Here is a 57,671-nt window from a genome sequence, read left to right as displayed (position 1 = left end):
AACCACTATTCCATCGAAGATATGCAGAAGTATATGCAGGACGTATGCGAAGATCCGGAGATTGCGGTAGACGAAGCCGTATTTCAGTCCGAGATGGCAACTTGCTCAAGAAATAAGGCGATCGCCTATCTTTTAAAAAGTAAGGATATCATTGATACCGATGTAGAAGAAAGTGTTACCTTTTATACAAAGATGTGTTCCATGTCGGTAAATGCAAGAGATCTGGCAATGTTCGGCCTTCTGCTTGCAAATGACGGAGTGCAGCTTTCCACCGGAAAACGTCTGATCTCATCCCAGACTGTGCGGATGGTACAGACCATTATGCTCACCTGTGGAATGTATGACGGATCGGGCGAATTTGCATTAAGAACGGGAATTCCGACCAAGAGCGGAGTTGGCGGCGGCCTGCTTAGCGTATCGAAAAAGAAAATGGGAATCGGGATTTATGGACCGTCTCTTGATAAAAAAGGAAACTGTATCGCAGGCTGCGAATTGCTGGGATATATCTCAGAAGCACTGCATCTTCACATTTTTGATACCAGAGAGTGGAAGGTAGAAGAATAAAAAAGACGATACTACAGAAATTCTTTCATAAGAGTTTCTGAGGTATCGTTTTTCTTTTATCTTAAAACAGATTTTTGAAGTTTCTCTAAATCAGCTTTATCCGGATGAGATAAAGCTCTGTCAAAGTTTTCAATCAACATATCAAGATTTGGTTTGTGGTTTGGATCTTCTTTCATTTTCACATACCGTTCTCTCATAGCCATCGGCATCTTGCCCTGGCACATATACTCTCCTACTATCTGATTGCTCGGATCAATATTTTCACGTACATTGTGAAGTACTTTCTGATAATACTCTTCGCTTCCACCAAAGCCGGCTGTTCCGAATAAGAAGATTTTTTTATTTCTAAGTGATTTTAACAGTGTGGTTGTCGCTTCGTCAGCAGTTCCTTTGTCTGTCCAGAAGCCGATATAGAGTATTTCTGACTGCGGATCTGCATCTTTACATAGACCAAAATAATCGAGAGTTTCTTCCGGAAGTATTTCGCGGATCGCGTCGGCAAGTTCCTTTGTATTGCCTGTCATGCTGCTGAATAAAATAGAATATCTTTCTTTTCCCATGTTTATTACCCCGTTTCTTTTAAACATATTTTAATTATAACACTATTTTTTAGGATTGACAGTTTTTTTGTGGTAGGCATAATACAAGAAATAAGGTAATATATAGGTATGAATAAAGTCATTTGGAAAGAAATGTATGAAAGCAATGGTTGATTTGAAAGTGCTGGAAGAAAAAACACCGATTCTGAAGGAAATCCGCAGTGAAAAAGAGGTGTTCTGGAAAAATTCGGACAAAACAGCTTGTGGGGAAGCAATGGAACAGATTGAACTTGGTATGGAAGATGTAGAAGATGCGGAGCACAGACTGGAGCGTTTTGCACCGTTCATTATGAAATGTTTTCCGGAAACAAAGGAGAGAAACGGAATCATCGAATCTGTTCTGACACCGGTTCCGAAGATGAAGGATTTGCTGAATGAGAAATACGACAGCAATCTGGAAGGAAACTTATTATTAAAGCAGGACAGCCATCTGGCAATCGCCGGTTCGATCAAGGCACGCGGCGGTATTTATGAGATTTTGAAGCATACAGAAGAACTTGCATTAGAGCATGGGATTTTGAGTCCGGAAGACAATTATGAGAAACTGGCGAGTGAAGAATGCAGAGAGTTTTTCAAAAAGTATACCATTCAGGTTGGTTCCACCGGAAACCTTGGACTGAGTATCGGAATCATGAGTGCAGCAGTTGGCTATCAGGTGATCGTACACATGTCAGCAGATGCGAAAAAGTGGAAAAAAGACTTGCTCAGAAGCCACGGGGTAACAGTAAAGGAATATGAGTCAGATTATAGTGAAGCGGTGAAAAACGGACGTGCTTTATCTGATGCAGATCCGAACAGCTACTTTGTGGATGATGAAAATTCAAAAACACTCTTTCTTGGTTATGCAGTAGCGGCAAAACGTCTGCAAAAGCAGTTGGAAGAAAAGAATGTTGCAGTAGACGAAGAACATCCGCTCTTTGTATATATTCCTTGCGGAGTAGGCGGAGCACCGGGTGGTGTATGCTTTGGACTTAAGCTGCTGTTCGGCGATCATGTACACTGCTTTTTCATAGAACCGACACAGGCACCGTGTATGTTAGTCGGAATGGCAACCGGACTGAACCAGGAGATTTCCGTACAGGATATTGGGCTTACTGGACTTACCCATGCAGACGGGCTTGCCGTGGGACGTCCTTCTGGATTTGTAGGCAGAGTAATGAAAAATCTGCTTGGCGGCGAATTTACTATCCGCGATGGAAAATTATATGATTATATGAGAGACCTTCTCGGAACAGAGAACATTTTCCTTGAGCCAAGTGCCTGTGCTTCTTTTGAAGGACCAATACAGATTGAAAAGAATGAATCTGCACGCAAATATTTACAGGAGAATCATCTTGAAGAGAAAATGAAAAATGCAACACACATTGCATGGGCAACAGGCGGAAGTCTCGTGCCGGAAGCAATTCGCGAAGAATACAAAAACACGTATCTGGAGAAATAAAAAGATGCGGTCTTCCTCTGAAGTGGCAGAAGAAGACCGAGTTTCTTTATTCATTTCCCATATTATTCGAGAAGATATCAGCTACTTCGCTGATGATAATGTAAGCTGTCGGATCGAGGCTGTGTACCAGATCTTGCATCCGTACAACTTGATAACGGTTAATAACAAAGAAGATCATTCCTTTGTCAAGGTTAGAATAACCACCCTTTGCTTCCAGACGCGTCATACCGCTTTTGAAAGTTTCGGTTAATACGCTGCAGATTTCCTGCGGATGCGCCGTAATGATGATGGCACATTTATCCCGGTCGATTCCTTCTACCACATAGTCGATCGTCTTTAAGGCTGCGAAATAAGCAACGATTGAATAAAGAGGGAGTACCCAGCTCTTAAGTGCAATTCCGCAGATGATGTATAAAACGATGTTGTATATCATAACGAAGGTTCCGACGGTAAGACCGATACGTTTGGCAAAGATAACAGCCATAACTTCAATACCGTCCATAGCACCACCATATCGGATAGCAAGCCCGCTCCCGATTCCGGAGATTACACCGCCAAAAAGTGCACAAAGCAGTAAGTCCGTTCCGGCAAGAGGGGAAGCAATGCTGACGTCAATCGGAAAAACATCGGTTATCAGCCAGGCAAACAGGGAATAGATGGTGACTGCGTAGATTGCATAAAAAGTAAACAGAATACCCTGCCTTTTCAGACCGATCAGAAACAAGGGGATGTTTAACACCAAAAGGAACAATGACAGTGACAGATAGGCAGGCGTGAGCTGTTCCAGTAGCATAGATGTTCCTGAAATACCGCTGTCATACAATTTGACCGGAGTCATAAAAAGCGTAATGCCAAAAGCATTTATGATACCGGCAAGGGTCAGCATCAAAAGATTGGTAATACGTGGTTTTTGGGTGTTTTTCATTCGTTAAGAACTCCTTTGTTATTTAATAATGTAATTTTTGAGGATTGCGAGAGTGCAAAGCACGTAGCAATCTGATATCAAAGGTGTCAAAATACCTTTTGACCCCAACATCATTTTTATTTTATCAAATAATGGAAAAGAAGTCAGTAAAAATCAGATAGGTTAGATCTGACGCTTTTCAAATTCTGCCCCCATACTCATTTTCACTTCAAATGTCGTCCCGTTATGCTTATTTGTATAAACTTCAATCGTTCCGCCATGAACCCGCACAACTTCTCGCACCATCGCAAGTCCAAGCCCCACACCTCCGAGTTCCCGGCTTCTTGACTTATCTACCCGGAAGAACGGTTCGAAGATCTGCTCTCTGAATGCTTCATCAATTCCATTTCCTGTATCCGAAACCGTCAGAACAACTTCGTTCTTCTTCCTTATTGCTGATACCGTAACGGATCCATTCTCCCGATTATATTTAATCGCATTTTCCACAAGATTATATAGCATTCTGTAAATCAGAATATCACTTCCTGTCAAAAATAATTCTTCATCTGCCTTTTCTCCTGCGCCCTGTGACTTCTGTATCAGTTCAACCTTCTTTTCCTGTGCCAGCGGTTCCAGATCTGTCAGCACTTCCTCAATCAGACTATGGAGCTCAATTCTGTCATTTCGTGATACGGTCTGTAATTCGCTCATATCCAAAAGCGTTCGGACCAACTTGCTAAGACGTTCATTCTGCTCCGTTACCATCTGAATTGTCTCTTCTGCCGCTGTTGTACTCTCCGGATGTTCTGTTGTATGGTATAGATCCAGTTGTGCCTGGATTAAAGCCAGTGGAGTACGTAACTCATGTGCTGCATTTCCCGTAAACCGGCGCTGCGTCTCGAATGATTCTGAAAGCCGCATAAGCATTTTATTGTAAGATATGCGAAGTCTGTCCAGCTCTGCAATCTTATTCTCTTCGATCGTATAATCTTTCAGATTCTGTGCCTGAACTTTTTCCACTGTCTCTGAAAATTCCCTGAGTGGTTTCAATGCCCGTCCACTGATAAAATACGTCGCTGCGCCGCCAAACAGCGCTACAATAGCAGTGATCAGAAGGCTTCTGCTTCTATAATCTGATTTGGAGTTATAAACCTTCATGGAAAACTGTGCCACAAAGTCATCCCACTCATTATCCGGAATATCAATGTACACAGATTCCGGCTCTGTGCCCTGATCGGTGATAGATTCCTGAAGTGTATCGAAATAATAGACTCCGTTTTTATATAAGAAAAAGGTAAGACATCCGCATAATATGGTGATCAACACTGTTGTAAGAAGTGTTAATTTCCACTGGAGTGATATTTTTTTCATGCTTTGCTATTTCCCCCTATCTTATAGCCCTCACCGATTTTGTTCACAATTGGATCATATCCGAGTCCTGCTTTCAGTTTTTTTCTCAAAGAAGACATATGCACTCGGATCGAACCGCTAAAACTGTCCACAGAAGAATCCCAGACATGCTCGATCAGTTCTTCCTGACTGACCGGTCTTCCTTGATTTAAAAGGAGATACTCTAAAATTCCATTTTCTTTTCTCGTCAACACAACCGGGTTATCGTCTGCATATGCAACCCTTTCTCTCGTATCAAATCGAAGTTTTCCACATTCCAGACAGATATTTTTTTGTACAAATTTTCTTCTTGTCAGGCTTCTCACGCGCGCTTCCAGCTCCTGCAGGTGAAATGGTTTTTCCATATAATCATTTGCACCGGAATCCAATCCCTCAACCTTATCTGCGATCTGACTTCTCGCAGACAGGATCAATACTTTTGTCTCTTCATTTTCTTTGCGAAGCTCCCGAAGGATCTCCATCCCATCCACCCCGGGCAGGTTAAGATCAAGCACGATCAGATCATACAGTTCCGCATAGATCATTTCCAGTGCCTGCTCTCCGTCATTACACGTATCCACCTCATAACCTGCCAGATGCAGACTTTTCGCGATCATATCACATAATTTTTTTTCATCTTCAACAACTAATAATCTCAATTTACTTTTCTCCATTTTCTTAACAGGGAATTTACATCCCATATTATATAATATAGCCATTGAACGGTCAATAAGCCGACTTTGAGCAATAACATTGAAAGGAGCAGTTACTATTTACAGTAACAAGTGGTATCTTAATGAAATCAGAAAAAGCAACGCAAATTTTTTTACTTGCAGCCGGTCTTGTATTTTTCCTTGTTGGAATTTACCGTGGAGAAGCTGCAACTGTACTCAGTAAGGCAATAAAATTATGTATGGAGTGTGTCGGAATTGGATAAGAAATTAAAATCAAACAAGAACTTCCTGGTTCGTTTCCGCGGATGGTTTCAGGCAGCTGCAACACTGCTGACAAATCTTCATATTCCGAATCTGTTTAAAGGGAAAATTTATCAGGGAAAGGCAAAAACAATCTGTGTACCCGGACTGAACTGTTACTCTTGCCCGGCTGCCACGGGTGCCTGTCCGATTGGAGCCTTCCAGGCTGTAGTCGGTTCATCAAAATTCAAGTTCACCTACTACATCACCGGATTTTTTATCTTGCTGGGAGTTCTGTTAGGACGATTTATCTGCGGTTTTCTCTGTCCGTTTGGATGGTTTCAGGATCTGTTGCATAAAATTCCGGGTAAGAAACTGTCTACTGCAAAACTAAAACCCCTGCGGTATCTGAAATACGCGGTCCTGGTCGTCTTTGTTATACTGCTTCCGGCATTTGTAACTAATTCGCTGGGGATGGGAGACCCATTCTTCTGCAAATACATATGCCCACAAGGCGTACTTGAAGGTGCAATCCCACTGGCATTTGTTAATTCGGGAATCCGTGCGGCACTCGGGCACTTATTTACGTTTAAGTTTACAATCCTTGTACTTGTAATCATCTTAAGCATTTTGTTTTACCGTCCATTCTGTAAGTGGATCTGCCCGCTTGGTGCCATCTACTCGCTGTTTAACAAAATATCATTACTTAAGATTAAGGTGGATCCTGAAAAATGTGTCAGCTGTCAAAAATGTAGCCATGCCTGCAAAATGGATGTAAATGTAGTAGATACACCAAATCATCCGGAATGTATCCGATGTGGAGCATGTATGAAAGCCTGTCCGACAAATGCAATCTGCTATCATTACGGATTTTCAGGCAAGAAACAGGCTGACAATAAATAAGCTAAAATAATATTCAAAGGAGATTAAAAATCATGAAAAACAAAACAAGTAGAACAAACTCAATGAAATTAAAAAAGGCAATTGCGGCATCTCTTGCCGTTTTCATTCTTTTTGCATTCACAGGTTGCAAAACATCATCCGGTTCTGCAACAACTGAAAGCTCAAAGCAGGAAGATACTTCCACAACAGATTCAGGCAGTTCGGGTGATCTGAATGAAAAGCTGAATGACCTTTACCAACAGGAAAACCAGATCTTTGCAGATCACAAAGATGTATGGGATAAAGCATTTGGCTTTATGAGCAAGAACACTGACGATGATACCATGAATGAAAATTATGCGGACTTTCTTGCAAATACAATAGAATCAAACAAAGATTCTTTCTCCGAAGAAGAATATGCTACCCTGAGTAAAGACATTGAAACGATCCGCGGTATTGAAGAAGAAATTGCAAAACTTGAAAAAGAAATTGCCGCAGCTGATTCTTCCGGCAGTAATTCTTCTGACACGGCTGACTCTACAGGTGTGTTCCACGGTTTCAAAGGGAAAGACCTGGATGGTAACGATGTAGATGAAAGCCTTTTCGCCGAAAATAAAGTTACGGTTGTAAATTTCTGGTTCAGTGGATGCAAGCCTTGCGTTGAAGAACTCGCTAAACTGAATGAATTAAATGATACAATTAAGAAAATGGGCGGTGAAGTTGTTGGTATCAATACAGATACATTAGATGATAATCAGGATGGTATCAAAGAAGCGAAAGAAATCCTGAAGGCCAAGGGAGCTTCCTACAAAAACCTGACTTTCGATTCCGATTCAACAGTTGGAAAATATGCAGGAAACATTATGGCATTCCCGACAACAGTTCTCGTAGATAAAGACGGAAATATCGTTGGCGAACCTTTCATGGGCGGAATCGATGATCAATCAAACTACGAGCAACTAATGAAACAAATTCAGTCCATACTTGATCAGGAATAATTCTTTTACTGAAGATGTATGCTAAATAGGGGCTGTGCGGCAGCCCCTATTTTTTGGTGTATCCCTATTTATCAGGATTCCACGTTTAACCTTTTGCTAGCTCTGAAGTTTTCCGAATGCTTTGTTTATGATTTAGGTAACATTCAAGCGTAGCAACCAACTGCCGATAATAAATTGACCACAAATGCATTATTTTTTCTTGTACAAAAACACATCCGACTCCGCTACTACTGCAATACCATTTTCGATTGCATAATCATAACCGATATCTTCATATAATAATTTCTGGGTCACATTTCGATAATCTGGTTCATAGAATCGGCTGGAAATAATCTCCTTTAACATTCCTGGAATATTATATTCCAGCTGAGCAGACGGGTTGTTCTTTGAATGCATTCTATCATTTCTAACAGTGTCAATTAGCTCATCCAGTTTCAAATCCATTTTTATTATGGGAAGTAATTTACAAATATCATATAAGTGACGTGAATCTCTATCCTGCATATTCTGGATACGGTAATCACAGATTGCAAATATCTTATCAATAAAAGTTCGCTCCACCGACTGTACATTCATAATAACTGTCGCTGCTTCAAACGGAATTGGAAGTGATATCCCATTATCTTTACAGAATTTTCCCACAAAACTTCCAACTTCATGTCTATCAACAGGGTATACTGTCTGATAGTAACTGGTCTCTACTATAATTTCCATTGGTTTCGCTGAGAAAAGAGAATCATAGCTAAATACATACATATTGTAATCATGTCTTGATTTAATTTGATCTGGATTTGTAAGTTCCATCCCCAATGATTTTGCAATTTCTATAATATGCTCTTTTGATGCTTTTCTCTCAGTCTGCGTCGGTTTTCGATTCATCGACAAATCAATATCTTCAGAAAACCGATCTATCAGATTATATGCTTTTGACAAAGAGGTTCCACCTTTGAACACAAACGGAAGATTAATCTTCGATAGTTCCAATAGAAACATTGATTGCACCGTGTCCTTCTCAACCATAAGTTCAGCTCTTTTACATTCACGAGCCACTGCCTCTATGATTTCTTTCCATTCATTCCTATATTCTCTATACCAGCTCACTCATCAGCCCTCCTTGATAAATATTCCGGTATACCCGATCCGGGAATAACGCAATGTATCTTTTTACAATAGAAAAATCCACATTCAGGATATTTACGAATTCTTTTAGTTTCATTCTCAATAAATTATCTGAAATCTCACTGTATTTATCGATGGTTGTCATCAGATCTAAGAACTGCAGAGCTGCCTGATTTTCCTTTGTTATTTCGGTAATAGGTTTATAAACGATCAGATTTCTACCATCAATGCAAAGTTTTCTCTGTTTTGTAGTTGCTTCATTTGAGCACACCTCTATGCAAGCCGGTGTTTGAGTGGTAAATCCATACATATTTGCAAGCTGAATTCCGGTAATATATCCAGTCACTCTGCCATTGGATTTAATAAATTTTTTATCCACATATTTGTCTATCGACATCTTCCCTTTAGTCCCCAGAATCGTTGTATACGATAAATAATAGACACCATTAAATAAACGCTCTAATTTTCCGTCATCTACAAGCTTTTTCATTTCCTGACGAATGTAGTCTCTGGAATCGCCTGGAAGCTCATACAAAAAGATTGGCTCATCTTTTTCGTAATTTTTTAATATATAGTCATATAGCATACGCTTTACCTCACATATTTGAAATTATATATTTCATTTTTATTATACTATATATTATGCACTTGTCAAATGCGATTCATTCATCTATTCTGAGCTATAATAAAAACAGCTGAATGATATCCTGTGCAAGTGATGGTTTTTGTATGCTTTTTCCATTTTTGTTTGAAGTGTACCAGTTATAGCCAATATATAAAAAACGAACCACATCCATTACGTGATTCGTTTTTTTACAATTATTACAATATTCTTAATATTACAATTCTATTTCGAACGGATAGCATCTCTGCTATATTTTCAAAATCCATCCCCGTCAGCTCTACTATTTTTTGCAAACGGTATGACACTGACCGAGAGTGCCCCCCCATTAGCTCTGAAGTTTTCCGAATGCTTTGTTTATGATTCAGGTAACATTCAAGCTTAGCAATACAATTCTCTGTTAGTATGTTTCGAAAATGCTCTGTTTCTTTTACATACTGTATTTAAAAACTCATAACCTGCTCTTCGTCAAGTCTTTTAAGAATTTCGCATGCCAGCTTAACAGCGTTATCAAAGTCGCTATAAGCTGAAATTCCGTAATGTGTATGTGCATAGCGGACCGGAACTCCGATAACGATGACCGGAACTGCTTTTTCAGTCAGATGTATAGCTGCACCATTGGTTGAGCCGGCACTACGAACTGCATCTTGAACCGGAATACCAAGCTTTTCTGCCAGATCCAGTGCATATCTTTGATAATGCGGATTGGTGATCATGCGGGCATCAATGTGACGCAGCATCGGTCCTCGCTTGATAGCTGTCTGAACCATATACGACTCAACGCAGGTATCATCTGCCGGGCAGCCTTCAAAAACAATTGCGATATCCGGCTTGATTACCTGTGCTGTCACGGTGGCACCGCGTACACCAACTTCTTCCTGTGCTGCACAAGCGCCAACAATATCCACATTCAGCTCCTGACCAGCCAGGGTATGCATAGTCTTAAGAATTGCCGCACATCCCAGACGGCAGTCAAAGCTCTTGCCAACCATCAGATCTGTGGTTTCTGAATATGTAAATGTCACATCCGGCACTACGGGTTCACCGATACGAATGCCGAACTTTTCAACCGCCTCTTCTTTAGAAACAGCGCCAACATCTACCGTGATATCTTTCATATCCAGAGGTGCTTTACGCTCCTGCTCTGTCATGAAATGCGGAGGCTTGCTGGCAGTAAGCCCCGGAATATATTCTCCGAACCGGTTGCGAACCAAGACTTTATGAGCCGGAATATTGTGGTTAACCCAACCTCCGATCTGAATGATGCGGAGAGTTCCGTTTGGGCAGATAGCCTGCACCATAAACCCAACCTCATCACTATGTGCGTCAAGCTGAACAACCGGACGTTTGCCGTTATTTTCTTTACGGCGGATATACAGGTTGCGCATGCGATCTTCAGTAATTTCTCCGAGTCCTTCTGCGTAAGGACGAATCGCTGCAACCACTTCATCTTCGAAACCGGATGTACCGTTTGCATTTGAAATTGCTGCAATCATTTCCAGCGTTGTTTTTTTATCCATTCTGACACCTCTCTATGAAAGTTTTACGTTCTTGAATTCTTCCATGAAATCAACAATATAGTTTGCTGTGGTCTCAAGCATCTCCTTGCCCCACTCTTCTGTAGCGGTACTCGGATGATCCGGTCCGATCCAGCCGCTGTCTGTTACATGCGGAGTATTGCGTATAATATCAACGTTAACTCCCTTGAACTCAACAGAACGGAAACCGGTTGTCTTCAGATTATCAGACAGGTGCTTAAACTGGAGTTCACCACCTATCTCACTCTTATCAACTAAAGACGGATCAATTCCAAGAATCGCAGCTGTTTCCTCACCACCGCCGTGGCCGCCTTTCCACGCCGGGTTCATATCCCATGCCATCAGCCACCAGTTAAGCATAGCCACCAGACAGCCCTTATCTTCGAATTCCATGCCAAGGCGTTCAATCATCTTGATGTTTCCGCCATGTCCGTTCAGAAAAACGAATTTTCTTGCGCCGTGACGATACAGACTCAGAAAAATCTGACGGCAAAACTGATAGAGTACCTCATTGTCAATATCAATTGTACCCGGATACGGAGCTAAACACTGGCAGGAACCATATGGAATGGTCGGAGCAATCAAAACATCACTCTTCTTCTCAATTTTCTCCAGCAAATGCTCCGGAATCAGTGTATCGGTTCCAAGTGGCATGTGACGGCCGTGACACTCAATACTTCCGATAGAAATAAGTACCATATCGTTTTTTTCAAAATATTCTTGAGCTTTCGGCCAAGTCAAATTTGTAAGTCTCATATTTTCTCTCCTTCCTACTAATAATTATTCTTCTCTGCTGAAAATCGGACTATTCGGAAACCAGACAGTCCGACATCCATCAATTACTGCGTTGCCTCCTATTCCCCTTTAGGATTTGCTTTTTTTATGACAATGCAGAATTTTTGAGATACTCTTGATAACCCAAGTATAGTCCAGGCAAATATGATTGTCAACAATTTCGACTTAATGTTAACAGCATAAAAAATGCTTTCGTTTTAGTTAACAATCTACTATAATTATAATAAGTTTTTTGCTAACGGACAAAAGACATCCGTGTAGTCGTTTCTACTAAACTAGTAAGGAAATGGAACATGCGAAAAATTGGCGGTATGTTCTACTACGAACCAAGCGCACCTATTGAAACCGGATACTTATTCTGAAAATTTATGAGGTAAATATGCAGAAACAACGAAAAACATCAAATACTATTACATCAGAAATTGTTCTTGAATCTCTGCGGGAGCAGATCATCAATGGGATCCTTCAGCCTCAGGAAAAACTGGTAGAGGCTGAAATTGCCAGGAAATTCGGACTCAGCCGAGGTCCTGTGCGCGAAGCGCTCCGACAGCTTGCTGTCGAAGGTTTAGTCGATTACTGTCCTAACAAAGGATGTACAGTCGCACTGCTTTCTCCACAAGACGCTTATGAAGTCTTTTTTCTGCGCGGCAGCCTTGAAAAACTGGCGATCCAGAAAAGCAACTGCCTCCTCAGTGACTATAGTCTCATGATAATGGAAGCCAGCATTGAAGAATTTCGAAAGGCTGTTCTCGAAGGTAATACTATGAAGGCTGTTCGTGCAGATGAGACATTCCACCTGCAGATCATTCGCTCTGCCCAGCTTAACCGATTGACTAAAATGTGGGAGTTGCTGAGTCCACTGAATGGTGCCATGTTCCTCTCGGTTCAGAATGCCAATCGCTTTGGACTGTTAAGCGGAGATGCTGAAACGCTTCAGAATGCCAAATGCTTAGAATCAAACACACCGGATCCAAATACCTCTTATAACGGAGGCACTGCAGTATGGACACACCAATGCCTGTTGGAGGCCATCCGGATTAACGATATCCAGGCAACCTGTGCTCTTCTGGACCAGCATTATGAAGAAACCGGCAGACGTGTATACAGACTTTCACTCATGAAAGAACAGGGTTTTTGATCTGTTTCATTAATAACAGATGTCAGAACTCTAAACTATCTGCATTCAAAAGGAAATACTTCATTCCCATGATGACAAATCCTTCATCATTTCTCCAAGGTTTCTTGCTGCCATTTAACAGGCCCTTTAGCTTTGCGTCTCAGACTTTCGTCTGATTTGCCATTTCACTTATTATTTTTTATTTGAAAACTAATTTTATTTTACGCCCATATTTCTTTGCATAGAAGAAAAAGCATTATCGCTTTAACGTAAAAAACTTGTTGTTTTTTTCGGAAAACTTATTCTGTCTTTCAACTTTTGTGATATAATGCTTCATTATAAAAAATCCCATGGATAAAATGAGGTGAACCAGGTGAAAAAGAAAACACTTGTGCCTCTTATCGGTTTTTTACTGGGCATATGCCTTGTTAGTTTAATTGTATACAAAACAGACACCCATGAAAAAGAGCAGAGACACATAACAGCACAATTAAATGTAGTCACCTATGGTGAACGCATAAAGAATGAAATTACAGCTGGAATTGAGATTACGGATGCTTTGAAGCAGATCTTAATAAGTGAAGATGGTGACATCTATCATTTTGAAACGATTGCCGGAAATCTTATATCTGATTCTATTGAAAGCATACAACTTGCTCCTAATGGTGTTGTAACCGATATTTATCCGGCTGCTGGAAATGAGGCAGGTAAGATTGATCTGATCCATGATAAAGACCGTGGAAAGATTTCCTGTTATGCTAGAGACAACCATACAATCATTACACAAGGTCCCTTCAAATTGAAACAGGGCGGATATGGAATTGCCGTCCGCAATCCAGTCTACCTGAAAGATAAAAATGATCAAGAGTATTTCTGGGGATTTACTATCGTTATCCTGCGTATTCCGGACATTTTTTCAGACTCGATCCATGCACTTTCAGATTTTGGATATGAATATAGAATTTTAAAAACAGTTACTCCCTGGAGTGACACTTATAAAGTGGTTTATCAGTCGGATGATCAAATAAACCATCCTGTTTCTTATACTTTTACAATAGGAGATGAAAACTGGAAAATTGAGGTAACACCTAAAAGTGGATGGAGAAATAGCACATTAATCATAATCACAAGCGGAATATTTGTTATAATAATCCTTCTTCTGACAGTTCTTACCAGAGTATGGTTAGTAGCAAAAGAACATAGGAACAAATATCAAATACTGGCACATACAGATTCTCTTACAGGTATTTATAACCGCTATGGATTTGATGAGTTAGCAGAAAAGATGATTTCTAAAAATCCTCAAACACATTTTGTGGCTGCACTCCTTGATATCGATGATTTCAAGTTTATCAATGATATCTATGGACATAGTTACGGAGACAGGGCATTAAAGAGTCTTGCAGACAGCATGAAGGCTTTTTTCCCATCCGATGCGTTACTGGGAAGAAACGGTGGTGACGAATTTTGCATTCTTTTACCAAATTGTACCTTTGCAGAAGCAGATGTACAGCTACAGCAATTCACCCAACTTCCCAAAACATTCTCATGTCATGGTAAGGAATATGCTTTTTATATTTCTCTTGGATATGCAGAATATCCAACATCTGCATCCGACCGTTCACAGCTCCTGCGCTGCGCAGATGCAGCTCTTTATGAAATAAAGCTTCATGGTAAAAACGGATGTATGGCCTACAGGAAAGGTCTTCAGTCAGGTGTCCGCAAACAGCTTGGATTCGCATTCAAGGATATTTCAGAACACCTTCCAGGTGCATTTATCATATACAGAGCTGACAAAGAAGATGATGAACTATTTTATGCAAATGATGAATTTCTTCATATGTCTGGATATAAAGATATAGATGAACTATTCAGACTTACTAAGAAAAGTTTTCGAAACTTGATTCGGGAAGATGAACAGCAACAGATAGAATCAAGTATCTGGGAACAGATTGACAGTGGTAATGAAAATGATTATATTCACTTCCATCTTCGAAAAGCTGACGGAACCTATTTTTCTGTGCTTGATCATGGAAGAATTGTAGAGAGCCAACAATACGGAAAGGTATTTTATGTATTGTTTATGGATTGGGAGGATATGCATGTTCGTTACAGTGATAAATTCTCAAGATAATAAAAATCGAGTAGGTGGCGGTGATTAACCGCCGTCCTCTCACAGCACCGTATGATGTACCGTTCGGTATACAGCGCTTTCAATAGTTGACGTGCACAGACTGGTAGGCTGTGGCTAAATCATAATAGCCACTGTTTATCAGTCTTTCTTTATTTAGCGCCCAAATCACAGCTTTGTTATTACTGATATACCAATACTTTCTGCCATCCAACTGGATCCACCGGAATTCCTTTTTCTTTAAAAGGTTATAAATAGTAGGTCTGCTGACTCCTAGGATTTCCTGTAACTCTTCAGGAAACTGAAATATACCATTGGGCTGAGTAATTTCCATGCATATAAACCCGAATACGTGAAACAGGAAATATGGGCAAGGCTACTTGCATCATTATAATCCGTTTTGAGGCAGATTTGCAATCTGTCTTTTTGTCGTGCTTTCCTTCATGAGTAAATCGTAAACATATCTGTAAAACTGTTCCACTAAGGCCCATCTGTAATTTGTTCTGTAAGAATTCGCTCCCTATTAAACGTTAACTAAATGACATTGGTTCAGTACCCTCACAGTTACGCGCAAAAATCCATTCCAAATCAGCTGCTCCGATAGGATTTTTGCCTTCCAGCCTAATTTTTCTTACGGTCAGCGCAGTAAATGCGCAGACCTACTGAACAGTTATAATTATTCTATATTATACAGAAAAATTTTACATATGACAATGGGAAAATATAGGACCTTTTATACAATATGTCCAAAAACATTAGCTGAAATCCTTCCTCTTTCCTTTACTTTCCTCCTGTTCCATGCTATGATAGCGATAGAATATTTCAGTTATATCCGAAAAATTTTTCGTAAATTCAGGAGGAAATGTAAATGAAAACACTTGGCTACTACAACGGTAAATTCGGACCTCTGGAAGAGATGACCGTTCCGATGAACGACCGCGCATGTTATTTCGGTGATGGTGTGTACGAGGCGACACTGGCGAGAAACGGAAAGATCTTCGCTTTAAAAGAGCACCTGGACCGTTTCTTCAACAGCGCCGGACTCATTAAGATCGATATCCCTTACACAAAGGACGAGCTTGCGGCGATCCTCTACGATATGCTGGCAAAAATGGACGATAAGGATATCTTCATCTACTGGCAGATGACCCGGGGAACCGGCATCCGTCAGCACCAGTTCCCAGCTGCAGGCACAAAGCCGAATCTCTGGATTTTCATGAAGCCTGGGAAATCGGCTGACTCCAGCAAACGTCTGAAACTTACAGACATGGAAGACACCCGTTTCCTCCACTGCAATATCAAGACATTAAACCTTCTCGTCAACGTCATGGCGGCAGAGAAAGCGGAGTCTCTCGGATGCGGCGAGTGCGTCTTCCACCGCGGTGATATCGTCACCGAGTGTGCCCACAGCAACGTTTCCATCATCAAGGACGGCGTATTTAAGACCCACCCGACAGACCACTATATTTTACCGGGAATCACAAGAATGCACATCATCCAGATCTGCAAGGATAACGGGATCATCGTCGACGAGACACCTTTTACCATGGCAGAGCTGATGGATGCCGACGAGATCATCGTCTCCAGCTCCACAAAATTCTGCTCCCCGGTCTGCGAAATGAACGGCACCCCGATCGGAGGAAAGGCACCGGAGTTAGTGGATTTGATCCAGAAAAAGTATACAGAAAAATTTGAAAATGAGACCATGTAAATGATCAGAGGAGCAGTTCAGGGCGCATGCCAGTTCATCTTGACCGTTGACTGCTCCGGCTGGCTTTGCTATTTCTAAACAGAGTAGAAATATCTGATAGATAGTTTGCAATTAGAATTTATCAGCTAAAGTCGCTGCCTGTTCGCACCCATCTGTCTTGTCAATATCGCCTGTATTTACAACTGCGGGAATCATTACCGCACCGACCATTTTCCATTTCAACAATGCAGCAGACCGTTCAATAGGAATCCGAATACCGTCCATGACAGATTTATCATCTTCCTCGCAGCAAGTAATGATAGCGTATTCTTTTCCAGAAAGGTCTACCTCTGCATGATAGAATGAAAACAGCTTATCAATGACCGCCTTTATCTGTGACGGAATCGTGTACCAGTAAACCGGCATGGAAAAAACAATAGCGTCGGCTTCCTGAATAGCCGGGGCTATCACATTGAAATCATCATCAAATGAACAGGCTTTTCCTGTCTTAAAGCATGTTTCGCAGGCATGGCAACCACTCACATTCATCATGGCAGCGTCAAACCGCTTTACCGTATGTCCTTTTTCTTCCGCAGCTTTGATAAAAGCCGCTGTCATTGCGAAGCTGTTTCCTTTTTTGCGGGGGCTGCCTGTGATTACAACAATTTTTTTGCTCATAAAATTGATCCTCCTTATGATAGCGGGATTGACTTTTCCCTCTTTCGATATTATCATAATAGCAAGAATGAAATGAAAATCAAGTACGCACAATTAAGTGCGATACTAAAATTCGTGTAATATACTTACGAAAAGGAAAGTGTAAAATGAGTGAACGTAATATTTCAAATGAATGCTTTAGAAGTACAGGATTTAGCTACACTTTATCTCTGATTAACGGAAAATATAAAATGACGATACTATATGTTCTGGCTGAGTTTGGCGTTGTCCGTTTCAATGAAATGAAAAAATACATTGATGAAATCTCCTATAAAACATTAAGCTCTACCTTGAAAGAATTAGAAGCAGATAAATTAGTCCATAGAGAAGAATATCCGCAAATTCCCCCCAAAGTCGAATACAGTCTTACAGAGCGTGGAAAATCTCTCATTCCTATATTGGAAACAATGTGCGATTGGGGAGAAGAAAACAGATTGTAAAAAAGCAGACTGAAATCTGAAACGGTTTCGGTCTGCTTCTTCATTGCATTTCGCTTGTGATAGCGGCACATAATTTCTTATTCGCCCATACGGATATTTTTTACTGTTTTCTGCTCGAATGTGAGGTTTGAATAAACTCTGCTTCCTCCGTTTCCAACAGGAGCTTGTGCAAGCAGCCCCACTTTTACAGTGTTGCCCGCAGGAAGATTGAAAAACCTCATCATGTAAAAGTTCTTTCCGTCAACGGAGTAATGAAACGCAAAAGAGTTTCCACATCTGCACACCTGTAGCCATGCTATGTTACCGTCAATATTGCACCCGTTTGCGTCGTCTGATTCTCCGTTTCGTGCGATAACGCTGACTGCGGCGTGTGTTCCAAAATCCGTCATTTCAAAGCACGCTTTCGCCCAGTTTTTCATGTCCTGCATTACCATAATGGAAGCAGAATCATAGGTATCTTTAAAGTCATGTGATACCTTTACTCTCATTACAAAATCGCCCGTAATCTCTGTGTAATAAAACGGAGCGTTGCACAAAGATTACGGCGTGATTCCTTCTTCTCCGATTGCGCCGTTGTTAAAGAAAAAATCGCTTTGTGCGGGAGCAAATATTTCTATCTTGTCCCCATTCGTTTTTACCTGTCCCTCATTTAGCCATTTGAAATCCATAGAAACGTCCTCCTTGTTGAAAGCCACAAACTTATCATAGTTCCATAGAAAGCCTTTGTAAAGTACGCACTTTGGCGTAAGATACTTACCTCAAAGTAATAAGGTGAAAAGTAGCTCAATATTCGGAATAGAGGGGCTGCTGTCTATCAAATTCTTGTGTGTTACTTTACCGCACATGAGCATTCGCGCCAGGATTGTCATTACCATAACCTTCCATCAGGTTGATTACTCCCCATACACCAAGACCGGCACCGATTGCAACGACCAGTGTCTGAAGGATATTGATAGCATTACTGAAAAATCCCATATGCATGTTCACCTCCCTTCTTAATTTTTCTGTGTTTTTTGTTATAGTTTCATTTTGTTGGTGACCGAATATTATATAATTTCATCGCTACCTCCTCGTTTTTAGGCACAAAAAAACAGTTACAAACTTTTCCGGTCTGTAACTGCTTAAAATCTTTATTTATTTTTGATGCTCAATAATCCATTGCAAAATATCTTCCGACTGTAATTTCCCCGCTGCAAGTAATAATATCGTATCACTCAATTCTTTTTGGCTATATGATAATTCATAACCATTCAATGCTAAAAACACAAGCATTACATGAGTACCAAGTCGTTTGTTTCCATCAATCATAGGATGATCTTTCACAATTCCAAAACACAGCTGAGCTGCTTTGGCTTGAATGCTTGGATAAAGTTCTATCCCGCCAAATGATTGGTATGGATTCATAAGTGCTGATTCCTACATTCCCTCATCTCTTATGCCCTTGCTGCCACCAGTGGCTTCTATCAGCTGATCATGAAGCATCAATACCTGTTCTTTAGTCAATGTAATCATTTCGCAAGTACCTTATATGCTTCCATATTTTCTTTAATCAGACGTTCTGATATCGCCATTACATCTTCAGTTGGTGCTGTTTTTTCCTGATCTGCCTTACTGAAATCTATAACAAGATATCGGGGAACATTATTTTTTAAAATAACAGCGGTTCCATGTTCATCAACCAATCGTGCAACTTTTGAAAAATTCTGATTTGCTTCTGTAATAGATATCATTGTATTTGTATCAACTGTCATATTGCATACACCTCTCTTTTACCTTTATTATATGCAAATTCTAGCTAGAATACAACCTATTTTCTCGCATCTTATCTTTTAATCATAATTTTCTGTTAAGGATTCCATAGATTTTATCTCTTCTTCTGCATTTTTCCTGAAATTAAGTAAAGAATCGGGTTGCCTTTACATAGTTTCCACTTTCAAAAAATAAAAAAAATTGTGTTTTTGAAAGCGACATCTTGCATATACTATTAGCAGACAGTATACTAAGTACAACGAAGCAGTTTCGAAAAATGAAAAAATTTCAATTTTTGAAAGTGGGTGACTATATGAAAACAATCACAAGAGCAAAATATCTCGATAGAATCATTGAACTGAATGGCACTCCTGACATCAAGATCATTACGGGTATTCGTCGATCTGGTAAGTCTAAACTGATGCAGGCGTATATTGCGTATCTGAAAAGCAACTTTGAAAACATCAATATTATCTTCATTGACTTCATGGATTTGGCGTATGAAGAAATCAAGGAATACCATGCCTTACACTCCTATGTGGAACAACATTATCAGGAAGGCAAAACGAACTACCTGTTTGTAGACGAGGTTCAGATGTGTCCCAAGTTTGAGCTGGCAATCAACAGCCTGTACTCTAAGGGAAAATACGACATCTATGTAACAGGCTCTAATGCTTTCCTGTTGAGTGCAGATCTGGCAACTCTGTTTACCGGACGCTATATTGAAATTCATGTGTTTCCTTTCAGCTTCCAGGAATATTGCCAATATTATGATGATATTAGTGACAAAGATAAGCTCTTTGATGAGTACGCTATCAAGGGCGGTTTAGCAGGTTCCTATGCTTATAGAACCGAAAAAGACAAAACAAACTATATCAAAGAGGTCTACGAAACTATTGTTACAAGGGATTTGGTACAGAAATATTCTCTCCCTGACACTTTGGTTTTGCAACGTCTGAGCGAGTTCCTTATGGATAATATCAGCAACCTGACTTCGCCTAATAAGGTCAGTCAGTTGCTGACAGCAAATGAGACTCCAACTAATCATGTAACCGTCGGCAAGTACATTAAGTATTTGTGCAATGCTTTTGTATTTTATGATATTAAGAGATACGACATCCGAGGTAAGAAATACCTTGAAAGCTCTGAAAAATTCTATTTGTGTGACAACGGTATTCGATATGCAATACTGGGAAGCAGAAATATGGATTATGGCAGAGTATATGAAAACATCGTTTGCATCGAGCTTCTTCGCCGTGGATATGATGTTTATGTCGGCAAGCTTTATCAAAAGGAAATCGACTTTGTTGCTCAGAGAGGCAGCGAGAAGATTTATATTCAGGTAAGCGACGACATTTCCAGGCAGGAAACATTTGAGAGAGAATACTCACCTCTGCTCCAGATCCGAGATGCTTATCCGAAAATGATTATTGCCAGAACCAAACATCCCCAATATAGCTATGAAGGAATCGAAATTCACGATATAGCCGATTGGTTACTACAAGAATAAACAGGTAGAATCAATAACGCCGGTACTGGATATCAAAATTCTGCACCGGCATTATTAAGGTTGTAATTATTTTCTATTTGTCACTTATCTTTGTTATTCTTTTCCTTTTCTAACCCTGATTTTTTCAGCTATCTATAACCGATGTCAGAACTCTAAACTATCTGCATTTAAAAGGAAATACTTCATTCCCATGATGACAAATCCTTCATCATTTCTCCAAGGTTTCTTGCTGCCATTTACAATGACAATCTTCTTGAAAGAGTCTGGGATATTACGCAAGGAGTTGAACTCCTGAGTTTGCTTTTCTTTCGAAATCATGTCATATGCAACCTGAATATAGTACCTCTGATTGCCTTGGTTAACCACAAAGTCAACTTCCAGCTGCTTACGGACACGCTTGTCCTCTTTATCTTTATCAAAGATCTGCACGACGCCCACATCAACATTGTAGCCACGGATCAGCAGCTCATTATAAACAATGTTCTCCATGATATGAGTAGGCTCCTGCTGTCTGAAATTCAAACGAGCATTTCTCAGTCCCAGATCAGTAAAGTAATATTTCAGATTTGCACCGATATATTTTCGTCCCTTAATGTCGTACCGGCTTGCCTTGGAAATCAAAAACGCATCTGCCAAATAGTCAATGTGGTTTGAGATAGTTTTATTGGTATAAGTCATCTGACGCTCACTGGAAAAGGTATTAGCAATCTTTGAAGGGTTGGTTGGTGCGCCGATTGCAGATGCAAGCACATCAACCAGAATACCAATTTCATCCACATTCTGAATTTTATTTCTTTCTATAACATCCTTCAGATAAACATTAGCAAAGATGTTCTTCAGATAGTCTGCTTTCTGTCGCTCACTCTGGAAACCAACAACCTGCGGCAATCCTCCATAGATCATGTAGTCATCCCAGGCATCATCATAATCACTGTCACAGGCAGAATAAAACTCAGCAAAGGAGAGGGGATAGATTCTGATTTCATCACCTCTGCCACGGAATTCGGTCACAATGTCACTGGACAGGAACTTGGAATTACTTCTGGTGACATACACATCAAAGTAAATAAAGATCCTGTTCTATATATCATAGTATGAACAGGATCTTTTTATAATGATTTATTTTCTATCTAAAATTTTATTAAACCGACTAAAGACTCCATAGTTTGTGTGTTTGACTTACTGTTTATATCTATCTTCTCCTAAATATTTTTCTATTCATTGCAATATAAAATTGCTTATACAGTCTCTCCCTTAAGGGTCTTGGTATTCTGGATAATATACAGAGCGACCGATATGACCATCATTATAGCGCACAAACCAATCAACAGATCTGATACCATCGGTGTAATGTGGAACCATATAATATGCACCGCTGCAGTTCCATATAATAAAAAGGTTGCTATCTTTCCATGCCAGTCTGCACCGTCTACTTTTCCTGTCTTTCGTATCACAAGACATCCACTGACTACCATATACAGCTCCTTACCTGCCATTATTACGATTAAAAGAAGCATATGCGGAAAACGAGTAAACAGACAGATTAACATCGCTGCCTGTGTCAGCTTATCAGCCACCGGATCAAGTATTTTTCCTAAATTACTAATCCTATGGAATCTTCTTGCGATATATCCATCAGCAAGATCCGTAAGACCAGACAGCAATAAGATTTCTCCAGCTAACAGAGGATTTTTTTTTACACAATAATTCCATATAATTACCGGAATCAGACAAAGCCGAAAAAAAGAAAGAAGATTAGGAACCGTAATAATTCTATTCAAATTTTCTTCCTGATTCACTTTACTCTGCATGTACGGTCAACTCACTTTCCTTTTTTTTAGACATAAACCAATAAAATATAACACAAAATGCTAAAGCAAACACAACACCAAAAACATTTTGAATCACTCTAAGACTAACCGCTCCTTTTAGTCCATAAGTCTCTGCAGCAATGGCTAAAGCACCAAATGTGTTAAATACTGCCTGCCAGCCATATTGTGCTGAAAATCCTACACCGATTCCACCAAGAATTCCTATATATGCATAGATTGACGAAGGAAGCAGAAAATATAATACTGTAAAACATATAACACCTGCAATATTTCCGACAATCCTTTTACGGACTCTGTAGTGCATATCTTCCATAAACGGCAAAATCGCAGACATGGCCGCAATACCAGCCCACATTGCACGTGGCATATTACAAAGTTCTGCAATGCAAAGGACAATCGGTACGCATAAAATCTGACATATCTGCCATTTTGTTCTGGAAGAAGTGATATCAAATTCTTGTATCAGATCTTTCAGATTTCTTTTATAAGTTCTGTTTTTATGATTTCGATAAAATACGAAGCAGGTAAGTGCTGCACCTAAAGCCATTCCGACTAATCGCATCTGATAGCTTTTTCCCGTAACATCATAACCATATAGTAGCAGATACCCAAGAACCAATGTAGATTGATTAAACATGAATGGATTATGGCATCCGAACAGAATCAACACAGCCAGTGCCGCAATATTTAACAGCATTCCCAATACTGGTGAAAACTGATTTGCTAAATGCGGACATACAGTCATAATTACAAAGAACAAAGCCAAAAGCATCGTAGATTGGCCGGTGTGGATCCCCAGATCCGCATTTCTAAACACCATGAGACATAATAAGACTACTACACCTACAATGCTGTTCTCATTTCCAAATAGGATGCTGAAAATACTAACAAAGAAAAAACAAAATGCCATTGTAACAGCTATCTTCATCAGATATACCCACATATGATATAATTTTTCTTTTAGTGTTTCACTCTTTTTCAATAGGTTTTTAGAACCTGCCTGATTTAACTGCAACTCCTGATAAAATGTCATATAAATCCTCCTATCTTCTAATTTATCTTAAAACTATATAATCTCATCTTTCTGCTTTGGCAGCTCTATAACAAATCTGCATCCACCATATTCACGGTTTTCTGCTTTGATTGTTCCTCCGGCACTATCTACAATCCGTTTTACAAGTGCAAGACCTAGGCCATTTCCTTCTGCTTTATGAGATCCATCTACCTGATAGAACTTGTCAAATATTCTGGATTTTACATCATCCTCTATTCCTGGTCCTTCATCTTCCAGAATGAACTTAACAGAATCCTGTTCTTGTTTCAGAAACATCGTAATTGTCCCCTTTGCAGGGCTGAATTTAATAGCATTATCCAAAAGATTTATCCAGATATGCATAAAAAGTCCTTCATTTCCAGTATATTTAACTTCCTCCAATTCTACCTGAAAACCAATTTCTTTTTCTGCCCATTTTGTTTCCAATGAAAGAAATGCCTGGCGGATCTGTTCATCCAGACGATATTCTGTTTTTTTCATTGGTATATTCTGATTCTCTAACTTGGATAACAGCAAAATATTACCAACCAATCCGGAAAGTCTTTGGGTGTTAAATAAGATTTTTTCTACATATTCCTCTTGATCCGGAGACAGTTCTTCTCCCTGAAGCAGCATTGTATATCCTTCAATGGCATTGATCGGGGTCTTAAACTCATGAGAAACATTAGATACAAAATCCATCTGCAGCACCTCTGTTGCACGAAGTTCTTTTGTCATAACGTTAAAACTTTGATAAGATTCTCCAACTTCTGCTATACGGCTGTTCGTTTCCAAATGCTGTTCAAAATCTCCCTGAGAAACTTCCTTCATTGCTTTACTAAGTCTGGTAATTGGTTCCAGTAACTTTGCATTGATAAAGGAAGTGATCAGCCCTGCAATCAATGTATTGAAAATCAAAAGCCAGCCAAGCACAGGTATGCTGCCCGGCAGATTAAAAAAATGATTCAAAAAAGCAAATAATAAAGCAGATATGACTGTTGAAAATACAAGTGCCAGCCAGATTGCACCAGTCAGACAGGATCGGATCCGCAATCCTTTTTCTTTCTTTTGTTCCATTATTTTTTCACCACCTTGTATCCAATTCCACGCATTGTTACGATTTCAAAATCCGAGTTATCTTTAAAACGCTCTCTGATTCTTCCTATATGTACCTCTATCGTATGTGGGTCTGCCTCCGTCTCGTATCCCCATACTTCATCCATCAACTGTTGTTTTGTAAATGTTCTGCCTGGCGAAGCTGCAAGCTTATATAAAAGCAGGAATTCTTTTTTAGGTAAAACAAGACTTTCCTTATCAGTTGTAACCGTCATTGCATCATAATCAAACTCTGTTGAACCGATCACAATTTTGTGTTCATTCAGTATCTGTGCACGGCGAAGCAGTGCTCCGACTCTTAAAACCATTTCATTCACATTTACCGGTTTTACCATATAATCATCACTTCCCGAAAAAAATCCCTGACGCATATCATCAAAGGAACCTTTCGCAGTGATCATAAGCACTGGTATCTGATATCCTGCTGAACGAAGTTCTGACACCAGTTCATAGCCATCCATAACCGGCATCATAATATCAGAAATGATCAAATCAATATATTCCTTATCCAATACTTCTAATGCCTGTGTTCCATCCGATGCACTTTTGACTTGATATCCATTCTTCTCAAGCACTTTTTGGAATAGCTGGCTTAATTCTTTATCATCTTCTACAATCAATATTTGAAACACGTTTTCCTTCCTCCTCATTAAAACAGATACCTTGCCCATCCAAGCAGATGCTGTACCAAAAATATTTTTCTCTGACGTTTCTTTGTTAATTCGATTGGCTCTACATGATATGGATCATTATAAGTTCCGCCTTCTAATATCTGGCGGGACACTTTTTCATATTCCATCATGCCCTCTTCCAACTGTTTATTAATATCTTTACTGCGTATTACAAGCATCAGTTCCGTATCCAGATATGCACTTCTCATGTCCATATTAAAGGAACCGATTACAGACAGATCATCATCAATCAGAATACTTTTTCCGTGGTATGAATAACCATCTTCATATTCCCAGATATCAATTCCTGTACTTAAGATTCTGTTTCTGTTTTTCGCATAATCAGCAGACCCAAATGGATTCCCATTATTCGCAACTGAATTTGTCATGATAGAAAAATCCGGAACTCTCTCCGCAATCTCTTTCCATGTATTATACATCATATCATTGCAGATAATATATGGTGTATGAATTTTCACGCGCTCTTTTGCATTTTTCATTAGTTCTCCCAGTTGATACCAGACTACTGGTTCCTTGGGACCTGTGTGGATAGGATTTGACACTAATGCAATCTTTTCTGTCTCAAAAGTTTCGTCCGTGTAATCGGTATCGCAGATTCTTTCCTTATTCTCTTCAAAATATTTCTGATAGCCGTTCTGCAGCTCTAAAACTGCGTTCTTTACAGATTTTCTATTTGCCAGTTTTTTATTGTCATGAAAATAACCACTGTCTTCCTGATCCCATATCGTTTCAAAATACTCTAACAACTGGTTAACTGAATTTTCTTTCTCAGGTTCATCGCAAACCACTAACACATCTCTGTCATAGTTCTTATGTCCCGGAAAATCACCCAGGAAATAATTGTATGTATTTCTTCCACCAAGAATATATGTCTTACCATCTGCAATTAAATATTTATCATGCATTCTACCCATCATTTTCCACGGTTTCAACGGATTGGCCTTATTATACAGTTTAATTTCAACATTCTCATGGGAAGATAATCCATAGAAATACGGATTTCCTTCCATATCAATCCAGCTCTCCATTCCATCTACTAACAGACAAATATGTACACCTCTGTCTGCCGCATCATGCAGTGCTCCTAAGATCAATTTCCCACTTTCATCGGATTGAAATGCAAAAGTAGAAAGAATAATTTCCTCTTTTGCATTCTTAATCAAACGCACTCTTTGTAAAAGTGCTTCAGGATTCTTTTCTATGATTACTGCCCGTTCTGTATTTTCACTGCATTCGTTCCATGATCCATTTTTTGTTTCTTTTTTGGTTGTATTGGACACTTCCGGCTGCTTTTTATATGCAACGCAGATTCCGAGCAATTCATAAAAAGCCACACATAAAAAAATTGCCAGTATAACAAGAAGGATTTTACATATTTTATGCTTTTTCATTGTGCATCACCTGATTCCTTTTTATTTCATACTTATACAATACAAAGTCAATCTCAATTTAACCTCAACAAAATTTATTTTTCATAAAAAAATATGACCGGCTTCTTTTTAAAGAAACAGTCATATTTTTATTCTAATATATGAAGGAGCTTTTCTTACTCTGGTGTATTAATCACTATTTTATTTCTTCCATAAGCTGTCGGATTTTTCTCAATGTACACCGTGTAACTGCCAATTCATCTTCTTGTATATTCGATATGATTTTTTCATAGGCTTCTATCATTTTTTCTTTCTGACAATGACTTAATTCAATTGCCTTGTTCGTCAAAACAAGGTATGTTCTTTCTTTTTTTTCATCTAATTTCCAGATAATATATCCTTTATTTTCAAGACTTTTTACCATCTTAGATGTTTCTGGAATCGATAATTTCATGTGTTCTGCCACTTCTGAAAGATATACTCCTTCATGACAGTCTGATTTTTCAACACATTCCTTTATACTATATGTTTGCAGGTTTGGGAGAGATTGTTTCTTTTCCCGCCTTTTCTCTGATTTACATCCCCGAATAAGAGGTGACAACAGAGCGGAACCCAAATGTTAGCTGAACTTCCTAAAACCCATGTTTGCAAACAGGTGATTTTGATTAGCTGTCAGCTAACAAAAATCGAATTGCGTTAGCTGGTAATTGATCATTTTGAATGGAAAATCATGTCACGAACGTGATTAGAAAATAACAAAAGCGTTCGCTGTCAGCTAATCCAGCTAACATTTTCGAACGCTTTGAAGCCCGTCGCCAAGAGGATTTGAACCTCCGACCCCTCGCTTAGGAGGCGAGTGCTCTATCCAGCTGAGCTATGACGACACATGCCGCAAACCCTTGATTTTACTGGGTTTCTGGGATTTTTCCCTTCGGCCATATATAAGATTATCAACTCTTTTTTCGAGTTGTCAATCTACAGATTTTTTCGATTCGGTAACATTAGAACGTTCCCCAAATTGGGGAATGCTTTGTTGTCACCTTTGGCATTTTTCAGAATAGATTCGAACTGAAAGTTGTTTTTCATTTTTTCCCCTTGTGGAATGCCTCGGCTTTCTCTTAGGAGGCGAACCCTCTATCCTACTGAGGTACTGAGACACATCATATTCAGTTAGCAAAAAATCTTCGTCCCAACAAGCGCTTAGGAGATGCTTGTTATACTCATTTAACTAATAGAACATATACATATATCATACCTTTTGAACATGAAAATGTCAAATGCTTTTCTAAGAGGATGATCATGGTGTGAGGTAACAGAGCGGGATTTGGTATGTGAAATAGCTTTTACAGGACTTTTTTATGTAAAGCCGAATGTCCTGAAACGCATATACAGATGTTGGGGCCAAAAGGTATTTTGACCCCTTTGATACCAGATTGCTACGTGCTTTGCACTCTCGCAATCCTCAAAAACAATCGTAATCCGCTCATTTTTCTTTGAAAAATGGCTACTTACTCATGTTTTGGCAGGTCAAGAGGTCAAAAATCCTCTTGCAAGCAAGCTTGCATCGGCTTTCTGACCTTTTGACCCTGGTATCATATACAAAAAGCACGACCATTTTTCAATCAAAAGAAATTTGGTCATGCTTTTTATATAAGTCAAAATTCTTTCCTAAAAATTAATATGCCCCTGCAGCCAGATCTGTGCCTTTAGCCGTCTTCCAACTGCCGGTTCGCCAATCACCTTTTCAACCGGTACGCATACATCAAATTGAAGCTCATTGGTTTCAACTGTAAGAACATAAAGTTCTTTCCCGGTAAGAAGATTTTCGATGGTATCGATATTCAGAATCTCACCAAGGATCGCATACTGGTCACATTCAAGACCAGATGGCATAAAATGCGTATCGACAATACTGTAAATATCTTCCCCACGGATCCTTTTTGATACTGCAGCATAGGTGTCGATGTCGTCAAGTGTAAGGCTTTCAATGGCATCGGGATTTCCTTCCTTTGCTGCACTCATAAGCATCATCCGGTTGCGGAGATCTTCCGCTCTCTTGTCCACAGCGCCTTCATCCTTTGTGACCGGAAGCAAAATTTTCCCACTTAAGGCAAGCCCGGAAAATGTTACAGAGATTGAACTTTTGTTCAGACCGCCGAGAGTGGCTTCTTTTATGTACTCCATTCCGTTCTGGATATGGAAAATGATACTGCAGCCGAGCTTTACATCCTCGCAGACACCAACATAGATCGGTGAGGATGCTTTCTGCTCTACTGCAATATCAGCATAAGAGCTGACTCCACTGCCTGAAAAATATGGGAAATAGCATTCTCTGCGGAACTCTTCATCATTTTCATCGATAAAGCCGCAGGAAGAAATGCCAATTCCGTTGCCGTATTCCCTGCGAAGCTCACAGAGATCTGTGTGTTCGTCCAGGGCAATACGGTCATATCCGGAAAATTTCTTTTCGGATTCAAGAAGAATCTGATACCATTCGCGTTCAGATGCGATATCGTGGAATCCGATAGCGTTTAAATATTTATGCAAAATTTACCTCGTTTTCTATCTGATTTCAGACTTACCGCCCATGTATGGACGAAGTACTTCAGGAATGCGGACAGAACCGTCTGCCTGAAGATTGTTCTCGAGAAATGCGATCAGCATTCTCGGAGGAGCTACCACTGTGTTGTTCAGTGTGTGTGCGAAGTATTTGTTTCCGTCGCTTCCTTTTACACGGATGCCAAGACGTCTTGCCTGTGCATCACCAAGGTTAGAGCAGCTTCCTACTTCAAAGTATTTCTTCTGTCTTGGAGACCATGCCTCTACGTCACAAGATTTTACTTTAAGGTCGGCAAGGTCACCTGAACAGCATTCCAGTGTACGAACCGGGATATCAAGAGAACGGAACAGATCAACAGTGTTTTTCCATAACTTATCATACCATTCTTTGCTTTCTTCCGGTTTGCATACAACGATCATTTCCTGCTTTTCAAACTGATGGATTCTGTATACACCACGTTCTTCGATTCCATGAGCTCCTTTTTCTTTACGGAAGCATGGAGAATAAGAAGTCAGTGTCTTTGGAAGTTCAGTTTCATCAAGCATGGTATCGATGAATTTACCGATCATAGAATGCTCACTTGTTCCGATCAGATATAAGTCTTCGCCTTCGATTTTATACATCATAGAATCCATTTCGGCAAAGCTCATAACGCCTGTAACAACATTGCTTCTGATCATGAAAGGTGGGATACAGTATGTGAATCCACGATCGATCATAAAGTCACGTGCATAAGAGATAACTGCTGAGTGAAGACGTGCAATATCTCCCATCAGATAATAGAAACCATTTCCGGCAACCTTTCCTGCACTTTCAAGATCGATTCCGTTGAATTTTTCCATAATTTCTGTATGGTATGGGATCTCAAAGTCCGGAACAACCGGTTCACCGAATTTTTCAATTTCAACATTCTGGCTGTCGTCTTTACCAATCGGTACAGATGGATCGATGATATTCGGGATAACCATCATATCTTTTTTGATTTTTGCTTCTACTTCTTTTTCTTCAGCAGAAAGTTCTTCCATACGGGTAGCGTTTTCCTGAACTTTTTTCTTAAGCTCTTCTGCTTTCTCTTTTTCGCCATGAGCCATGCATGCACCGATTTCTTTGGAAACTTTATTTTTCTCAGCGCGAAGTGCTTCTACTTCACCTTTGATTTCACGGTTTCTCTTGTCAAGCTCGATTACTTCGTCTACAAGTGGAAGCTTTTCATCCTGGAATTTTTTCTTGATGTTTTCTTTTACAACATCCGGGTTCTGTCTTAAAAATTTAATATCTAACATAATTGTTCTCCTGTCTTATTCCTTTATTTTTTTATATTTTATGATGTAAGTGCCAAAAGGTATTTTGACCCTTTGATACCAGATTGCTACGTGCTTTGCACTCTCGCAATCCTCAAAAACATTCGTAATCCGCTCATTTTTCTTTGAAAAATGGCTGCTTACTCATGCTTTTGGCGGGTCAAGAGGTCAAAAATCCTCTTGCAAGCAAGCTTGCATCAGCTTTCAGACCTTTTGACCCTGGTAACATCATCTTATTCTATTGCCTGAGGATTATCAAGGGATTCAGGCAAAATTACTGTGGTTTGATCGCATCCTGTACATCCGGATCATACATTTCCTGGTAAACGGCCTGATCTAGTGATTCGGCCTCTTCTTCAGAGAGTTCAATGTAACTTTCACCACGCACAATTTCTTTTATATAAGTGTAACAGCCATCTCGGCTGTGCATGGAATTGAGGATCCATCCATTGTTGTCATTGTCAAGCATTGTGAGGGCAAAGCTGAGTTTTCCACCCATTTCACCGAAAGCATCGTATTTTACAATACCGACTTTCTGATAGCTGCTTCGCAACGCACGATACAATATGCGGATATCCGCTTTATTCTCGTGGGCAATATTGGAAAGCTCATCGAGCTCATTGAATCTTGCGATGAAGCTTTCTTCAAGCGTTTTGCCGTCCTGTCCACGCATGAATACGTTATAGCTCGATTTCAGACGGTTGTATTTCATATTGACATTAATATAAAGAAGAAACATCAATATGATCAGCATGATAAGAAAAAGAAATATATACGCCGGATCAATTCCAAGTGACTTTAGAATTTTACTTTCCATATATTATTTTCCTTCCTGTATTGACATTAACAATTCAAATATACGTTCCAGATCGTTGTCCGAATAATATTCAATTTCAATTCTGCCTTTTCCGTTTGCTTTATGATTGACATGGACTTTGGAACCGATGATTGACTTTATACGTTCCTCCAGATCTTCATATACAAATGCATTCTGGATAACAGGCTTTTCTTTTTCTTTTTTGGGTTTCTTTAGTTCTTTGACAAGTTTTTCAGTATCCCGGACACTGAGCTTCTCATCAAATACTTTATTGGCAAGAATGTACTGCTGCTCTTTATCCTCGATTGCAAGAAGAGCACGTGCATGTCCGGTTGAAATCATGTCATCGATGATCATCTGCTGTACTCTCTCGTCCAGCTTTAGAAGACGCATGGAGTTTGTAACAGCAGTTCTGCTCTTTGAAACTCGCTCGGCTACCTCGTCCTGTTTCAGACTGAATTCATTTAGCAGGCGTTTGTATGCCTGCGCTTCTTCGATTGGATTCAGATTTTCACGCTGAATATTTTCAATAAGAGAAATCTCAACGATTTCCTGATCTGTGTATTCTTTAATGATGACAGGAACCTCTTTGATACCGGCCTGCTTTGCCGCACGCCAACGACGCTCGCCGGCGATGATCTCGTAGTAATCGTTCCGTTTCTGAACAATCAGAGGCTGTAGGATTCCAAACTGTTTGATTGAATCGGCAAGTTCCAAGAGAGCATCTTCCTCAAAATGTTTTCTCGGCTGGTCACGGTTTGGCTCCACATCATTGATCTTCATCATGATTGGTCCGGCATTCACTACTTCTTTTTTAACCGGTGCAGTATGTTTTGCGGTTTTGTTTTCTTTGATTAAACTATCCAGACCTTTTCCAAGTCCGCCTCGTTTTGCTGTCATGCTTACTCTTCTCCTTTATGAATTACTTCATCTGCTAATAACATATAACTTTCTGCTCCTGTTGAACGAGGATCATATAAGTTGATTGGTAAACCATGACTTGGGGCCTCTGCAAGTCGTATATTACGTGGAATGATAGTTTTGTAAATTGTCTGATCAAGATTATCTTTTACATTTTCAACAACTTGCAGAGAAAGATTGGTTCTGGCATCATACATGGTAAATACAACACCTTCCATTTCAAGGTTTTCATTCAATCTTTCTTTTACAAGCTCGATTGTTTTAATCAGCTGGCTCAATCCTTCGAGTGCATAGTATTCACATTGTATTGGAACCAATACTGTATCTGCTGTAGTCATTGAATTGATTGTCAGCATACTAAGTGAAGGTGGGCAGTCGATAATGACGTAATCGTAATTACTTCTTATCTTAAGCACCTCATCTCTTAAAATGTATTCTTTGTTCTCGGTATCGAGCAACTCTATTTCGGCGCCAGACAGATCAATGTTTGCGGGAATTACGTCGAGATTTTCAATCGCTTCTTTCTGTAACACCTGATCTATAGTGGCTTCGCCGATTAAAAGATCATATACAGTATAGTCAACATTATCCTTATCTATACCAAGACCACTGGACATATTTCCCTGTGGGTCCATGTCGATTGAGAGAACTTTCTGCCCTTTCGCCGCTAAACACGAGGATAAATTGATCGCTGTTGTAGTTTTTCCAACACCACCCTTTTGGTTGGCAACGGCAATTATTCGTCCCATTGTAATTACCTCCTTTCTAATAGTGTGCAAATATATATGAAGTCTTATTTACATCTAGGTATAATTGTAGCACTAAACTTTATCTAAATCTACTAAATGTTTCACGTGAAACATTTATTTCGGCATTTTTTATAAATAAGGGAATGTTTCACGTGAAACATTCTACATAAAGTGAAATGTAAAAAATGTATGAAAATATTATGATACCAAGGTTAACAGGTCAGAAAGCCGATGCAAGCTTGCTTGCAAGAGGATTTTTGACCTCTTGATCAGTCAAAAACATGAGTAAGTAGCTATTTTTTAAAAGAAAAATGAGCGGATTACGAATTTTTTTGGGAATTGCGAGAGTGCAAGCATGTAGCAATCTGGTATCAAAGGGGTCAAAATACCTTTTGACACCAACCTCATATTATGGATAAAAGAAAATATATTTGGCTATGAGCAACTGAAAAGAGGAGACGAAATGTTTCACGTGAAACATTTTGTCGAAAACCAAGGAACAATAACATGATGTAAATCTTTAAACTGTGAGGAGATTATGGTATACTTATCTATAAGCCGCAAGGTGGAATAATAGACAAAACAGATATTATTTGCGAGTATGATCTTGCTGAATCGGAACAAAAAAGATTCGGAGAAGGGAGCAATTGACAATGAAAAATAAATTGAAAAGTTGCGCGATTTTAGCAACACTTGGTACGATTACAATCCATCTGATAAATAAAACGCTTATAGAAATGGCAACAAAAGACAGTTTGTTAAACTTATCTGAAGGAAATTATTATGACTGGAGATTTGGAAAAATCTATTATAGAAAACAGGGAAATGGTAAACCACTACTGCTTCTTCATGATCTGGATGCAGAAAGCTCTGGCGTAGAATGGAAAAAAGTAGCAGCAATTCTTGCAGAAAAGCATACTGTTTATACCGTGGATCTGCTAGGCTGTGGGCGATCTGAAAAACCAAATATTACTTATACTAATTTCCTTTATGTACAAATGCTGACGGATTTTATTAAACATATCATTGGCGAAAAGGCAGATGTTGTGGCTACAGGAGAATCGGCTGCTATTGCAGTTATGGCATGTGCAAATGATGAAAACGTGATTGGAAAGATCTGTATGGTGAATCCACTGTCACTTACGGAACTTGCAAAATGTCCGAATAAGAGAACCAAGACGCTGAAGTTCCTTATCGAAATACCGATTATTGGTACGCTGCTGTACAACATTATTCATTCAAAAGAAGCGATTGATGAAAAATTTGTGGATAAGTATCTGTACGACGAAGATGCGGTAGATTATCAGATGACGAAGATATATCATGAATCTGCTCATAATGAAAACGCACATTCAAAATATTTGTTTGCAAGCATCAAAGGTGGATATACAAAGACAAATATTTATCATTGCATTCGCAAGGCGACAAATAGTATCTGCATTATCTCTGGACAATATGATGAAAACAGTATTGAAATTGCTAAACAATATCAGAAGCATGTGCCTGCTATAGAATGCATGTGTATAAAGGATACGAAACATCTTCCTCAAATTGAACAACCGGAAGAATTTGCAGAACAGCTGGATATCCTTTTCTCTGCTGAATAATATAAAGTACTTTCAGGTACACAATATAGTCAAATGCGGGATGTACACCGAAGCGTACATCCCGCATTTGGTTATATATGGTTCTTGCCCAACTTTTATGATTATTTAATAACAAAATGTTGGGGTCAAAAATCCTCTTGCAAGCAAACTTGCATCGGCTTTCTGACCTTTTGACCCTGGTATCATAACAAACAGAACTGGTGCTTATTCTGCTCATGAGCACCATGAAAACCGACATGCAACTCTAGAAAATTTCTATGTAAAATGTCTTTCTCTGAAAAACACAACGAAAGGATGATTATTGGGCTTTTTATAAAAATGATCAAGCTAAATGAAAATAAAAAATCAGATTTTAAGCGGGTAAGAAATTGAACTTACCCGCTTTTTTGAAATGAAACAGAAAAACAAATTTCTGGCAGAACTGTATGCGAAATAAAAATGCATTTTTAAAACATACAGAATTGAACTGATAAAAATTGAACATACTACACAACCAAAATTGAACTGCCATAAAAAAGAATTAGTAGCAGAAGGTCGGGATAAAGAAAAAAAGTTCAATTCCACTTGCGGCATATACAGACTACAGGCATGTGCAGCTGTTTATCCATGGATAGGTTCTTTGGAAGGAAGCCCTGCTTTTCGCGGAAACTTCTTCCCTGTAGGTTTGATTTTTTTGATCTTTACAAATGAACGGCTGATATCACTGCCTGGAAGCTGGAATACAACTGGTTTATTTTGTGTACCTCCAAGGACATGTACTGCGGTTTTTGCAGCGGAAAGTTCATTGACAATATCACCGGATTTGTAAGAAATAAAGAATCCACCAACCTTTACATAAGGGAGGCAGTATTCGGATAATGTAGATAAATTGGCCACTGCACGTGAAACACAGAGGTCAAACTGTTCCCTGTAGTCTGCCTGGCGGGCAAAATCTTCTGCTCTGCCGTGGATTGTATGGATATCCGTAAGATTTAACTCTTCAATCACACTGTCAAGGAAACGGATTCTCTTATTTAAAGAGTCAAGCAACGTGATTTTCAGGTGCGGAAAGGCGATTTTTAAAGGAATTCCGGGGAATCCGGCGCCTGTTCCTATATCGATCACGGTTTGAACTTTACTGATATCCAGAGCCTTTACTAATGCAAGGCTGTCGATGAAATGCTTTTCGTTTACTTCTTCGTACTCGGTGATACCGGTGAGATTCATAACCTTGTTCCATTCCACCAGCATTTCGTAATATTTATCAAACTGATTAAACTGGGTATGCGTTAATGCAATACCTAATTCTGCAAGCTGTTGCTCAAATCTTTTACTCATATTGCTCCTTTTTCCCCCTAAAAGTACACATCTTTGCGGAAAATAAACAGTAATTTACACTGTTTTGCACCAAATAGGTACACAATTTATGGAAAGATAGCACCTTCAAGGTACACGATAAAGTGATAATGTTTTTAAATAAATACAATCATGCACCTAAAAGGTATACGAAAAGATGAAATACATACTTTTTACCCTATAAAGTACACGATAAAACCCTTTCTTTGAAAATAGATGTGTACTTTTTGGGTGATGCCCCCAAAAGTACACATCTATATAAAGGGAAAAACAGAAACCAGAAATAATGGATTCTGTAATATCCAAAAAAAGATCAAAATACAGGTCGGGTTATCTGGCGGTCTAATGTCCTAAATATACCAGTAATACAGAAATATCGGCAGGTGAGACACCGGAAATACGGGATGCCTGACCGATGGAAAGCGGTCGGAACTGCTTTAATTTCTGCACAGCTTCGATTCGCAGGCTCGGAACTGCATCGTAATCGATATCTGCCGGTATTTTCCTGGTTTCAAGCTTTTTAAACTGTTCTACCTGTTTTAACTGGCGCTTGATATAGCCTTCATATTTGATGTTGATATCAATTTGTTCCATAATCTCCCGGCTGAAGCTTTCTGTCCGCATATGATCGATAGGTTCCAGAAGCTCGTAATTCAGCTCAGGACGCTTAATAAGCTCAGCAAGTGTAGATCCTGAAGTAAGAGGTGTACTGCCGCAATTTGTGAGAAAATCCGTGATTTCCCGGGAAGTTCCAACGTTGGTATGTTCAAGCCTGTGGATCTCTTTGCGGATGATTTCTTCTTTGTCTAACAACATCTGGTATCTCTCATCTGAAATAAGCCCTATTTTGTGTCCTATTTCGGTTAGTCTCTGATCGGCGTTGTCCTGGCGCAGGAGTAACCGGTATTCGGCACGTGAAGTCATCATACGATATGGTTCGTGGCTTTCTTTTGTAACCAGATCATCGATCAGAACACCGATATAAGCCTGGGAACGGTCTAAAATTAACTGCTCTCTTCCAAGAACCTCCAGTGCGGCATTGATTCCGGCAATAAGTCCCTGAGCGGCGGCTTCTTCATATCCTGAACTTCCGTTGAACTGACCGCCGCTGAACAAACCATGAATAGATTTGAACTCAAGCGTCGGATGAAGCTGCCTTGCGTCGATACAGTCATATTCAATAGCGTATGCGTTTTTAACTATTTTTGCATGTTCAAGTCCTGGGACACTTCTGTACATTTCATATTGAACATCTTCGGGAAGTGAACTTGACATTCCGCCAATGTACATTTCGTTGGTCTCCAGACCTTCTGGTTCAATGAATACCTGATGCCGTTCTTTATCGGCGAATTTTACGATTTTGTCCTCGATAGACGGACAATAACGTGGACCGGTGCCTTCGATCATACCGGAATAAAGAGGGGAACGATCCAGGTTTTTACGGATGATCTCATGGGTTGTCGGATTGGTATAGGTAAGCCAGCAGGAAGTCTGCTCAATCTGCACATCTTCCGGATTTGTTGTGAACGAAAAAGGTACAACCCTTTCGTCGCCGAACTGCTCTTCCATTTTACTGAAATCAATGCTGCGCTTGTCGATACGTGCCGGTGTACCGGTTTTGAAGCGGTACATCTTAATACCAAGCTCCTTCAGACAATCGGTCAGATAATTTGCTGCCTGCAGCCCGTTTGGACCGGTATGTGTGCTGACATCACCGTAAATGCATCTTGCCTTCAGGTAGGTTCCGGTACACAGTACAACGGCCTTGCAGCGGTATATAGCGCCAGAATAGGTCTGAACGCCCGTTACAGAACTATCTTCCACAAGGATATTGACGACTTCGCCCTGCCGGATCTCCAGGTTCTCCTGGTTTTCCAGCGTCTGTCGCATGGTATTGCTGTATTTGTTCTTATCTGCCTGGGCGCGCAGGGAATGAACGGCAGGTCCTTTAGATTTATTCAGCATCTTTGACTGAATAAATGTCTTGTCGATGTTCTTTCCCATTTCACCGCCGAGCGCATCCAGCTCACGTACCAGGTGTCCCTTTGAGGTACCGCCGATATTCGGGTTGCATGGCATCATGGCGATACTTTCCACACTTACGGTGAAAACAATCGTTTTCAGGCCGAGTCTTGCGCAGGCAAGGGCAGCTTCGCAGCCGGCATGTCCTGCACCAACTACAACGATGTCGTATGCGTCTTTATTTTCCCATACAGAATTTGCTGAATATTTCATTTACTAAATCTTCTCCTATCGTTTCTCCGGTAATGCTTCCCAGAGATTCATATGCATCCATTAAGTCAATTGTGAAAAAGTCTTCCGGCATCTGGTTTTCAATGCTCTCTGCTACCTTTTTCAGGCTGGAAAGTGCATCGGCAAGAGCTGTTTTGTGCCGGATATTGGTGATATAAACCTCATCGTTAAATGAGATATCACCGTGATAAAACATCTCTTTTAAAGTAGATTCCAGTTCGTGGATCCCAGTCTCCTCTTTTGCGGAAATATCGATCATTGGCTTAGTTATCAACGTTTCTAATGCCTTTTTGTCAACAACTGTGGATAAGTCGCTCTTATTCAGCAGGATCACTGCTTTCTTATCCCGGATCATTTCGATGATCTCGTGATCATTTTCATCAAGAGGTCTGGATGCGTCGACCACATAGATGATCAGATCGGCTTTTTCCGCATTTTCTTTTGCTTTATCCACACCGATCTTCTCTACGATATCAGAGGTATCGCGGATTCCGGCGGTATCCATGATGTTTAAAGATACGCCCTGAAGCTGGATATTTTCCTCCAGAACATCTCTTGTGGTTCCGGCAATCTCAGTTACGATCGCCTTTTCTTCGCCAACCAGAACGTTCATCAGAGAGGATTTCCCGGCGTTCGGTTTCCCGACGATTACCGTTTTGATGCCTTCTTTGATGATACGTCCGTCATCGGCAGTATCCAGAAGACGCTGGATTTTCTGCTGCAGATCCTTTACGACGCCCAGAAGGCTGTCACCATATCCGTCTACGCTGATATGCTCTGGATCATCCAGTGCGCTTTCGATAAATGCGGTATGGTAAAGGATTACTTCACGGATCTCTTTGATCTTATTGTGGACAGAGCCTTTCAACTGGTTTACAGAGCTTTGTAGTGCATAGTCATTCTTGGAGCTGATGATATCGATCACGGCTTCGGCCTGTGACAGATCCATCCGGCCGTTCAGAAAAGCCCTTTTGGAAAATTCACCGGGTTCAGCAGGCCTTGCACCGTATTTGATCACGGTCTCAAGGATCTTTCTTGTGACAAATACACCGCCGTGACAGTCGATTTCCACAGTATCTTCACCGGTGTAGCTGTGCGGTCCACGCATTAAAAGAACCAGCACTTCATCAATCGTCTGCTCTCCGTCCATGATATAGCCATAGTGAATGGTATGGCTTTTTTGTTCGGACAGAAGCTTCGGGCTTTTGCCTTTGTAAATCTTGTCAATAATAGAAAACGCATCTTCTCCGCTGAGACGCACGATTCCGATTCCGGAATTAGTCATTGCTGTGGAGATTGCTGCGATTGTGTCTGTTTTAAATCCCATTATATTGCTTCCTTCTATATATTTGTAATAAATGCGATGCTACCATTTTACCCCGAATGCAGTCAAAATGGAAGTGCCTATTGTGAAGAATGTGCTTTTACAAAGGCGAATGTATCATAGATAAAATGTGTATCCCCCTGGTGTGAAGCAGCAAAGTGACTGACCTGGGAATAAATAGTAACAGATGAATTGCAGAGATGATGGCAGCAAAAAACCGCAGCCATCAAATGACTGCGGTTTACTGTAAAAAATTCTGTTATAACGGTGCACGTACCATATTTGCCAGACCAATTAACATTAACGGCGGTTCGGTGTTACAACAACACGTCTGTATGGTTCTTCGCCTTCGCTGTGAGTAGAAACTCTGTCATCAGCCTGCAGAGCGGAATGGATGATTCTTCTTTCATAAGGATTCATCGGTTCCAGTGAGATCGGCTTTCTGCTTCGTTTTACTTTGTAAGCGATATTCTTTGCGAGATTTTCAAGAGTCTGTTTTCTTCTCTTGCGGTAGTCTTCTGTGTCGAGTTTGACACGTACATAACCATCCTGTGATTTGTTAGCTACACGGTTGGTGAGGTACTGGAGAGAATCCAGTGTCTGTCCACGCTTACCGATCAGGATTCCCATGTTTTCGCCGTTCATCTCGATTGCAAGAGCACCTTCTTCATCGATGGAGGATACGATATTTACTTCGCCCATTCCCATTGCCTGAAGTACTTCCTGTAAGAATTTCTCACAGATCTTCTGTGTCTCTTCGGTTACAACGGCTACATGAAGCTCTTTCTTCTCTTCCTGAACCGGAGCTGCTGCTGTTACGGCAGAGACTGTTTCTGTTTTGTTTTCTTTTACAAATTCTTTCTTAGGTTCTTTCTTGAAGTCCTTTTTCGAATCTTTTTTGTATTCTTTGTACTCTTTACGTTCTTTGTGTCCGCCAAAATCCTTGCGGTCTTTTTTGAATTCCTTCTTGAATTCTTTTTTGATCTCTTCCGGTTTGATTTCTTCGGCTTTGATCTCTTCTGTTACAGATTTTTTGATACGGGCACGGATAACTGCCTGACGGCTTCCGATTCCGAGGAAACCTGCGCTTCCTTTTTCGATAACATCATATTCCATCTGGTCGCTTGCTACACCGAGCTGGATAGAAGCTTCTGTGATGGCATCATCTAAAGTTTTTGCTGATACTGTAATCTCATTCATTTGACTTGTCCCCCTATTTCTGGCCTTCGTTAAAGCGCTTTACAAGGTTTGCTTTGTCTGCAAGGCTTCCTGCCTTTGCATTTTCATTTTTCTTTTTCGCTTCTTCAAGCTTTTCTTCAAGTTCTTTTGTCTGAGCAGCTGATCTTACAGGCTCGTGAATATTCTTTACGTTCTTGTGAGCCATTTTATTTACATTGCTTGCATCAACTTCTTTTTTGTTTTTACGCTTTTCAGCAGCTTTTTCCATGTTCTCCTTGATCAGTTCGTCCATTGGAATCTTGTTCAGATGTTTGTTGATGAAATACTGCTGTACCATACGGACAACGGCACTGACAACCCAGTAGATTCCAAGACCTGTAGGTAATGTGAAGCACATAAATACAGATACAAGCGGAAGCGTTACGTTCATGGACTTCATAGTAGCAGCCATCTGGTCTGCCTGCGGATTGTTGGTTGTAGCTGTTGTCTGCTGAGAAAGTTTAACACTTAAGTACTGTGACAGACCGGAAAGGATCGGGATCAGGACTGCCATGATCACAATTCCCCATGTTCCGGCTTTGACACCGGTACTGATGAGGTTCATAGGTGTCTCTGCGATATTAAGTCCAAGGAAGTTGTTCATGGACTTTAATGTATTAACAGTGCTGTCGATGGTAGTCTGCAGATCCGGAAGCTTCTTGCCAAGGGTATCCCATGTTGAAGTCTGGAATTTGTAGAGTACGTCGATCAGTACATTCTTATCAGAGTAGTCATATTTGGAGGCAGACATCAGGATCGGTTTCGCTTCTCCGATCTTTTCCATAACTTTCTGCCATCCGTCCTGAGCCATGATTGAGGTAACAAGAGGTGTGTAGACGTCTTTTACCTGTGTTACATAAGCCGGGATATTACGGATTACATAGTACATCGCCCACAGGATTGGGAACTGGATGAACATACTTAAGCATCCGCCGGTTGGTGATACTCCGTATTTTTCATATACTAACTGTGTTTCTTCCTGCATCTTCTGCATGGAAGCCTGATCATTTTTTCCTTTGTACTTCTGCTGAACCTTCTGAAGCTCAGGGTTCATTGCAGCGGACATTTTGGAAAATTTCTGCTGTTTGATTGTAAGCGGCATGAGTAAAGTATAGATGACGATTGTCAAAAGGATAATACAAATACCCAGGTTGTGAATGCCGACTAAATCCATTACCCGGTAAATACCGTTCATGATCTTACCGAGTACCCAGGCAGCCTGTCCGATGATCGGTGTGCTGACCTGTGTCATTAAAATACCTGTCATAACCTTTCCTCCATTAACATTTCCGCCCCGGTGTTTGGACGGCTCGTAGGTTAGTTAAGGCACCGGATCATATCCACCTTTTGCGAATGGATTACATCTTAAGATCCTCCATACGGTCAGAAGGCCTCCTTTAAATGCCCCATATTTTTCAATTGCCTCCAGCGCATATTCTGAGCAGGTGGGAATGTAAATGCAATGGGTATATACCTTCATAGGTGATAAATACTTTCTGTAAAAACGAATCAAATATAGTAATATCTTTTTCATAATTTCAGTGCCTCGTTGTGTATATCCGTCTTCTCGATATACTGAACTGACTAAACGCAGTCCGAATAAATGTGATGAAGTTTGCCCAGATGGATGAGAGCGCTTTCGATCTCATGGTATGACCGGTCTTTGGCGGTCGTCCTTGCGATGATCACGATATCATATCCACATTGGAACTGTTCTTCGTGTAACCTGTAACTCTCACGGATCAGCCGTGTTAAATGATGTCTTATGATGCTGTTCCCAACTTTTTTGCTGACGGAAATTCCGACGCGGTTGCGTCCGAGATCATTCGCCAGGAGATACATTACAAGGTACTTGTTGCCATAAGGTTTTCCCTTTCTGTATACAGACTGGAAATCCCTGTTTTTCTTCAATGATTCGGAAAATTTCATGCTTTATTCTCCCGATTTACATAAATTTGCATAGAAGAAAAGGCCACATATATGTGACCTATGCTGATAATACTTTTCTTCCTTTTGCTCTTCTTGCTGCAAGAACTTTTCTTCCACCTGCTGTGGCCATTCTTGCTCTGAATCCATGAACTTTCGCTCTGGAACGTTTCTTTGGCTGGAATGTCATCTTCATTGATATCCACCTCCTATCGATTCCTTCTTATATGAATAGAAGCTTATTTACGTTTTTAAGACATCGTACTTCATTATAATCAAAAAAGCTGTCTCCGTCAAGCAGTTTTAATAAAGTTTCGATCCTTATTTTAAGGAAATTATGAATAAGTTTACGGTTTTTGATTGATTCTGAAATCATTTTAAGGTAGAATATAAGAGTATGATTATGCTTATTTTGAAGATGAATGGGGCAGGAACATGGACGTCATAAAAGAAAAATGGGAAGAGATCATTCAAAAGCTGAAAGTAGAATATTTTCTATCGAACATTTCTTTTGAAACGTGGATACGCCCGCTGGAGGTATATGAGATCAGAGGCAACACCCTGTATCTTACCGTTAATTTTAAGGCGAGCATCGAACACATTCAGAATAAATATCTTCTTCCGCTTAAAGTATGTATCGCGGAAGTTACCGGGACAGAGTATCAGATCAAGTTTATTCCGAGAGATCTGCCGCGCGAGCAGCAGCGCAGATATCTGGAGGAGACTGTGCCCGTAAAAGAGAAGACACATAAGCATAAAGCGGTAAGCCCGATAGCTGAAAAAGCGAATCTGAATCCGAAGTATACGTTTGATACCTTTGTGGTAGGAGGGAATAATAATTTTGCACATGCCGCATCATTGGCAGTTGCCGAATCTCCCGGTGAGGTTTACAATCCTCTGTTTTTATATGGCGGGGTAGGACTTGGCAAGACTCATCTGATGCATTCGATCGCACACTACATACTGGACCGGGAACCATCGAAGAAAGTCCTGTATGTGACAAGTGAGACATTTACCAATGACCTGATCACGGCGATCCGCAACGGAAAGACCGGCAACGATCTGGCGATGAATGCATTCCGCGATAAGTACCGCAACAATGACGTACTTCTGATCGATGACGTACAGTTCATTATCGGCAAAGAAAGTACACAGGAAGAATTTTTCCATACGTTCAATCATCTGCACAACTCCGGAAAGCAGATCGTCATTTCCAGTGATAAACCACCGAAGGATATGACGACACTGGAGGCGCGTCTGCGGACAAGGTTTGAATGGGGACTGATCGCAGATATTTCGGTGCCGGATTACGAGACACGTATGGCGATTCTTTATAAGAAAATAGAACTGGACCAACTGGAAAGATATCAGATTCCGGATGAGGTGATCCAGTATATTGCGATGAACATCAAGACCAATATCCGGGAGCTGGAAGGCTCACTTAACAAGCTGATTGCATTATACCGGATCGGTGGAAGAAAGAACTTTGATGTTTCTCTGGCGGCAGAGGCATTGAAGGATATGATCGCACCGGACGAGAGCCGCAAGGTGACGCCGGAGCTGGTTCTGGATGTTGTCTCTGATCATTTCAACGTTTCTGTTTCCGAACTGAAAGGCAGCCGGAGGAATGCGAGAACGGCAGGAACCAGACAGATCGTGATGTATCTGTGCAGACAGATGACGGATGCATCTCTTCAGAGGATCGGCGATCTGCTCGGAGGGCGTGACCATTCCACTGTGAACCATGGTGTGGACAAGATTGCCCGGGATGTGGAAAAAGATGAAGCCTTAAGAAACACGATCGAGATCATTCAGAAAAAGATCAGCCCGCTGTAGAAAAGTTTTCCATGATCTGCCAGGGAAGAAAAAGGACTGTCCACGGACTTGTCAAAGCCTTAAATCCTTTCATATTAAGGTCTTAAAGTACTTGTCCGCAATTCAACAGATACTACTAAGATAACTACGGATTTGTTTTATATAAATATATATTTTGCGCGTCGAAAGGAGTTTTACACATTATGAAAATCAGATGTCTTAAATCAGATCTTGTGAAAGGGGTCAGCATTGTATCAAAGGCTGTTCCGACAAAGACAACCATGCCGATCCTGGAATGCATTCTGATAGATGCAACTACAGATATTATCAAACTTACAGCAAACGATATGGAGCTTGGGATCGAGACTGTGATCAGAGGTCAGATCGACGAGAAGGGAATGATCGCACTGGATGCGAGAATTTTCTCTGACATCGTAAGAAAGCTTCCTGATAATGAAATCGTGATCGAAAGTGAAGCAAACCTTCAGACGCTCATTACCTGTGAAAAAGCGAAATTCAATATCTCCGGCAAATCCGGCGAAGATTTTTCTTATCTGCCATATATTGAGAGAGAGAATCCGGTTGTCATTTCCCAGTTCACACTGAAGGAAGTGATCCGCCAGACCATTTTCTCAATTGCAGATAATGACAGCAACAAGTTGATGACAGGAGAGCTTTTCGATATGAACGGAGATCTTCTGAAAGTGGTATCCCTTGACGGACACCGTATTTCCATCCGCAAGATCGAGCTGAAGGAATCTTATGAACCGAAGAAGATCGTGGTTCCGGGAAAGACTCTGATCGAAGTCAGCAAGATCCTGTCAGGCGAAGCGGACAGCGAAGTGAGACTGTATTTCACAGCCAACCACATTGTATTTGAATTTGATGATACAGTTGTGGTATCCAGACTGATCGAAGGTGAATATTTCCGTATCGAGCAGATGCTGTCCAATGATTATGAGACAAAGGTAAGAATCAATAAAAGAGAACTTCTGAACTGTATTGACCGTGCGACACTTCTTGTAAAAGAAGGCGATAAAAAACCGATCATCATCAATATCCAGGATGAAATGATGGAACTTAAGATCAAGTCACAGATGGGTACGATGGATGAAGAGATTCTGATCACCAAAGAAGGAAAAGACCTTCTGATCGGCTTCAATCCGAAGTTCCTGATCGACGCACTTCGTGTCATCGATGATGAAGAAGTAGATCTTTACTTTATGAACGCAAAAGCTCCTTGCTTTATCAAGGATGAAGGAGAAAGCTATGTATACCTGATCCTTCCGGTAAACTTCAGCGGAGCAGTATAGGAATTTAGAGAGGACAAAAATTATGGAGACAATCAAACTCAGAGACGAATTTATCAAGCTTGGCCAGGCACTGAAGGCGGCAGGTCTTGTAGGATCCGGTGTGGAAGCAAAGGAAGTCATTACCGAAGGTCTGGTAAAAGTGAACGGAGAAGTAGATACCAGACGTGGTAAAAAATTATACGACGGTGACGTTGTCACATTTAACGGAGAAGAGATCAAGATTGAAAAATAGGCTGGCGCAGGTATGATTATCAAATCATTAAAGTTAAAAGATTACAGAAATTATGAAATATTGAATATTGAATTTGATCATGCCACGAATATTTTTTACGGTGATAATGCGCAGGGCAAGACGAATATCCTGGAAGGGGTGTATCTGTCAGGAACCACAAAGTCTCACAGGGGGACGAAGGACCGGGATCTGATCCGGTTCGGGCAGGATGAAGCTCATATCGAGACGGTTATCGAGAAAAATGGTGTTCCATGGCAGATTGACATGCACCTGAAGAAGAACAGTCCGAAGGGAATCGCGATCAACAAGGTTCCGATCCGGAGGGCGAGTGAGCTTTTTGGACTGACGAATTTTGTGTTTTTCTCGCCGGAGGATCTGAACATTATTAAAAATGGTCCGGCGGAGAGGAGAAGGTTCATGGACCTGGAGCTTTCACAGCTCGACAAGGTGTATTTAAGTGACCTGGCAAATTATAACCGTACACTTAATCAGCGGAACCGTCTGCTGAAGGATACCTATTACAGAGATGACATACTGGATACGCTGGATGTGTGGGATATGCAGCTGGTTCAGTATGGAGAAAAGATTATTCAGAGAAGGATCCGGTTTATTGAGGAGGTCAATGCGATAATCGGAGACATTCACCATAAACTGACGGGAGGCAGGGAAAGGATCAGCCTTTCGTATGAGCCTGGATGCGGAGCACTTTCGCTTGAGGCGGCGCTTGAGAAGAACAGGGAGCGCGATATCAGGATGAAGAGTACCTCGGTGGGACCTCACCGGGACGACATCTGTTTTATGGCAGGAGGGATCGACATCCGCAGATTTGGATCGCAGGGGCAGCAGAGGACAGCGGCACTTTCGCTGAAACTGTCTGAGATCGAGCTGGTACGGCAGATCATAAAGGATACGCCGGTGCTGCTGCTTGACGATGTATTGTCTGAACTTGACAAACACAGGCAAAACTATTTACTGGACAGTATTCATGATATACAGACTCTGATCACCTGTACGGGACTTGACGAGTTTGTCAATCATCGATTTTCAATAAATAAAGTATTTCATGTTCAGAACGGACATGTATCAAAAGAGAATTAGGAGGATCAATATGAGTGCAGAATATGGAGCAGACCAAATCCAGATACTGGAAGGGCTGGAAGCAGTAAGAAAGAGACCTGGTATGTATATCGGCAGTACATCTTCAAGAGGACTTCACCATCTTGTCTATGAGATTGTTGACAACTCGGTGGATGAAGCGCTTGCAGGATACTGTGATCATATCCAGGTGTTCATCAATCCGGATAATTCAATTACGGTTATAGATAACGGACGTGGTATTCCGGTGGGGATCAATCACAAAGCAGGACTCCCTGCGGTAGAGGTTGTATTTACCGTGCTTCATGCCGGCGGTAAATTCGGCGGTGGAGGATACAAGGTATCCGGTGGACTTCACGGAGTAGGAGCTTCCGTTGTAAACGCACTTTCTGACTGGCTTGAAGTTGAGATCTGCCACGAAGGAAAGGTATACAGACAGAGATATGAAAAAGGACATGTTGTTTACAAGCTGAAGGTTGTAGACGAATGTGATCCGGAAAAGACAGGAACCAAGGTAACCTTCCTTCCGGACGAAACCATTTTTGAAGATACAGTATTTGATTATGATGTGTTAAAACAGAGATTCCGTGAGATGGCGTTCCTTACCAAGGGACTTCGCATCAGCCTGACTGATCTTCGGGATGAAGAACCGAAGGAAAGAGTTTTCCACTATGAAGGCGGTATCAAGGAGTTTGTCCAGTACTTAAATCGCAGCAAGACTCCGCTTTACGAGCAGATCATCTACTGTGAAGGAACAAAAGATAACGTAGAAGTTGAAGTTGCTATGCAGCACAACGATTCTTATACAGATAACACCTATGGTTTTGTAAATAATATCACAACACCGGAAGGCGGAACCCATGTAGTCGGCTTTAGAAATGCCATTACAAAAACATTTAACGACTACGCAAGAAAGAACAAATTATTAAAGGACAGCGAGCCGAATCTTTCCGGAGAGGATATCAGAGAAGGTCTGACTGCGATCATCAGTGTCAAGATCGAGGATCCTCAGTTTGAAGGACAGACCAAGCAGAAGCTGGGAAACAGTGAAGCGAGAGGCGCGGTTGACAGTATCGTCAGCAGCCAGCTTCAGATCTTTCTGGAACAGAATCCTGCTATTGGAAAATCTATTGTTGAGAAGTCTGTCATGGCACAGAGAGCAAGAGAGGCAGCCAGAAAGGCGAGAGATCTTACCAGAAGAAAATCCGCGTTGGAAGGCATGTCACTTCCTGGAAAGCTTGCAGACTGTTCTGACAAGGATCCGTCCAAGTGCGAGATCTACATCGTAGAGGGAGACTCTGCGGGAGGTTCTGCGAAGACAGCCCGTGACAGAGCAACCCAGGCGATCCTGCCGCTTCGTGGAAAGATCCTGAATGTTGAGAAGGCAAGACTGGATAAGATCTATGGCAATGCCGAGATCAAGGCGATGATTACGGCGTTTGGTACCGGAATCCATGACGACTTCGATATTTCCAAACTGAGATATCACAAGATCATCATCATGACCGATGCCGATGTCGATGGAGCACACATCAGTACCCTGCTTCTGACTTTCCTCTATCGTTTCATGCCAGAACTGATCAAGCAGGGTTATGTATATCTGGCACAGCCACCGCTTTATAAGCTGGAGAAGAATAAAAAAGTCTGGTATGCATACAGCGATGAAGAGCTGGCGAAGATCATCAGCGAAGTCGGACGTGATCAGAACAATAAGATTCAGCGATACAAAGGTCTGGGTGAGATGGACGCAGAGCAGTTATGGGATACCACAATGGACCCGCAGCATCGAATCTTGAGAAGAGTGACAATGGACGATGAGACATCTTCCGAACTGGATCTTACCTTTACAACCCTGATGGGAGATAAAGTAGAACCAAGACGAGAATTTATCGAAGAGAATGCAAAATTTGTTAAGAACTTAGATATATAGGAGAAAACCAATGGAAGATAATATTTTTGATAAAGTTCATGAAGTGGATATGAAAAAAACCATGGAAGAGTTCTATATCGATTATGCCATGAGTGTTATTGCTTCTCGTGCGCTTCCGGATGTAAGAGACGGTCTGAAACCTGTTCAGAGACGTATTCTTTATTCGATGATCGAGCTGAACAACGGTCCTGACAAACCGCACCGTAAATGTGCGCGTATCGTCGGTGATACCATGGGTAAATATCACCCGCATGGTGACAGTTCTATTTACGGAGCCCTCGTTAATATGGCACAGGACTGGTCTACCCGCTACATTCTTGTAGACGGTCACGGCAACTTTGGTTCTGTGGACGGTGACGGTGCTGCCGCAATGCGATATACCGAAGCAAGACTTAGTAAGATCTCGATGGAAATGACAGCGGATATCAACAAAGACACCGTTGATTTTGCACCGAACTTTGATGAGACAGAAAAAGAACCGACCGTACTTCCGGCAAGATTCCCGAACCTTCTGGTAAATGGAACATCCGGCATCGCGGTAGGTATGGCAACCAATATTCCGCCGCACAACTTGAGAGAAGTCATTGGTGCGGTTGTGAAAATCATTGATGACCAGATCGAAGATAAAGATGAGACTACGATCGAAGAGATCATGGAGATCATCAAAGGACCTGACTTTCCGACGGGAGCAACCATCCTTGGAACAAGAGGGATCGAGGAGGCTTACCGTACAGGACGCGGAAAGATCCGTGTACGTGCGGTATCCAATATCGAGCCAATGGCAAACGGAAAGCACAGAATCGTTGTAACCGAGCTTCCGTACATGGTCAATAAAGCCCGTCTGATCGAGAAGATCGCGGAGCTTGTAAGAGATAAGAAGATCGATGGAATCACAGACCTGAGCGACCAGTCAAGCCGTGAAGGTATGCGTGTTTGCATCGAACTGAGAAGAGATGTGAACCCGAATGTCGTTCTGAACCAGCTTTACAAGCATACACAGCTTCAGGATACATTTGGTGTGATCATGCTTGCATTGGTCAATAATGAGCCGAAGGTTATGAGCCTTCTGGAAATCCTGAACCATTATCTGAAACATCAGGAAGACGTTGTGACCAGACGTACCAAATACGAACTGAATAAGGCGGAAGAACGTGCACACATCTTGGAAGGTCTGCTGATCGCACTGGATAACATTGATGAAGTCATTAAGATCATCCGTGGATCCAAGACGGTGCAGATCGCAAAGACAGAGTTGATGAGCCGCTTTAACTTAAGTGATGCGCAGTCCCAGGCAATCGTAGATATGCGTCTGAGAGCTCTGACCGGTCTGGAAAGAGAGAAGCTGGAAGCAGAGTATGCAGAGCTTGAGAAGAAGATTGCAGAATATAAGGCAATCCTTGCAGACAGAAAGCTTCTGCTTGGTGTCATCAAGAAAGAAATCCTTGTGATTTCTGAAAAATACGGAGATGACAGAAGAACAGCCATCGGATTTGATGAATACGACATTTCCACAGAGGATCTGATTCCGAGAGAAGATGTGGTGATCACCATGACAAAGATGGGATACATTAAGAGAATGAGCAACGATACCTTCAAGAGCCAGAACCGTGGCGGTAAGGGTATCAAGGGTATGCAGACTCTGGATGAAGACTATGTAGAAGAGCTGTTCATGACCAATACACACCAGTACATTATGTTCTTTACCAATACCGGACGCTGTTATCGCCTGAAAGGATATGAGATTCCGGAAGCAGGAAGAACTTCCCGTGGTACAGCGATCATCAACATCCTTCAGCTTCAGCCGGATGAGAAGATCACTGCCATGATTCCGATCAAGGAATTCAAAGAAGGAGATTATCTGTTCATGGCAACCAAGAAAGGTCTTGTGAAGAAGACCCCGATCCTGGATTACGCAAATGTAAGAAAGACAGGACTTGCCGCAATTACACTCCGCGAGGATGATGAACTGATCGAGGTTAAGATCACAGACAACGAAAGAGATGTTGTTCTTGTAACCCAGTATGGACAGTGCATCCGTTTCCATGAATCTGACGTACGTTCAACCGGAAGAACCTCTATGGGTGTTCGTGGTATGAATTTAAGTGACCGGGACGAAGTGGTTGCAATGCAGCTTGATGTGCAGGGTGAAGAGCTTCTGATCGTATCTGAAAAGGGTATGGGCAAGAGAACCCGTATGGAAGAATTCACAGCTCAGAACCGTGGCGGAAAAGGTGTGAAGTGTTATAAGATCACAGAGAAGACCGGTAATGTAGTCGGCGCGAAGGCAGTCAATTCAGATGATGAGATCATGATCATCAATACAGACGGTATCGTGATCCGTATGGAATGTGCAGGCATCTCCGTACTTGGAAGAATCACATCTGGTGTCAAGCTGATCAATCTGAAGGAACATGAAGAAGTTGCAAGTATTGCAAAGGTGCGTAAGGCTTCTCGTGAACTGGAGGAGAATGCAGAAGAGACAGCGGAAGAAGCAAATGCAGAAGAAACTGCTGAGACGGCTGTAGAAGAGCAGACAGAAGAATAAAAATCTGAGCGAAAGTAGAAATACAGAAGCAGGATAAATCATAAAGAGACTGGACAGAGGATATGCAAATGCCTTGTCTGGTCTCTTGCTTTGTTTTGTGAGGCTGCATGGAAAGAAAATGTTATGGTATGTCTTACATTTGCTCTGGTAAAAGCCAAATTTTTAATATGGAAAACAAAGAAGCCCGGAAACGCTGCGACAAACAGGCATTTCCGGGCTTCGTAGAGGGGCTGGATTATTATTTTGCCAGACTTTAAATATTCTGGCAGGCGCGTGCATCTTACTGTGCAACAGCTCCAAGTCTCTTGCGGATTTCAGGACCGATGATCATAGCGATCACCATCTTGATCAGGTCCGCCGGGATAAATGGAATGACACATACTGCAAGAGCAGCGGATACAGTGTAACCTGCCTGAACACAGAACCATGCAGTTCCGAATGCATAGCAGATGGCAGTTCCGATGATCATTCCAAGAATCTGGATCCATCTCTGGCTGAATTTGTCAATTACGATACCGGCAATGATTGCCATTGGGATGAAACCAATGATGTATCCGCCGGTTGGTCCGGCAAGTTTTCCCAGTCCTCCGGTAAATCCGGAAAATACAGGAAGTCCGACGAGCCCGAGGAGAAGGTAAATGATATAGCTGACCGTTCCTTTCTTCCAGTCCAGAAGATAAAGCGCCAGATAAATTGCAAAGTTGGTAAGTGAAATCGGCACCGGTCCGATCGGGATGGAAAGCGGTGCAAGAATGCAGGTGACAGCGGTCATAAGAGCTGTTACCGCCATTGCATAAGTATTGGTTGTACGAAGTGTCTGTGTGTTTCCCTGAGTCATGTTATGTACTCTCCTTTTAGAATGTTAATAATGTAATTGGATTGTTCCATTGCTATACAATTCCGGCAATCCTTGAACACCTCGAACGCCCATAAAATAAAGTATTCACATTATTTTAATTCATCCTTGGTGTTCAGCGTGTCAATAAATTAAGCAGATTCGATCTCGTAAGTAAAACCGGCATCCGTAATCGCCTGGATCGTATCTTTGATTCCCTGACCGTCCGCAGTAAGATAACCGGAAGCAAAAATGGAATCTACAACGCTGAGAAGTTTTTTCTCTTCGCCTTTGAAATAAACCTCGCGTCCGGCAGCGCAGCGGATATCGGACTGCGGAACCAGAAGTCTTGCAAGGCAGAGAACTTTCATGCAATACTCAGTCGTGAGTCCGGAGATATCAGCGTCACCGAGAGGAGTTCCCGGAATCGGCAGTAGGAAGTTGATCGGCAGGGCTTCCGGCTGAATCTCGCGAAGTTCCAGAAGCATATCTACGACATCTTCTTTACTTTCACCCATTCCGATGATTCCGCCACTGCAGATCTCGAATCCAAGTCTCTGAAGCATCTTGATATTCTGAACGCGCTGTTCAAATGTATGGGTAGAGCAGATGTGGCTGTAATAAGCCCGGCTGCTGTTCAGATTGTGGTTGATCCGGTCAAGCCCGGCCTCTTTCAGCATCAGAGCCTGCTTTTCAGTAAGAAAGCCGATGGAGCAGCAGAGATGCGTTCCCTCTTCTTTCATCTTGCGGATCTTAGAAGCAAGTTCTTCAATCTCTTCATCGGTAAATTTCATACCGCTTAGTCCGATACAGTGTCTGGACAGATGATGTTCATTTACAAAATCATTGTCTTTATATAATTTTTCATCGGCTACCCATTTATATTTATCGATATCGGCCTTTGAACGACAGGATTGTGCACAGTAAGCGCAGTCCTGGGAGCAGTTGCCGCTACGGGCATTGGTAAGAATATGAATACTTACATGATTGCCCTTGTATTTTCTGCGCAGTTTTTCAGCTTGTGCAATGAGCTGGTCGAGTTCTTCGTCCGGTGTATTCAGGATTGCAATTGCATCTTCTCGTGAAAGCACCGGATCTGTAGTTGTTTCGATTTCAGAAATCATAAGTAAACCTTCCTTGGTAAAAAATATCAAATACATTTCACACTTTACCATGCAAAAGAAAGAATGTCAACTTAAAATTTTATAAGGTTAACAATAGAGACGATACAGGTTTATTTGAAGATGATTACATTGCAGATGAAAAAAAACCATAGTATAATAAAAACAGATTAAGACAAATGCAGGAGGAAAAACCAATGCGTACAGTGAACGTGGAAGAGATTTCAAAGAATATCAAAGAAATGTGCATTGAAGCGAACCATTTTCTCTCAAAGGATATGGATATTGCGATGAAAAATGCAGTTTCAACAGAGAAGTCTCCACTTGGGAAAAAGATTTTAAGCCAGCTTCAGGACAACCTGAAGATCGCAGGAGAAGATATGATCCCGATCTGCCAGGATACAGGTATGGCAGTTGTATTTCTTGAGATCGGACAGGATGTGCATTTTGAAGGTGGAGACCTTGAAGATGCGGTCAATGAAGGAATCCGTCGCGGATATGTCGATGGATATCTGAGAAAATCCGTTGTCAAAGATCCGATTCTCAGAGAGAATACAAAAGATAATACACCGGGAATCATTCATTATAAAATCGTTCCGGGCGATCAGGTGAAGATCAAGGTTGCACCGAAAGGTTTTGGAAGTGAGAATATGAGCCGTGTGTTTATGCTGAAACCGGCAGATGGAATCGAAGGAGTAAAAGAAGCAGTTCTTACGGCAGTGAAAGATGCCGGACCGAATGCCTGTCCTCCGATGGTTGTCGGCGTGGGAATCGGCGGCACATTTGAAAAATGTGCACTGATGGCAAAAGAAGCACTTACAAGAGAGGTAGGAAGCCATTCAGACATTCCATATGTAAAAGAACTGGAAGAAGAATTACTGGAGCGGATCAACAAGATTGGAATCGGACCGGGCGGACTTGGGGGAAGTACAACCGCACTGGCTGTCAATGTCAACACTTATCCGACTCATATTGCCGGACTTCCGGTAGCGGTAAATATTTGCTGTCATGTTAACCGCCATGTGATCCGTACTATTTAATTTACCGGGGAATCCCGAAAAGACTTTCTGTGCCGAAGATATGTACTCGCGTGAAGATGAAGCATGTTACAAAGGGTTTCTGCCGGTGAGAGGATGTGTAATATTTAAAGAAAAATGAAAAGAGGACAATTATGAATACAAATGTAGATGTAGACGCAATGCGAAAAGATGCGGTTGAGATTTTCCAGAAAGGGTTTGCCTGTTCAGAGTCGGTGATCTATGCGATCAAAAAGGGCTTTGATCTTGAAATGTCAGATGATGCGATCGCTATGTCATCCGGATTCCCGTGGGGACTCGGAGATGGTGGCTGTATTTGCGGCGCACTTGCTGGCGGAACGATGTGTATTGGCTATTTCTTCGGAAGAAGAACGCCGGGAGATGATGCATTTTTAAAATGTCAGAGACTGACAAAAGAGCTTCACGATGCGTTTAAAGAATACTGCGGAGCTACATGTTGTCGTGTGCTTACAAGAGGGAAAGAAAAGAATTCTCCGGAGAGAAAAGCACAGTGCATCAGTTTTGTGGAATTTACAGTGGGAAAATTAGCTGAAATTATTTTAAGAGAATTATAAGACTCCTGTTGGCAGTTAAAAACGCCGCAGCAGAATACAGAAAAAGAATCAGGAAGGAAAAGGATATGGAAAGACATATTACAGTTCCTGTAGTAAAGGAAGAAATACAGGATTTAAGAGCAGGAGACTATGTATATCTTACGGGAGTTATTTATACCGCCCGTGATGCTGCTCATAAAAGAATGGATGAAGCACTTTCGGAAGGAAAGGAGCTTCCGCTTGATATTAAGAATCAGATGATTTATTATATGGGACCATCTCCGGCGAGGGAAGGAAGACCGATCGGCTCGGCAGGACCGACAACAGCAAGCAGAATGGACAAATATGCACCACGCCTTCTGGATCTGGGACTTGGCGGAATGATAGGAAAAGGGAAAAGAAGCCAGGCTGTCCGGGATGCGATCGTGAGAAATAAAGCAGTTTATTTTGCAGCAGTCGGAGGAGCAGGAGCACTCCTTTCAAAATGTATCAAAAAAGCAGATGTGATCGCATATGATGATCTCGGCACAGAAGCGATCCGCCGTCTGGAGATCGAAGACCTTCCGGCAATTGTTGTGATCGACTCCGAGGGCAATAATTTATACGAGACAGCCGTAAAAGAGTATGCGGAGGAATAGAGAATGAATTGTGTGAAAAGAATTGCACTTATGGTAATTCGGAATATTCTGCTTGTTCCGTTTATGTGGTGCAAGCTGTGTTACTATGCCGCACATGTAGACAAGTATCCGGAGATCACTCGGTATAAGCTTCTGAAATATATTGTCAAAAGAGCCAATAAAGGTGGAAATGTAACAATCGAAGCATATGAAAAAGAAAATATCCCCAAAGAGGGAGGGTTTATGTTTTTCCCGAATCATCAAGGGCTTTATGATGTACTCGCAATTGTTGATGCCTGCCCGCGCCCGTTTTCAGTGGTGGCAAAAAAAGAAGTGGAAAATGTTCCGCTTCTCAAGCAGACATTTAAATGTATGAAGGCCTACATGATCGACCGCGAAGATATCCGCCAGTCTATGCAGGTGATCATGGATGTTACAGAAGAAGTAAAGAAAGGAAGAAACTATCTGATCTTTGCAGAAGGAACCCGCTCAAAGATGGGAAACAAGCTTCTTGAGTTTAAAGGTGGAAGCTTCAAGGCGGCAACAAAAGCGAAATGCCCGATCATACCGATTGCGTTGATTGATTCTTTTAAACCGTTTGATACAAATAGTATTGCACCGGTAACGGTACAGGTACATTTTCTGGAACCGATTTATTATGAAGAATATCAGAATATGAAGACAACAGAGATCGCAAAAGAAGTAAAAAGAAGAATAGAAGAAACCATATCTGAATATGAACCAAAGGAAGTATAAAATATAGATAAGGTAAAAAGGGACAGACTCTTTGCTAGATATAGTGAAAAAGAGCCTGTTTCTTCTATATATAGATAAATAGAAAACAAACTCAAAAAAAGAAAAAAATAATCGAAAAAACCGTTGACAGAAAGAGGGTTCTTAGGTATAATTATCAATGCGCTGTGAAGTTACATTAAAAGTATGTAAACGCACAGTTAAATACAGACCTTGGATCGGGCTGAGGAGAAATACTCAAGAGGCCGAAGAGGCGCCCCTGCTAAGGGTGTAGGTCGGGCAACCGGCGCGAGGGTTCGAATCCCTCTTTCTCCGTTTTGTTTGAAAATAACTTCTGAAAAAACTTCAAAAAAGTTGTTGACAGACAAGAAGATATATGATAATATATCAGAGTTGCTGCTTGAGAGATTTCAAAAAAGCATCAAAAAATAATTTAAAAAAGTTGTTGACAAACATGAGACACTTTGATATAATATAAAAGCTGTCGCATGAAACGGCAACAACAAAAAAGAACATTGATAACTGAACAATAGACAACAAACCCTGAAAATTCTTTAAAGAGATTTTTCAAGAACGGACATCGAAAGATGTCAAACCAGAACAGTAAACAGGAACGAAATTGCTAGCAGTGATTTTGAACTGGATACAAAC

58 protein-coding genes, 2 tRNA genes, 3 pseudogenes and 1 riboswitch (1 of these 64 running past the window's edge) are annotated in these 57,671 nt (G+C 41.0%); of the genes and pseudogenes, 22 read left to right on the top strand and 41 right to left on the bottom strand.

Going from position 1 to position 57,671, the window contains the following annotated elements; all coding sequences use genetic code 11:
- Positions 1-564 carry the 3' portion of a glutaminase A gene (glsA, locus tag ACYQ5K_RS10265; protein WP_243259253.1) on the top strand. It extends 384 nt beyond the left edge of the window, so 564 of the gene's 948 nt are visible here — the last part of the coding sequence; its start codon lies off the left edge, out of view; the stop codon is at positions 562-564.
- Positions 565-620: 56 nt separating this feature from the next.
- On the opposite strand, the gene bilS is transcribed toward glsA, so the two are convergent.
- The gene (gene bilS, locus ACYQ5K_RS10260) at positions 621-1,124 is read right to left on the bottom strand and encodes a flavodoxin family protein BilS (protein ID WP_022220512.1); all 504 of its coding nucleotides are present in this window, start codon (positions 1,122-1,124) and stop codon (positions 621-623) included.
- Between the two features lie 136 nt (positions 1,125-1,260).
- Between bilS and ACYQ5K_RS10255 the strand changes: the two genes are divergently transcribed.
- Positions 1,261-2,604 (top strand): D-serine ammonia-lyase, encoded by a 1,344-nt coding sequence (locus ACYQ5K_RS10255; RefSeq protein WP_330586089.1) that lies wholly within the window; start codon positions 1,261-1,263, stop codon positions 2,602-2,604.
- 46 nt (positions 2,605-2,650) lie between these two features.
- Here ACYQ5K_RS10255 and ACYQ5K_RS10250 read toward each other — a convergent pair whose 3' ends face one another.
- The 3 genes from ACYQ5K_RS10250 to ACYQ5K_RS10240 form a co-directional block, all read right to left on the bottom strand.
- Positions 2,651-3,529: a YitT family protein gene (locus ACYQ5K_RS10250; protein WP_173689271.1), complete on the bottom strand. Its 879-nt coding sequence runs from the start codon at positions 3,527-3,529 to the stop codon at positions 2,651-2,653.
- A 162-nt stretch (positions 3,530-3,691) separates the two neighbouring features.
- Positions 3,692-4,879, bottom strand: coding sequence for a sensor histidine kinase (locus ACYQ5K_RS10245; RefSeq protein WP_173689272.1), 1,188 nt, complete (start codon positions 4,877-4,879; stop codon positions 3,692-3,694).
- On the bottom strand, positions 4,876-5,616 hold the full coding sequence (locus ACYQ5K_RS10240) for a response regulator transcription factor (RefSeq protein ID WP_173689273.1): 741 nt from the start codon (positions 5,614-5,616) through the stop codon (positions 4,876-4,878). The genes ACYQ5K_RS10245 and ACYQ5K_RS10240 overlap by 4 nt, the downstream gene beginning before the upstream one ends.
- 77 nt (positions 5,617-5,693) lie before the next feature.
- Between ACYQ5K_RS10240 and ACYQ5K_RS10235 the strand changes: the two genes are divergently transcribed.
- Genes ACYQ5K_RS10235 through ACYQ5K_RS10225 form a run of 3 tightly spaced genes read left to right on the top strand, consistent with a single transcriptional unit; the run spans position 5,694 to position 7,691 of the window.
- On the top strand, positions 5,694-5,834 hold the full coding sequence (locus tag ACYQ5K_RS10235; protein ID WP_055155946.1) for a CD1871A family CXXC motif-containing protein: 141 nt from the start codon (positions 5,694-5,696) through the stop codon (positions 5,832-5,834).
- Complete coding sequence (locus tag ACYQ5K_RS10230) at positions 5,827-6,714, top strand: 4Fe-4S binding protein (protein WP_173689274.1); 888 nt, start codon at positions 5,827-5,829, stop codon at positions 6,712-6,714. The genes ACYQ5K_RS10235 and ACYQ5K_RS10230 overlap by 8 nt, the downstream gene beginning before the upstream one ends.
- Positions 6,715-6,746: 32 nt before the next feature.
- Complete coding sequence (locus tag ACYQ5K_RS10225; RefSeq protein ID WP_173689275.1) at positions 6,747-7,691, top strand: TlpA disulfide reductase family protein; 945 nt, start codon at positions 6,747-6,749, stop codon at positions 7,689-7,691.
- Positions 7,692-7,880: 189 nt separating this feature from the next.
- On the opposite strand, the gene ACYQ5K_RS10220 is transcribed toward ACYQ5K_RS10225, so the two are convergent.
- From ACYQ5K_RS10220 to ACYQ5K_RS10200, 5 genes are all read right to left on the bottom strand, one after another.
- Positions 7,881-8,792 carry a nucleotidyl transferase AbiEii/AbiGii toxin family protein gene (locus ACYQ5K_RS10220; RefSeq protein ID WP_173689276.1) on the bottom strand — a complete coding sequence of 304 codons (912 nt, stop codon included), beginning with the start codon at positions 8,790-8,792 and terminating at the stop codon, positions 7,881-7,883.
- Positions 8,779-9,396: a hypothetical protein gene (locus tag ACYQ5K_RS10215; RefSeq protein ID WP_173689277.1), complete on the bottom strand. Its 618-nt coding sequence runs from the start codon at positions 9,394-9,396 to the stop codon at positions 8,779-8,781. Before ACYQ5K_RS10215 ends, ACYQ5K_RS10220 begins: the two co-directional genes overlap by 14 nt.
- Before the next feature lie 236 nt (positions 9,397-9,632).
- Complete coding sequence (locus tag ACYQ5K_RS10210) at positions 9,633-9,800, bottom strand: helix-turn-helix domain-containing protein (RefSeq protein WP_179963157.1); 168 nt, start codon at positions 9,798-9,800, stop codon at positions 9,633-9,635.
- A 75-nt stretch (positions 9,801-9,875) separates the two neighbouring features.
- The gene (locus ACYQ5K_RS10205) at positions 9,876-10,952 is read right to left on the bottom strand and encodes a M42 family metallopeptidase (RefSeq protein WP_008371255.1); all 1,077 of its coding nucleotides are present in this window, start codon (positions 10,950-10,952) and stop codon (positions 9,876-9,878) included.
- 12 nt (positions 10,953-10,964) lie between these two features.
- Complete coding sequence (locus ACYQ5K_RS10200; protein WP_173689278.1) at positions 10,965-11,726, bottom strand: creatininase family protein; 762 nt, start codon at positions 11,724-11,726, stop codon at positions 10,965-10,967.
- A 418-nt stretch (positions 11,727-12,144) separates the two neighbouring features.
- Between ACYQ5K_RS10200 and ACYQ5K_RS10195 the strand changes: the two genes are divergently transcribed.
- Complete coding sequence (locus ACYQ5K_RS10195) at positions 12,145-12,903, top strand: GntR family transcriptional regulator (RefSeq protein WP_459777530.1); 759 nt, start codon at positions 12,145-12,147, stop codon at positions 12,901-12,903.
- A 22-nt stretch (positions 12,904-12,925) separates the two neighbouring features.
- Here the strand turns inward: ACYQ5K_RS10195 and ACYQ5K_RS10190 are convergent.
- A pseudogene (locus ACYQ5K_RS10190) lies at positions 12,926-13,024 on the bottom strand (ATPase); the annotation flags it as partial.
- Positions 12,999-13,074: riboswitch (cyclic di-GMP riboswitch) on the bottom strand. (Overlaps the previous pseudogene by 26 nt.)
- A gap of 181 nt (positions 13,075-13,255) precedes the next feature.
- Between ACYQ5K_RS10190 and ACYQ5K_RS10185 the strand changes: the two are divergent.
- Complete coding sequence (locus ACYQ5K_RS10185) at positions 13,256-15,016, top strand: diguanylate cyclase domain-containing protein (protein ID WP_195231421.1); 1,761 nt, start codon at positions 13,256-13,258, stop codon at positions 15,014-15,016.
- 193 nt (positions 15,017-15,209) lie between these two features.
- On the opposite strand, the pseudogene ACYQ5K_RS10180 reads toward ACYQ5K_RS10185, so the two are convergent.
- Positions 15,210-15,347: pseudogene (locus tag ACYQ5K_RS10180) on the bottom strand (helix-turn-helix transcriptional regulator); the annotation flags it as partial.
- A 534-nt stretch (positions 15,348-15,881) separates the two neighbouring features.
- Between ACYQ5K_RS10180 and ACYQ5K_RS10175 the strand changes: the two are divergent.
- Positions 15,882-16,724, top strand: a complete 843-nt coding sequence (locus ACYQ5K_RS10175; protein WP_055249501.1) for a D-amino acid aminotransferase — start codon at positions 15,882-15,884, stop codon at positions 16,722-16,724.
- Between the two features lie 111 nt (positions 16,725-16,835).
- Here ACYQ5K_RS10175 and ACYQ5K_RS10170 read toward each other — a convergent pair whose 3' ends face one another.
- Complete coding sequence (locus tag ACYQ5K_RS10170; protein WP_173688255.1) at positions 16,836-17,381, bottom strand: flavodoxin family protein; 546 nt, start codon at positions 17,379-17,381, stop codon at positions 16,836-16,838.
- 146 nt (positions 17,382-17,527) lie between these two features.
- Here ACYQ5K_RS10170 and ACYQ5K_RS10165 point away from each other — a divergent pair, with 146 nt between their 5' ends.
- Positions 17,528-17,860, top strand: a complete 333-nt coding sequence (locus ACYQ5K_RS10165; protein ID WP_150310618.1) for a winged helix-turn-helix transcriptional regulator — start codon at positions 17,528-17,530, stop codon at positions 17,858-17,860.
- Positions 17,861-17,937: 77 nt separating this feature from the next.
- On the opposite strand, the gene ACYQ5K_RS10160 is transcribed toward ACYQ5K_RS10165, so the two are convergent.
- From ACYQ5K_RS10160 to ACYQ5K_RS10135, 6 genes are all read right to left on the bottom strand, one after another.
- Positions 17,938-18,396 carry a DUF1349 domain-containing protein gene (locus ACYQ5K_RS10160; RefSeq protein WP_459777529.1) on the bottom strand — a complete coding sequence of 153 codons (459 nt, stop codon included), beginning with the start codon at positions 18,394-18,396 and terminating at the stop codon, positions 17,938-17,940.
- A 3-nt stretch (positions 18,397-18,399) separates the two neighbouring features.
- The gene (locus ACYQ5K_RS10155) at positions 18,400-18,528 is read right to left on the bottom strand and encodes a hypothetical protein (RefSeq protein ID WP_274597648.1); all 129 of its coding nucleotides are present in this window, start codon (positions 18,526-18,528) and stop codon (positions 18,400-18,402) included.
- 166 nt (positions 18,529-18,694) lie between these two features.
- Complete coding sequence (locus tag ACYQ5K_RS10150; RefSeq protein ID WP_173688254.1) at positions 18,695-18,835, bottom strand: Maff2 family mobile element protein; 141 nt, start codon at positions 18,833-18,835, stop codon at positions 18,695-18,697.
- A gap of 159 nt (positions 18,836-18,994) precedes the next feature.
- Complete coding sequence (locus ACYQ5K_RS10145; RefSeq protein WP_330586004.1) at positions 18,995-19,264, bottom strand: type II toxin-antitoxin system death-on-curing family toxin; 270 nt, start codon at positions 19,262-19,264, stop codon at positions 18,995-18,997.
- Positions 19,265-19,276: 12 nt separating this feature from the next.
- Positions 19,277-19,372: a cell filamentation protein Fic gene (locus ACYQ5K_RS10140; protein WP_334297095.1), complete on the bottom strand. Its 96-nt coding sequence runs from the start codon at positions 19,370-19,372 to the stop codon at positions 19,277-19,279.
- The gene (locus tag ACYQ5K_RS10135) at positions 19,369-19,611 is read right to left on the bottom strand and encodes a type II toxin-antitoxin system Phd/YefM family antitoxin (protein WP_173688253.1); all 243 of its coding nucleotides are present in this window, start codon (positions 19,609-19,611) and stop codon (positions 19,369-19,371) included. Before ACYQ5K_RS10135 ends, ACYQ5K_RS10140 begins: the two co-directional genes overlap by 4 nt.
- A gap of 275 nt (positions 19,612-19,886) precedes the next feature.
- On the opposite strand from ACYQ5K_RS10135, the gene ACYQ5K_RS10130 reads away from it, so the two are divergent.
- A complete protein-coding gene (locus ACYQ5K_RS10130; RefSeq protein ID WP_173688252.1) occupies positions 19,887-21,119 on the top strand; it encodes an ATP-binding protein in 1,233 nt (410 codons plus the stop codon).
- A 144-nt stretch (positions 21,120-21,263) separates the two neighbouring features.
- Here ACYQ5K_RS10130 and ACYQ5K_RS10125 read toward each other — a convergent pair.
- From ACYQ5K_RS10125 to ACYQ5K_RS10065, 13 genes and pseudogenes are all read right to left on the bottom strand, one after another.
- A pseudogene (locus tag ACYQ5K_RS10125) lies at positions 21,264-22,178 on the bottom strand (ATP-binding protein); the annotation flags it as partial.
- A gap of 179 nt (positions 22,179-22,357) precedes the next feature.
- Positions 22,358-22,930, bottom strand: coding sequence for a CDP-alcohol phosphatidyltransferase family protein (locus tag ACYQ5K_RS10120; protein ID WP_173688251.1), 573 nt, complete (start codon positions 22,928-22,930; stop codon positions 22,358-22,360).
- Positions 22,920-23,984 carry an FUSC family protein gene (locus ACYQ5K_RS10115; protein ID WP_173688250.1) on the bottom strand — a complete coding sequence of 355 codons (1,065 nt, stop codon included), beginning with the start codon at positions 23,982-23,984 and terminating at the stop codon, positions 22,920-22,922. The genes ACYQ5K_RS10120 and ACYQ5K_RS10115 overlap by 11 nt, the downstream gene beginning before the upstream one ends.
- A gap of 33 nt (positions 23,985-24,017) precedes the next feature.
- Positions 24,018-25,061: a HAMP domain-containing sensor histidine kinase gene (locus ACYQ5K_RS10110; RefSeq protein ID WP_173688249.1), complete on the bottom strand. Its 1,044-nt coding sequence runs from the start codon at positions 25,059-25,061 to the stop codon at positions 24,018-24,020.
- A complete protein-coding gene (locus tag ACYQ5K_RS10105; protein WP_173688248.1) occupies positions 25,061-25,771 on the bottom strand; it encodes a response regulator transcription factor in 711 nt (236 codons plus the stop codon). The genes ACYQ5K_RS10110 and ACYQ5K_RS10105 overlap by 1 nt, the downstream gene beginning before the upstream one ends.
- Positions 25,750-27,183 carry a phospholipase D-like domain-containing protein gene (locus tag ACYQ5K_RS10100; RefSeq protein ID WP_459777528.1) on the bottom strand — a complete coding sequence of 478 codons (1,434 nt, stop codon included), beginning with the start codon at positions 27,181-27,183 and terminating at the stop codon, positions 25,750-25,752. Before ACYQ5K_RS10100 ends, ACYQ5K_RS10105 begins: the two co-directional genes overlap by 22 nt.
- A 175-nt stretch (positions 27,184-27,358) precedes the next feature.
- A complete protein-coding gene (locus ACYQ5K_RS10095; protein ID WP_243868781.1) occupies positions 27,359-27,616 on the bottom strand; it encodes a helix-turn-helix domain-containing protein in 258 nt (85 codons plus the stop codon).
- Positions 27,617-27,972: 356 nt separating this feature from the next.
- Positions 27,973-28,046 (bottom strand) — tRNA-Arg (locus ACYQ5K_RS10090).
- Between the two features lie 784 nt (positions 28,047-28,830).
- Positions 28,831-29,709: a DUF3881 family protein gene (locus ACYQ5K_RS10085; protein ID WP_173688225.1), complete on the bottom strand. Its 879-nt coding sequence runs from the start codon at positions 29,707-29,709 to the stop codon at positions 28,831-28,833.
- Positions 29,710-29,724: 15 nt separating this feature from the next.
- On the bottom strand, positions 29,725-31,005 hold the full coding sequence (gene serS / locus ACYQ5K_RS10080) for a serine--tRNA ligase (protein ID WP_173688224.1): 1,281 nt from the start codon (positions 31,003-31,005) through the stop codon (positions 29,725-29,727).
- Between the two features lie 292 nt (positions 31,006-31,297).
- Positions 31,298-31,840, bottom strand: a complete 543-nt coding sequence (locus ACYQ5K_RS10075) for a DUF4446 family protein (protein ID WP_173688223.1) — start codon at positions 31,838-31,840, stop codon at positions 31,298-31,300.
- A 3-nt stretch (positions 31,841-31,843) separates the two neighbouring features.
- On the bottom strand, positions 31,844-32,740 hold the full coding sequence (locus tag ACYQ5K_RS10070) for a ParB/RepB/Spo0J family partition protein (RefSeq protein ID WP_173688222.1): 897 nt from the start codon (positions 32,738-32,740) through the stop codon (positions 31,844-31,846).
- Between the two features lie 2 nt (positions 32,741-32,742).
- Positions 32,743-33,510, bottom strand: coding sequence for a ParA family protein (locus ACYQ5K_RS10065; RefSeq protein WP_173688221.1), 768 nt, complete (start codon positions 33,508-33,510; stop codon positions 32,743-32,745).
- 653 nt (positions 33,511-34,163) lie between these two features.
- Here ACYQ5K_RS10065 and ACYQ5K_RS10060 point away from each other — a divergent pair.
- Positions 34,164-35,117: an alpha/beta fold hydrolase gene (locus tag ACYQ5K_RS10060; protein WP_243868775.1), complete on the top strand. Its 954-nt coding sequence runs from the start codon at positions 34,164-34,166 to the stop codon at positions 35,115-35,117.
- Positions 35,118-35,717: 600 nt separating this feature from the next.
- Here ACYQ5K_RS10060 and rsmG read toward each other — a convergent pair.
- The 8 genes from rsmG to rpmH all read right to left on the bottom strand — a co-directional run bounded on the left by rsmG (position 35,718) and on the right by rpmH (position 43,369).
- Positions 35,718-36,434, bottom strand: a complete 717-nt coding sequence (gene rsmG / locus ACYQ5K_RS10055; RefSeq protein ID WP_173688219.1) for a 16S rRNA (guanine(527)-N(7))-methyltransferase RsmG — start codon at positions 36,432-36,434, stop codon at positions 35,718-35,720.
- A 360-nt stretch (positions 36,435-36,794) separates the two neighbouring features.
- The gene (gene mnmG / locus ACYQ5K_RS10050; RefSeq protein ID WP_173688218.1) at positions 36,795-38,687 is read right to left on the bottom strand and encodes a tRNA uridine-5-carboxymethylaminomethyl(34) synthesis enzyme MnmG; all 1,893 of its coding nucleotides are present in this window, start codon (positions 38,685-38,687) and stop codon (positions 36,795-36,797) included.
- Positions 38,653-40,032, bottom strand: a complete 1,380-nt coding sequence (mnmE, locus tag ACYQ5K_RS10045; RefSeq protein WP_173688217.1) for a tRNA uridine-5-carboxymethylaminomethyl(34) synthesis GTPase MnmE — start codon at positions 40,030-40,032, stop codon at positions 38,653-38,655. The genes mnmG and mnmE overlap by 35 nt, the downstream gene beginning before the upstream one ends.
- Before the next feature lie 297 nt (positions 40,033-40,329).
- The gene (jag, locus tag ACYQ5K_RS10040; protein WP_173688216.1) at positions 40,330-41,229 is read right to left on the bottom strand and encodes an RNA-binding cell elongation regulator Jag/EloR; all 900 of its coding nucleotides are present in this window, start codon (positions 41,227-41,229) and stop codon (positions 40,330-40,332) included.
- 13 nt (positions 41,230-41,242) lie between these two features.
- Entirely contained in the window at positions 41,243-42,514 is a 1,272-nt protein-coding gene (locus tag ACYQ5K_RS10035) for a YidC/Oxa1 family membrane protein insertase (protein ID WP_173688215.1), read from the bottom strand.
- Between the two features lie 54 nt (positions 42,515-42,568).
- Positions 42,569-42,781: a membrane protein insertion efficiency factor YidD gene (gene yidD / locus ACYQ5K_RS10030; RefSeq protein WP_008371384.1), complete on the bottom strand. Its 213-nt coding sequence runs from the start codon at positions 42,779-42,781 to the stop codon at positions 42,569-42,571.
- A gap of 50 nt (positions 42,782-42,831) precedes the next feature.
- Positions 42,832-43,176 carry a ribonuclease P protein component gene (gene rnpA, locus ACYQ5K_RS10025; RefSeq protein WP_173688214.1) on the bottom strand — a complete coding sequence of 115 codons (345 nt, stop codon included), beginning with the start codon at positions 43,174-43,176 and terminating at the stop codon, positions 42,832-42,834.
- A 58-nt stretch (positions 43,177-43,234) separates the two neighbouring features.
- Positions 43,235-43,369 carry a 50S ribosomal protein L34 gene (gene rpmH / locus ACYQ5K_RS10020; RefSeq protein WP_022220244.1) on the bottom strand — a complete coding sequence of 45 codons (135 nt, stop codon included), beginning with the start codon at positions 43,367-43,369 and terminating at the stop codon, positions 43,235-43,237.
- Between the two features lie 239 nt (positions 43,370-43,608).
- Between rpmH and dnaA the strand changes: the two genes are divergently transcribed.
- The 6 genes from dnaA to gyrA all read left to right on the top strand — a co-directional run bounded on the left by dnaA (position 43,609) and on the right by gyrA (position 52,103).
- Positions 43,609-45,009: a chromosomal replication initiator protein DnaA gene (gene dnaA / locus ACYQ5K_RS10015; RefSeq protein WP_459777527.1), complete on the top strand. Its 1,401-nt coding sequence runs from the start codon at positions 43,609-43,611 to the stop codon at positions 45,007-45,009.
- A gap of 182 nt (positions 45,010-45,191) precedes the next feature.
- The gene (gene dnaN, locus ACYQ5K_RS10010; RefSeq protein WP_173688212.1) at positions 45,192-46,301 is read left to right on the top strand and encodes a DNA polymerase III subunit beta; all 1,110 of its coding nucleotides are present in this window, start codon (positions 45,192-45,194) and stop codon (positions 46,299-46,301) included.
- 22 nt (positions 46,302-46,323) lie between these two features.
- On the top strand, positions 46,324-46,533 hold the full coding sequence (locus tag ACYQ5K_RS10005; protein ID WP_022220243.1) for an RNA-binding S4 domain-containing protein: 210 nt from the start codon (positions 46,324-46,326) through the stop codon (positions 46,531-46,533).
- Positions 46,534-46,545: 12 nt separating this feature from the next.
- The gene (gene recF, locus ACYQ5K_RS10000) at positions 46,546-47,631 is read left to right on the top strand and encodes a DNA replication/repair protein RecF (RefSeq protein WP_173688211.1); all 1,086 of its coding nucleotides are present in this window, start codon (positions 46,546-46,548) and stop codon (positions 47,629-47,631) included.
- 10 nt (positions 47,632-47,641) lie between these two features.
- Entirely contained in the window at positions 47,642-49,558 is a 1,917-nt protein-coding gene (gyrB, locus tag ACYQ5K_RS09995) for a DNA topoisomerase (ATP-hydrolyzing) subunit B (RefSeq protein WP_173688210.1), read from the top strand.
- Positions 49,559-49,568: 10 nt separating this feature from the next.
- Entirely contained in the window at positions 49,569-52,103 is a 2,535-nt protein-coding gene (gene gyrA, locus ACYQ5K_RS09990) for a DNA gyrase subunit A (protein WP_173688209.1), read from the top strand.
- 280 nt (positions 52,104-52,383) lie between these two features.
- On the opposite strand, the gene ACYQ5K_RS09985 is transcribed toward gyrA, so the two are convergent.
- Positions 52,384-52,941, bottom strand: coding sequence for a biotin transporter BioY (locus ACYQ5K_RS09985; RefSeq protein ID WP_173688208.1), 558 nt, complete (start codon positions 52,939-52,941; stop codon positions 52,384-52,386).
- Positions 52,942-53,090: 149 nt separating this feature from the next.
- The gene (gene bioB, locus ACYQ5K_RS09980; RefSeq protein WP_459777526.1) at positions 53,091-54,062 is read right to left on the bottom strand and encodes a biotin synthase BioB; all 972 of its coding nucleotides are present in this window, start codon (positions 54,060-54,062) and stop codon (positions 53,091-53,093) included.
- A 194-nt stretch (positions 54,063-54,256) separates the two neighbouring features.
- On the opposite strand from bioB, the gene ACYQ5K_RS09975 reads away from it, so the two are divergent.
- From ACYQ5K_RS09975 to ACYQ5K_RS09955, 5 genes are all read left to right on the top strand, one after another.
- Positions 54,257-55,099, top strand: a complete 843-nt coding sequence (locus ACYQ5K_RS09975) for a fumarate hydratase (protein ID WP_173688206.1) — start codon at positions 54,257-54,259, stop codon at positions 55,097-55,099.
- Positions 55,100-55,230: 131 nt separating this feature from the next.
- On the top strand, positions 55,231-55,671 hold the full coding sequence (locus ACYQ5K_RS09970; RefSeq protein WP_173688205.1) for a C-GCAxxG-C-C family protein: 441 nt from the start codon (positions 55,231-55,233) through the stop codon (positions 55,669-55,671).
- A 65-nt stretch (positions 55,672-55,736) separates the two neighbouring features.
- A complete protein-coding gene (locus ACYQ5K_RS09965) occupies positions 55,737-56,288 on the top strand; it encodes a Fe-S-containing hydro-lyase (RefSeq protein WP_173688204.1) in 552 nt (183 codons plus the stop codon).
- 12 nt (positions 56,289-56,300) lie between these two features.
- Positions 56,301-57,023 carry a lysophospholipid acyltransferase family protein gene (locus ACYQ5K_RS09960; RefSeq protein ID WP_459777540.1) on the top strand — a complete coding sequence of 241 codons (723 nt, stop codon included), beginning with the start codon at positions 56,301-56,303 and terminating at the stop codon, positions 57,021-57,023.
- 224 nt (positions 57,024-57,247) lie between these two features.
- Positions 57,248-57,335, top strand: a tRNA-Ser gene (locus tag ACYQ5K_RS09955).
- Positions 57,336-57,671: the final 336 nt, after the last annotated feature.

Source organism: Allocoprococcus similis, from assembly GCF_054660775.1.
The sequence above is the reverse complement of the archived record's forward strand: the minus strand, read 5'-3'. Positions and strand labels throughout refer to the sequence as shown.

Coding starts and splice junctions, on each gene's coding strand:
- bilS (WP_022220512.1), bottom strand. CDS start 1,124: ATGGGAAAAGAAAGATATTCTATTTTATTCAGCAGCATGACAGGCAAT.
- ACYQ5K_RS10255 (WP_330586089.1), top strand. CDS start 1,261: ATGAAAGCAATGGTTGATTTGAAAGTGCTGGAAGAAAAAACACCGATT.
- ACYQ5K_RS10250 (WP_173689271.1), bottom strand. CDS start 3,529: ATGAAAAACACCCAAAAACCACGTATTACCAATCTTTTGATGCTGACC.
- ACYQ5K_RS10245 (WP_173689272.1), bottom strand. CDS start 4,879: ATGAAAAAAATATCACTCCAGTGGAAATTAACACTTCTTACAACAGTG.
- ACYQ5K_RS10240 (WP_173689273.1), bottom strand. CDS start 5,616: ATGGCTATATTATATAATATGGGATGTAAATTCCCTGTTAAGAAAATG.
- ACYQ5K_RS10235 (WP_055155946.1), top strand. CDS start 5,694: ATGAAATCAGAAAAAGCAACGCAAATTTTTTTACTTGCAGCCGGTCTT.
- ACYQ5K_RS10225 (WP_173689275.1), top strand. CDS start 6,747: ATGAAAAACAAAACAAGTAGAACAAACTCAATGAAATTAAAAAAGGCA.
- ACYQ5K_RS10215 (WP_173689277.1), bottom strand. CDS start 9,396: ATGCTATATGACTATATATTAAAAAATTACGAAAAAGATGAGCCAATC.
- ACYQ5K_RS10205 (WP_008371255.1), bottom strand. CDS start 10,952: ATGGATAAAAAAACAACGCTGGAAATGATTGCAGCAATTTCAAATGCA.
- ACYQ5K_RS10200 (WP_173689278.1), bottom strand. CDS start 11,726: ATGAGACTTACAAATTTGACTTGGCCGAAAGCTCAAGAATATTTTGAA.
- ACYQ5K_RS10195 (WP_459777530.1), top strand. CDS start 12,145: ATGCAGAAACAACGAAAAACATCAAATACTATTACATCAGAAATTGTT.
- ACYQ5K_RS10175 (WP_055249501.1), top strand. CDS start 15,882: ATGAAAACACTTGGCTACTACAACGGTAAATTCGGACCTCTGGAAGAG.
- ACYQ5K_RS10170 (WP_173688255.1), bottom strand. CDS start 17,381: ATGAGCAAAAAAATTGTTGTAATCACAGGCAGCCCCCGCAAAAAAGGA.
- ACYQ5K_RS10165 (WP_150310618.1), top strand. CDS start 17,528: ATGAGTGAACGTAATATTTCAAATGAATGCTTTAGAAGTACAGGATTT.
- ACYQ5K_RS10155 (WP_274597648.1), bottom strand. CDS start 18,528: ATGGATTTCAAATGGCTAAATGAGGGACAGGTAAAAACGAATGGGGAC.
- ACYQ5K_RS10150 (WP_173688254.1), bottom strand. CDS start 18,835: ATGGGATTTTTCAGTAATGCTATCAATATCCTTCAGACACTGGTCGTT.
- ACYQ5K_RS10145 (WP_330586004.1), bottom strand. CDS start 19,264: ATGAATCCATACCAATCATTTGGCGGGATAGAACTTTATCCAAGCATT.
- ACYQ5K_RS10140 (WP_334297095.1), bottom strand. CDS start 19,372: ATGATTACATTGACTAAAGAACAGGTATTGATGCTTCATGATCAGCTG.
- ACYQ5K_RS10135 (WP_173688253.1), bottom strand. CDS start 19,611: ATGACAGTTGATACAAATACAATGATATCTATTACAGAAGCAAATCAG.
- ACYQ5K_RS10130 (WP_173688252.1), top strand. CDS start 19,887: ATGAAAAAATTTCAATTTTTGAAAGTGGGTGACTATATGAAAACAATC.
- ACYQ5K_RS10120 (WP_173688251.1), bottom strand. CDS start 22,930: ATGCAGAGTAAAGTGAATCAGGAAGAAAATTTGAATAGAATTATTACG.
- ACYQ5K_RS10115 (WP_173688250.1), bottom strand. CDS start 23,984: ATGACATTTTATCAGGAGTTGCAGTTAAATCAGGCAGGTTCTAAAAAC.
- ACYQ5K_RS10110 (WP_173688249.1), bottom strand. CDS start 25,061: ATGGAACAAAAGAAAGAAAAAGGATTGCGGATCCGATCCTGTCTGACT.
- ACYQ5K_RS10105 (WP_173688248.1), bottom strand. CDS start 25,771: ATGGGCAAGGTATCTGTTTTAATGAGGAGGAAGGAAAACGTGTTTCAA.
- ACYQ5K_RS10100 (WP_459777528.1), bottom strand. CDS start 27,183: ATGAAAAAGCATAAAATATGTAAAATCCTTCTTGTTATACTGGCAATT.
- ACYQ5K_RS10095 (WP_243868781.1), bottom strand. CDS start 27,616: ATGAAATTATCGATTCCAGAAACATCTAAGATGGTAAAAAGTCTTGAA.
- serS (WP_173688224.1), bottom strand. CDS start 31,005: ATGTTAGATATTAAATTTTTAAGACAGAACCCGGATGTTGTAAAAGAA.
- ACYQ5K_RS10075 (WP_173688223.1), bottom strand. CDS start 31,840: ATGGAAAGTAAAATTCTAAAGTCACTTGGAATTGATCCGGCGTATATA.
- ACYQ5K_RS10070 (WP_173688222.1), bottom strand. CDS start 32,740: ATGACAGCAAAACGAGGCGGACTTGGAAAAGGTCTGGATAGTTTAATC.
- ACYQ5K_RS10065 (WP_173688221.1), bottom strand. CDS start 33,510: ATGGGACGAATAATTGCCGTTGCCAACCAAAAGGGTGGTGTTGGAAAA.
- ACYQ5K_RS10060 (WP_243868775.1), top strand. CDS start 34,164: ATGAAAAATAAATTGAAAAGTTGCGCGATTTTAGCAACACTTGGTACG.
- rsmG (WP_173688219.1), bottom strand. CDS start 36,434: ATGAGTAAAAGATTTGAGCAACAGCTTGCAGAATTAGGTATTGCATTA.
- mnmG (WP_173688218.1), bottom strand. CDS start 38,687: ATGAAATATTCAGCAAATTCTGTATGGGAAAATAAAGACGCATACGAC.
- mnmE (WP_173688217.1), bottom strand. CDS start 40,032: ATGGGATTTAAAACAGACACAATCGCAGCAATCTCCACAGCAATGACT.
- jag (WP_173688216.1), bottom strand. CDS start 41,229: ATGAATGAGATTACAGTATCAGCAAAAACTTTAGATGATGCCATCACA.
- ACYQ5K_RS10035 (WP_173688215.1), bottom strand. CDS start 42,514: ATGACAGGTATTTTAATGACACAGGTCAGCACACCGATCATCGGACAG.
- yidD (WP_008371384.1), bottom strand. CDS start 42,781: ATGAAAAAGATATTACTATATTTGATTCGTTTTTACAGAAAGTATTTA.
- rnpA (WP_173688214.1), bottom strand. CDS start 43,176: ATGAAATTTTCCGAATCATTGAAGAAAAACAGGGATTTCCAGTCTGTA.
- rpmH (WP_022220244.1), bottom strand. CDS start 43,369: ATGAAGATGACATTCCAGCCAAAGAAACGTTCCAGAGCGAAAGTTCAT.
- dnaA (WP_459777527.1), top strand. CDS start 43,609: ATGGACGTCATAAAAGAAAAATGGGAAGAGATCATTCAAAAGCTGAAA.
- dnaN (WP_173688212.1), top strand. CDS start 45,192: ATGAAAATCAGATGTCTTAAATCAGATCTTGTGAAAGGGGTCAGCATT.
- ACYQ5K_RS10005 (WP_022220243.1), top strand. CDS start 46,324: ATGGAGACAATCAAACTCAGAGACGAATTTATCAAGCTTGGCCAGGCA.
- recF (WP_173688211.1), top strand. CDS start 46,546: ATGATTATCAAATCATTAAAGTTAAAAGATTACAGAAATTATGAAATA.
- gyrB (WP_173688210.1), top strand. CDS start 47,642: ATGAGTGCAGAATATGGAGCAGACCAAATCCAGATACTGGAAGGGCTG.
- gyrA (WP_173688209.1), top strand. CDS start 49,569: ATGGAAGATAATATTTTTGATAAAGTTCATGAAGTGGATATGAAAAAA.
- ACYQ5K_RS09985 (WP_173688208.1), bottom strand. CDS start 52,941: ATGACTCAGGGAAACACACAGACACTTCGTACAACCAATACTTATGCA.
- bioB (WP_459777526.1), bottom strand. CDS start 54,062: ATGATTTCTGAAATCGAAACAACTACAGATCCGGTGCTTTCACGAGAA.
- ACYQ5K_RS09975 (WP_173688206.1), top strand. CDS start 54,257: ATGCGTACAGTGAACGTGGAAGAGATTTCAAAGAATATCAAAGAAATG.
- ACYQ5K_RS09970 (WP_173688205.1), top strand. CDS start 55,231: ATGAATACAAATGTAGATGTAGACGCAATGCGAAAAGATGCGGTTGAG.
- ACYQ5K_RS09965 (WP_173688204.1), top strand. CDS start 55,737: ATGGAAAGACATATTACAGTTCCTGTAGTAAAGGAAGAAATACAGGAT.